This is a genomic window from Nonomuraea maritima, from assembly GCF_900100395.1.
Lineage (GTDB): Bacteria > Actinomycetota > Actinomycetes > Streptosporangiales > Streptosporangiaceae > Nonomuraea > Nonomuraea maritima.
Genome location: NZ_FNFB01000010.1, coordinates 59,780 through 115,912, shown reverse-complemented (window position 1 = coordinate 115,912; position 56,133 = coordinate 59,780). Strand labels below are relative to the sequence as shown.

The 56,133-nt window shown below is 72.0% G+C and carries 50 protein-coding genes and 1 pseudogene (1 of these 51 running past the window's edge); 27 read left to right on the top strand and 24 right to left on the bottom strand.

The features are described from left to right. The 3 genes in view from BLR04_RS18455 to BLR04_RS18445 are tightly spaced (at most 49 nt apart) and all read right to left on the bottom strand, a layout consistent with a single transcriptional unit that may run on beyond the window. Positions 1-315, bottom strand: partial view of a family 2B encapsulin nanocompartment shell protein gene (locus tag BLR04_RS18455; protein ID WP_090766415.1) — the start only. The gene continues 1,074 nt to the left of window position 1, outside the view; only the first 315 of its 1,389 coding nucleotides appear in the window; its start codon is at positions 313-315; its stop codon lies beyond the left edge, outside the window. Between the two features lie 28 nt (positions 316-343). After that, entirely contained in the window at positions 344-1,753 is a 1,410-nt protein-coding gene (locus tag BLR04_RS18450) for a family 2B encapsulin nanocompartment shell protein (RefSeq protein WP_090766412.1), read from the bottom strand. Between the two features lie 49 nt (positions 1,754-1,802). Next, on the bottom strand, positions 1,803-2,852 hold the full coding sequence (locus tag BLR04_RS18445) for a polyprenyl synthetase family protein (RefSeq protein ID WP_090766411.1): 1,050 nt from the start codon (positions 2,850-2,852) through the stop codon (positions 1,803-1,805). A gap of 184 nt (positions 2,853-3,036) precedes the next feature. On the opposite strand from BLR04_RS18445, the gene BLR04_RS18440 reads away from it, so the two are divergent. From BLR04_RS18440 to BLR04_RS18420, 5 genes are all read left to right on the top strand, one after another. Next, a complete protein-coding gene (locus BLR04_RS18440; protein WP_090766410.1) occupies positions 3,037-4,218 on the top strand; it encodes a zinc-dependent alcohol dehydrogenase in 1,182 nt (393 codons plus the stop codon). A gap of 52 nt (positions 4,219-4,270) precedes the next feature. Further along, positions 4,271-5,320, top strand: coding sequence for an NAD-dependent epimerase/dehydratase family protein (locus tag BLR04_RS18435; protein WP_090766409.1), 1,050 nt, complete (start codon positions 4,271-4,273; stop codon positions 5,318-5,320). A 61-nt stretch (positions 5,321-5,381) separates the two neighbouring features. After that, positions 5,382-5,834: an ATP-binding protein gene (locus BLR04_RS18430; protein WP_176903155.1), complete on the top strand. Its 453-nt coding sequence runs from the start codon at positions 5,382-5,384 to the stop codon at positions 5,832-5,834. Between the two features lie 76 nt (positions 5,835-5,910). Continuing rightward, entirely contained in the window at positions 5,911-6,810 is a 900-nt protein-coding gene (gene folP, locus BLR04_RS18425; RefSeq protein WP_245740323.1) for a dihydropteroate synthase, read from the top strand. Between the two features lie 11 nt (positions 6,811-6,821). Then, complete coding sequence (locus BLR04_RS18420; RefSeq protein WP_090766405.1) at positions 6,822-7,223, top strand: DnaJ family domain-containing protein; 402 nt, start codon at positions 6,822-6,824, stop codon at positions 7,221-7,223. A 45-nt stretch (positions 7,224-7,268) separates the two neighbouring features. Here BLR04_RS18420 and BLR04_RS18415 read toward each other — a convergent pair whose 3' ends face one another. After that, positions 7,269-9,404, bottom strand: coding sequence for a transglycosylase domain-containing protein (locus tag BLR04_RS18415; protein WP_090766402.1), 2,136 nt, complete (start codon positions 9,402-9,404; stop codon positions 7,269-7,271). Between the two features lie 310 nt (positions 9,405-9,714). Between BLR04_RS18415 and BLR04_RS18410 the strand changes: the two genes are divergently transcribed. The 3 genes from BLR04_RS18410 to BLR04_RS18400 all read left to right on the top strand — a co-directional run bounded on the left by BLR04_RS18410 (position 9,715) and on the right by BLR04_RS18400 (position 12,420). Next, positions 9,715-10,926 (top strand): hypothetical protein, encoded by a 1,212-nt coding sequence (locus BLR04_RS18410; RefSeq protein ID WP_090766399.1) that lies wholly within the window; start codon positions 9,715-9,717, stop codon positions 10,924-10,926. Continuing rightward, positions 10,923-11,924 (top strand): hypothetical protein, encoded by a 1,002-nt coding sequence (locus BLR04_RS18405; RefSeq protein WP_090766396.1) that lies wholly within the window; start codon positions 10,923-10,925, stop codon positions 11,922-11,924. Before BLR04_RS18410 ends, BLR04_RS18405 begins: the two co-directional genes overlap by 4 nt. A gap of 88 nt (positions 11,925-12,012) precedes the next feature. After that, positions 12,013-12,420, top strand: a complete 408-nt coding sequence (locus BLR04_RS18400) for an STAS domain-containing protein (protein WP_176903154.1) — start codon at positions 12,013-12,015, stop codon at positions 12,418-12,420. Positions 12,421-12,426: 6 nt separating this feature from the next. Here BLR04_RS18400 and BLR04_RS18395 read toward each other — a convergent pair whose 3' ends face one another. Together BLR04_RS18395 and BLR04_RS18390 are read right to left on the bottom strand one after the other, a co-directional pair. After that, positions 12,427-13,830, bottom strand: coding sequence for a dihydrolipoyl dehydrogenase family protein (locus BLR04_RS18395; RefSeq protein WP_090766389.1), 1,404 nt, complete (start codon positions 13,828-13,830; stop codon positions 12,427-12,429). 84 nt (positions 13,831-13,914) lie between these two features. Further along, positions 13,915-15,399: an IucA/IucC family C-terminal-domain containing protein gene (locus tag BLR04_RS18390; RefSeq protein WP_245740322.1), complete on the bottom strand. Its 1,485-nt coding sequence runs from the start codon at positions 15,397-15,399 to the stop codon at positions 13,915-13,917. Positions 15,400-15,496: 97 nt separating this feature from the next. On the opposite strand from BLR04_RS18390, the gene BLR04_RS18385 reads away from it, so the two are divergent. After that, the gene (locus BLR04_RS18385) at positions 15,497-17,017 is read left to right on the top strand and encodes an IucA/IucC family protein (protein WP_176903153.1); all 1,521 of its coding nucleotides are present in this window, start codon (positions 15,497-15,499) and stop codon (positions 17,015-17,017) included. Positions 17,018-17,020: 3 nt separating this feature from the next. Here the strand turns inward: BLR04_RS18385 and rfaE2 are convergent, their stop codons facing one another. Then, the gene (gene rfaE2, locus BLR04_RS18380; RefSeq protein ID WP_090766383.1) at positions 17,021-18,439 is read right to left on the bottom strand and encodes a D-glycero-beta-D-manno-heptose 1-phosphate adenylyltransferase; all 1,419 of its coding nucleotides are present in this window, start codon (positions 18,437-18,439) and stop codon (positions 17,021-17,023) included. Positions 18,440-18,521: 82 nt separating this feature from the next. Here rfaE2 and BLR04_RS18375 point away from each other — a divergent pair, with 82 nt between their 5' ends. From BLR04_RS18375 to BLR04_RS18360, 4 genes are read left to right on the top strand one after another with little or no spacing between them, the layout of a single operon-like run. Beyond that, positions 18,522-19,553: a glycosyltransferase family 9 protein gene (locus tag BLR04_RS18375; protein ID WP_090766380.1), complete on the top strand. Its 1,032-nt coding sequence runs from the start codon at positions 18,522-18,524 to the stop codon at positions 19,551-19,553. A 1-nt stretch (position 19,554) separates the two neighbouring features. Beyond that, positions 19,555-19,878, top strand: coding sequence for a hypothetical protein (locus BLR04_RS18370; RefSeq protein WP_090766377.1), 324 nt, complete (start codon positions 19,555-19,557; stop codon positions 19,876-19,878). Positions 19,879-19,918: 40 nt separating this feature from the next. Then, the gene (locus BLR04_RS18365; RefSeq protein WP_090766374.1) at positions 19,919-20,497 is read left to right on the top strand and encodes a TetR/AcrR family transcriptional regulator; all 579 of its coding nucleotides are present in this window, start codon (positions 19,919-19,921) and stop codon (positions 20,495-20,497) included. 19 nt (positions 20,498-20,516) lie between these two features. Next, a complete protein-coding gene (locus BLR04_RS18360; protein WP_090766699.1) occupies positions 20,517-21,278 on the top strand; it encodes an SDR family NAD(P)-dependent oxidoreductase in 762 nt (253 codons plus the stop codon). On the opposite strand, the gene BLR04_RS18355 is transcribed toward BLR04_RS18360, so the two are convergent. From BLR04_RS18355 to BLR04_RS18340, 5 genes are all read right to left on the bottom strand, one after another. Beyond that, positions 21,253-21,957 (bottom strand): hypothetical protein, encoded by a 705-nt coding sequence (locus tag BLR04_RS18355; RefSeq protein WP_143022093.1) that lies wholly within the window; start codon positions 21,955-21,957, stop codon positions 21,253-21,255. The genes BLR04_RS18360 and BLR04_RS18355 overlap by 26 nt on opposite strands. A gap of 563 nt (positions 21,958-22,520) precedes the next feature. Then, the gene (locus tag BLR04_RS18350) at positions 22,521-23,642 is read right to left on the bottom strand and encodes a methyltransferase domain-containing protein (RefSeq protein ID WP_090766369.1); all 1,122 of its coding nucleotides are present in this window, start codon (positions 23,640-23,642) and stop codon (positions 22,521-22,523) included. Between the two features lie 26 nt (positions 23,643-23,668). Continuing rightward, on the bottom strand, positions 23,669-23,809 hold the full coding sequence (locus BLR04_RS40715) for a hypothetical protein (RefSeq protein ID WP_176903152.1): 141 nt from the start codon (positions 23,807-23,809) through the stop codon (positions 23,669-23,671). 105 nt (positions 23,810-23,914) lie between these two features. Continuing rightward, entirely contained in the window at positions 23,915-25,426 is a 1,512-nt protein-coding gene (locus tag BLR04_RS18345) for a golvesin C-terminal-like domain-containing protein (RefSeq protein WP_090766366.1), read from the bottom strand. 113 nt (positions 25,427-25,539) lie between these two features. Beyond that, positions 25,540-26,973: a pyridoxal phosphate-dependent decarboxylase family protein gene (locus tag BLR04_RS18340; protein ID WP_090766363.1), complete on the bottom strand. Its 1,434-nt coding sequence runs from the start codon at positions 26,971-26,973 to the stop codon at positions 25,540-25,542. Between the two features lie 187 nt (positions 26,974-27,160). Here BLR04_RS18340 and BLR04_RS18335 point away from each other — a divergent pair, with 187 nt between their 5' ends. Beyond that, positions 27,161-28,810 (top strand): carbamoyltransferase C-terminal domain-containing protein, encoded by a 1,650-nt coding sequence (locus BLR04_RS18335; RefSeq protein ID WP_090766360.1) that lies wholly within the window; start codon positions 27,161-27,163, stop codon positions 28,808-28,810. Between the two features lie 30 nt (positions 28,811-28,840). After that, entirely contained in the window at positions 28,841-29,656 is an 816-nt protein-coding gene (locus tag BLR04_RS18330; RefSeq protein ID WP_245740321.1) for an N-acetylmuramoyl-L-alanine amidase, read from the top strand. On the opposite strand, the gene BLR04_RS18325 is transcribed toward BLR04_RS18330, so the two are convergent. Further along, the gene (locus BLR04_RS18325; protein WP_090766357.1) at positions 29,637-30,269 is read right to left on the bottom strand and encodes a TetR/AcrR family transcriptional regulator; all 633 of its coding nucleotides are present in this window, start codon (positions 30,267-30,269) and stop codon (positions 29,637-29,639) included. The two genes, BLR04_RS18330 and BLR04_RS18325, sit on opposite strands and share 20 nt — an antisense overlap. Before the next feature lie 99 nt (positions 30,270-30,368). On the opposite strand from BLR04_RS18325, the gene BLR04_RS18320 reads away from it, so the two are divergent. Continuing rightward, positions 30,369-31,469: a serine hydrolase domain-containing protein gene (locus BLR04_RS18320; protein ID WP_090766353.1), complete on the top strand. Its 1,101-nt coding sequence runs from the start codon at positions 30,369-30,371 to the stop codon at positions 31,467-31,469. Positions 31,470-31,479: 10 nt separating this feature from the next. On the opposite strand, the gene BLR04_RS39765 is transcribed toward BLR04_RS18320, so the two are convergent. From BLR04_RS39765 to BLR04_RS18305, 4 genes are all read right to left on the bottom strand, one after another. Then, complete coding sequence (locus tag BLR04_RS39765; RefSeq protein WP_143022092.1) at positions 31,480-31,665, bottom strand: hypothetical protein; 186 nt, start codon at positions 31,663-31,665, stop codon at positions 31,480-31,482. A 303-nt stretch (positions 31,666-31,968) separates the two neighbouring features. After that, complete coding sequence (locus BLR04_RS18315; RefSeq protein WP_090766350.1) at positions 31,969-33,123, bottom strand: FAD-dependent monooxygenase; 1,155 nt, start codon at positions 33,121-33,123, stop codon at positions 31,969-31,971. 66 nt (positions 33,124-33,189) lie between these two features. Further along, a complete protein-coding gene (locus BLR04_RS18310) occupies positions 33,190-36,492 on the bottom strand; it encodes an AfsR/SARP family transcriptional regulator (protein ID WP_090766347.1) in 3,303 nt (1,100 codons plus the stop codon). A gap of 116 nt (positions 36,493-36,608) precedes the next feature. After that, positions 36,609-38,150, bottom strand: coding sequence for an MDR family MFS transporter (locus BLR04_RS18305; RefSeq protein ID WP_218129050.1), 1,542 nt, complete (start codon positions 38,148-38,150; stop codon positions 36,609-36,611). Between the two features lie 82 nt (positions 38,151-38,232). On the opposite strand from BLR04_RS18305, the gene BLR04_RS18300 reads away from it, so the two are divergent. Further along, a complete protein-coding gene (locus tag BLR04_RS18300; protein ID WP_090766341.1) occupies positions 38,233-38,811 on the top strand; it encodes a TetR/AcrR family transcriptional regulator in 579 nt (192 codons plus the stop codon). Between the two features lie 5 nt (positions 38,812-38,816). Here the strand turns inward: BLR04_RS18300 and BLR04_RS18295 are convergent, their stop codons facing one another. Beyond that, positions 38,817-39,566, bottom strand: coding sequence for a sulfite exporter TauE/SafE family protein (locus tag BLR04_RS18295; protein ID WP_090766338.1), 750 nt, complete (start codon positions 39,564-39,566; stop codon positions 38,817-38,819). A 52-nt stretch (positions 39,567-39,618) separates the two neighbouring features. Between BLR04_RS18295 and BLR04_RS41385 the strand changes: the two genes are divergently transcribed. From BLR04_RS41385 to BLR04_RS18285, 3 genes are all read left to right on the top strand, one after another. Beyond that, positions 39,619-39,897 (top strand): MBL fold metallo-hydrolase, encoded by a 279-nt coding sequence (locus tag BLR04_RS41385; protein ID WP_218129049.1) that lies wholly within the window; start codon positions 39,619-39,621, stop codon positions 39,895-39,897. 50 nt (positions 39,898-39,947) lie between these two features. Then, positions 39,948-40,070, top strand: coding sequence for a hypothetical protein (locus BLR04_RS42375; protein WP_281191511.1), 123 nt, complete (start codon positions 39,948-39,950; stop codon positions 40,068-40,070). Positions 40,071-40,151: 81 nt separating this feature from the next. Then, entirely contained in the window at positions 40,152-42,467 is a 2,316-nt protein-coding gene (locus BLR04_RS18285; RefSeq protein WP_090766335.1) for a M28 family peptidase, read from the top strand. Positions 42,468-42,473: 6 nt separating this feature from the next. Here the strand turns inward: BLR04_RS18285 and BLR04_RS18280 are convergent, their stop codons facing one another. Beyond that, the gene (locus BLR04_RS18280; protein ID WP_090766332.1) at positions 42,474-43,940 is read right to left on the bottom strand and encodes a long-chain-fatty-acid--CoA ligase; all 1,467 of its coding nucleotides are present in this window, start codon (positions 43,938-43,940) and stop codon (positions 42,474-42,476) included. Then, positions 43,927-45,291, bottom strand: coding sequence for a PucR family transcriptional regulator (locus BLR04_RS18275; protein ID WP_090766329.1), 1,365 nt, complete (start codon positions 45,289-45,291; stop codon positions 43,927-43,929). The genes BLR04_RS18280 and BLR04_RS18275 overlap by 14 nt, the downstream gene beginning before the upstream one ends. A 177-nt stretch (positions 45,292-45,468) precedes the next feature. Between BLR04_RS18275 and BLR04_RS18270 the strand changes: the two genes are divergently transcribed. Genes BLR04_RS18270 through BLR04_RS18250 form a run of 5 tightly spaced genes read left to right on the top strand, consistent with a single transcriptional unit; the run spans position 45,469 to position 50,132 of the window. Next, positions 45,469-46,227 (top strand): ABC transporter ATP-binding protein, encoded by a 759-nt coding sequence (locus BLR04_RS18270; protein ID WP_090766326.1) that lies wholly within the window; start codon positions 45,469-45,471, stop codon positions 46,225-46,227. Beyond that, entirely contained in the window at positions 46,224-46,940 is a 717-nt protein-coding gene (locus BLR04_RS18265) for an ABC transporter ATP-binding protein (protein ID WP_090766323.1), read from the top strand. The genes BLR04_RS18270 and BLR04_RS18265 overlap by 4 nt, the downstream gene beginning before the upstream one ends. A 2-nt stretch (positions 46,941-46,942) precedes the next feature. Continuing rightward, entirely contained in the window at positions 46,943-47,824 is an 882-nt protein-coding gene (locus tag BLR04_RS18260; protein ID WP_090766320.1) for a branched-chain amino acid ABC transporter permease, read from the top strand. Further along, a complete protein-coding gene (locus BLR04_RS18255; RefSeq protein ID WP_090766317.1) occupies positions 47,821-48,840 on the top strand; it encodes a branched-chain amino acid ABC transporter permease in 1,020 nt (339 codons plus the stop codon). The genes BLR04_RS18260 and BLR04_RS18255 overlap by 4 nt, the downstream gene beginning before the upstream one ends. Before the next feature lie 5 nt (positions 48,841-48,845). Continuing rightward, positions 48,846-50,132, top strand: a complete 1,287-nt coding sequence (locus BLR04_RS18250) for an ABC transporter substrate-binding protein (RefSeq protein WP_090766314.1) — start codon at positions 48,846-48,848, stop codon at positions 50,130-50,132. 141 nt (positions 50,133-50,273) lie between these two features. Here the strand turns inward: BLR04_RS18250 and BLR04_RS18245 are convergent, their stop codons facing one another. The 4 genes from BLR04_RS18245 to BLR04_RS18230 form a co-directional block, all read right to left on the bottom strand. After that, positions 50,274-51,233, bottom strand: coding sequence for an NAD-dependent epimerase/dehydratase family protein (locus tag BLR04_RS18245; protein WP_090766311.1), 960 nt, complete (start codon positions 51,231-51,233; stop codon positions 50,274-50,276). A gap of 77 nt (positions 51,234-51,310) precedes the next feature. After that, on the bottom strand, positions 51,311-51,625 hold the full coding sequence (locus BLR04_RS18240; RefSeq protein ID WP_090766308.1) for a hypothetical protein: 315 nt from the start codon (positions 51,623-51,625) through the stop codon (positions 51,311-51,313). Next, the gene (locus BLR04_RS18235; RefSeq protein ID WP_090766305.1) at positions 51,622-51,843 is read right to left on the bottom strand and encodes a hypothetical protein; all 222 of its coding nucleotides are present in this window, start codon (positions 51,841-51,843) and stop codon (positions 51,622-51,624) included. The genes BLR04_RS18240 and BLR04_RS18235 overlap by 4 nt, the downstream gene beginning before the upstream one ends. Positions 51,844-52,299: 456 nt before the next feature. Beyond that, on the bottom strand, positions 52,300-53,814 hold the full coding sequence (locus BLR04_RS18230; RefSeq protein WP_245740320.1) for an FAD-dependent monooxygenase: 1,515 nt from the start codon (positions 53,812-53,814) through the stop codon (positions 52,300-52,302). Between the two features lie 127 nt (positions 53,815-53,941). Between BLR04_RS18230 and BLR04_RS18225 the strand changes: the two genes are divergently transcribed. Beyond that, positions 53,942-55,135, top strand: coding sequence for a cytochrome P450 (locus BLR04_RS18225; protein ID WP_090766302.1), 1,194 nt, complete (start codon positions 53,942-53,944; stop codon positions 55,133-55,135). Between the two features lie 165 nt (positions 55,136-55,300). Further along, positions 55,301-56,133, top strand: a pseudogene (locus BLR04_RS40710) (hypothetical protein); the annotation flags it as partial.

The window sequence follows — 56,133 nt, the reverse complement described above, 5'->3', positions numbered from 1 at the left end:
CTCGAAGCGCCCGGCCAGGGTGTCGAGCACGGGGTCGCCGGCCAGGCCGTGCAGCGCGGGCAGCTCGGCCAGGCTCGGCGGGACGACCCGGAAGCGGGCCCCCGTGTTGGAGAAGCTCACCCGGCCTCCGCCGACCGGGTACGTCAGCCGCCGGTTCACCCGGTAGACCCCGGCCGCGACGTCCACCCACGGCAGCATCCGCAGCAGCCAGCGCGGTGAGTCCTCCAGCGTCTGCGGGACCGTCTTGGTCGTGGTGGCGAGCGTGCGCGCCGCCGCCGTGTCGAGGCTCAGCGGCTGCTGATCGGCCTCGGTCATGGATCACCTCCGGGGAACGGGCGGACGGCTAGTCGTTGCGGCCGAGCTCGACGTCCTCGAGGACGCCGAGTGCGTCGGGCACCAGGACGGCGGCCGAGTAGTAGACGCTGACCAGGTAGGAGATGATCGCCTTCTCGTTGATGTTCATGAACCGCACCGACAGGCTCGGCTGGTACTCGTCGGGGATGCCGGTCTGGTGCAGGCCGACCACGCCCTGGTTCTCCTGGCCGGTGCGCATGAGCAGGAACGACGTCGTGCGCGCGCCGGTGACCGGGATCTTGTTGCAGGGGAAGATGGGCACTCCGCGCCAGGCCGGCACGCGGTGGCCGCTGACCTCGCTCGACTGCGGGTAGAGACCGCGCTTGCTGCACTCGCGGCCGAACGCGGCGATGGCCTGCGGGTGGGCCAGGAAGAACGCCGGTTCCTTCCACACCAGCGAGAGCAGGTCGTCGAGGTCGTCGGGGGTGGGAGGGCCGGAGCGGGTGCGGATGCGCTGGCTGAAGTCGGTGTTGTGCAGCAGGCCGAACTCCTTGTTGTTGACGAGCTCGTGCTCCTGCCGCTCGCGCAGCGCCTCGATGGTCAGGCGGAGCTGCTGGTCGAGCTGGTTCATCGGCTGGTTGTACAGGTCGGAGACCCGGCTGTGGACGCGCAGGACGGTCTGGGCCACGCTGAGCTCGTACTCGCGGGGGCTCTGCTCGTAGTCGACGAACGTGCCGGGCAGCACGGCCTCGCCGACGTGGCCGGACGACATGTCGATGGCGGCCTCGCCGTAGTCGTTGGTGGCGTGCGAGCCCTCGGCGCGCCAGGTGTCGATGTGCTCGGTGAGGCCCGGGTGCAGCGCGGCGACCTGCTCGAAGTCGCGGCGGGTGAGCGTGAGGACGGTGGTCGTCGTCTTGGCGCGCGCGGTGAAGGCGTACTCGCCGCCGTCGGTCAGTGACTGCTCGCCGAAGTGGTCGCCGTCGGCCAGCACGCCGATGTCCTGCTCGTCGCCGTACGCGCCGAGCCCCACCTTGCCGACGCGGCCGTGCGCGATCAGCACGAGCTGGTCGGCGGGGGCGCCCTCGGAGACGATCTTCTCACCCGCCTCGACCTCCCGCTGGGTGAAGCGGGAGGCCAGCGCTTCGAGCGCCTCCATGTCGTCGAAGCCGCGCAACATGGGCAGCTCGGTGAGCTCGGCCGGGATGACCCTCACCTCGGAGCCCGTCGTGCTGAAGGTGATCCGGCCGTCGCCGAGCGTGTACGTGAGCCTTCGGTTGACCCGGAACACGCCGCCGGAACACTGCACCCACGGCAGGAGCCGCAGCAGCCACCTGGAGGTGATCTCCTGCATCTGCGGCGGCGTCTTGGTCGTGGTCGAGAGCTGCCTCGCGGCGTCGGTGCTCAGGCTGAGCTGGCCGTTGCCGTTTTCGGGCATGGAGGAATGGGTCGTTTCCGTCATGGTACGTTCCACCAATCTCAGAGGGTGACTCAGCGGTTACCGAGAAAAGTCATTTGGTGCGGTGGGCGAGCTGGTCGGCCATCCGCGCCAGCTCGTCGGCGGCCTCGGGCTCGACGGGCGCGGCCGCGAGGGTGGCCATGGCCTCGGTCACCCGCTCGCCGATCATCGCCTCGACCCGGGCCAGCGCGCCGGTCTCGACGAGGATCTGGCGCAGCTCGGCGGCGCGCTCGTCGGTCAGCTCGGGGTTGCCGTGCCAGGCGCGCAGGTGGGCGAGCTGGGCGGGGGAGGCGTGGTGGGCGGCGTGGGCGAACATCACGGTCCGCTTGCCCTCGCGCAGGTCGTCGATCGCCGACTTGCCGGTCTCGTCGGACGAGCCGAAGGTGCCGAGCACGTCGTCGCGCAGCTGGAACGCCTCGCCGAGCGGCACGCCGAAGCGCGAGTAGGCGTCGAGCAGCTCAAGGGAGGCGCCGGCGAGCGCGCCGCCGATCTGCAGCGGCCGCTCGACGGTGTACTTGGCGCTCTTGTAGCGGATCACCGTCAGCGCCTCGGACTCGGAGGCGTCGGGCCTGCGCTGGGAGAGGACGTCGAGGTACTGGCCGCTGATGACCTCGGTGCGCATGGCGTCGAAGATGTGGTGGGCGGCGCGCAGCCGCAGCGGGTCGACGCCGCACGACGACAGCAGCGTGTCGGACCAGGCCAGGGCGAGCGTGCCCAGCAGGATGCCGCCTGCCTGGCCGAACGCCTCGGCGCCAGGCCCGTGGTGCAGCCGGGCGAGGCCGCGGTGCACGGTGACCCGGCCGCGGCGCAGCTCGCTGCCGTCCATGATGTCGTCGTGGATGAGCAGGCCGGCGTGGCACAGCTCCAGGGCCGCGGCGGCGCTGATGATCTCGTCGCGGTCGTCGCCGCCCGCGCCGCGCCAACCCCAGTAGCACAGCTGGGGTCGAACGCGTTTGCCGCCGCCGAGGACGAAGTCGGCGAGCAGCGTGTACGCGGCCTCGACGCCAGGATCGGCGACGGGTGCGCTCCAGGACTCGAGGAAGTCGGTCAGGCGTGAGTCGATGCGTTGGCCCAAGGTCTGCTGGGTGAGGCCCACCGGCATGGGTGCGGCTCCTTCGGGGGTGATCCGTCGGTGACTACACCTAGTTATGCATCCAATACGCAAGGTGTAAAGAGTCTTCAGCCCCTTGGGTCTTCCATTGCCACAGCCGTACCAACAGGCCCGCCGTTTGATGTCCTCAGTGGGGGTATTCGGGCTTTATGGCCAAGCCATGAAGGAGACGAGCATGAGAGCGGTCACCTGGCACGGCAAGCGTGACGTACGCGTCGAGGACGTCCCCGACCCCGCGGTCAAGGAGCCCAACGACGCGGTCGTCCGGATCACCAGCAGCGGCATCTGCGGCTCCGACCTGCACCTGTACGAGGTGCTCGGGCCGTTCATGGCGGAGGGCGACATCCTCGGCCACGAGCCCATGGGCATCGTGGAGGAGGTGGGCTCCGGCATCACCAACATCAAGCCGGGCGACCGGGTGGTCATCCCGTTCAACATCGCCTGCGGCCACTGCCACATGTGCGGCATGGAGCTGTACGCGCACTGCGAGACCACGCAGGTGCGCGAGCACGGCATGGGGGCGGCGCTGTTCGGCTACACCAAGCTCTACGGCCACGTGCCCGGCGGGCAGGCCGAGTACCTGCGGGTGCCCGAGGCGCAGTTCGGCCCGATCAAGGTGCCAGAGGGGCCGCCTGACGAGCGCTTCGTGTACCTGTCGGACGTGCTGCCCACCTCGTGGCAGGCCGTCGCGTACGCGGACATCCCCGAGGGCGGCAGCGTCACGGTCTTCGGCCTCGGGCCCATCGGCCAGATGAGCGCCCGCATCGCCCGCCACCTCGGCCACCGCGTCATCGGCGTGGACGGCGTCACCGCGCGTCTCGACATGGCCCGCCGCCACGGCATCGAGGTCATCGACGCGAGCGAGGTCCACGACGTCCCGGCGGAGATCAGGGAACGCACCTCGGGCCGCGGCACCGACTCCGTCATCGACGCGGTCGGCATGGAGGCGCACGGCTCACCCGCCGCCAAGCTCGCCCAGACGCTCACCGGGCTGCTGCCCGGCGCGGTCGCCGCGCCCATCATGGCGAACGCGGGCGTCGACCGGCTCGCGGCCCTCATGCAGTCCATCGACTCGGTACGCCGCGGCGGCGTCATCTCGATCACCGGTGTCTACGGCGGCATGACCGACCCGATGCCGATGCTGCGCATGTTCGACAAGGGCGTGACGCTGCGCATGGGGCAGGCGCACGTCCGGCGGTGGATCAGCGCGCTGATGCCGCTGCTGACCGACGACAGCGACCCGCTCGGCGTGATGGACCTCACCACGCACCGGATGCCGCTGGAGCAGGCGCCCGAGGCGTACGCGATGTTCCAGAAGAAGGCCGACGGCGCGGTGAAGATCCTGTTGCGGCCATGACAGGCCAGGTCAGGCGGGTTTCACCGACGACGGCGCGGGCAGCGGAGCACGCATGAGAGTCGTCGTGGTCGGAGCCACAGGCAACGTGGGCACCAGTGTCGTACGCGCGCTCGCCGCGGACGACACGGTGACGTCGATCGTGGGCGTCGCCCGCCGCCTGCCTGGCTGGCAGGTCGAACGCACCGAATGGCGTCAGGCGGACGTCGCCGCCGCGGACCTGACGAAGATCTTCGAAGGCGCCGACGCCGTGGTGCATCTCGCCTGGCTGTTCCAGCCGACCAGGACACCGGCGATCACCTGGCGCGCCAACGTGCTGGGCAGCATGCGGGTCTTCCGCGCCGTCGCAGAGGCCGGGGTGCCGGTGCTGGTGCACGCCTCGTCCGTGGGGGCGTACTCGCCGGCGCCCAAGGACCGTCCGGTGGACGAGTCGTGGCCCACGCACGGGTGGCCGGGCGCCTCGTACGGGATGGAGAAGGCGTACGTCGAGCGGGTGCTCGACCTGTTCGAGCACGACCACCCGGCCATCCGCGTGGTGCGGATGCGTCCCGGGTTCATCTTCCAGCGGGCGGCGGCCACCGAGCAGCGCCGGCTGTTCGGCGGCCCGTTCGTGCCGCGGCGGCTCGTCAGGACGGGCCGCATCCCGGTCATCCCCGACATCCCGGGGCTGCGTCTGCAGGTGCTGCACGCCGAGGACGCCGCGCAGGCGTACCGGCTGGCGGTCACGCGGGAGGTGCGGGGGGCGTTCAACCTGGCCGCCGAGCCGGTGATCGGCACGAACGAGCTGGCCGGGCTGCTCGGCGCGCGCACCGTACGGGTGCCGGAGCGGATGGCGACGGCGGCCATGGCCGCGTTCTGGCACCTGCGGCTGCTGCCCGCCGAGCCGGGGCTGCTGGAACTCGTCCTGCGGATGCCGATCATGAAGACCGACCGGGCGAGGGAGGTGCTCGGGTGGCGGCCGCGGCACTCGGCCCTCGAGGCCATGCGCGAGATGTTCGAGGGGTTGCACGACGGTGCGGGCATGGACACGGCTCCGCTGGCGCCGGACCGGGGGCCGGTGGAGCGCATCCGCGAGCTGGCGACCGGAATCGGCCGGCGGCCGTGAGGCCATGATCGCGGGCGGCCGCCTCCTGAGACGGTGGCGCGGCGCGGACACGAGGAGGGACATGCGGACCTTGCTGGCCGAGTCCTTCACCGAGCGCGACGTGACGCGGCTGCGCCGGATGGTCGCGGAGAAGGCCGCGCAGGCGGGGCTGCGGGGCTCACGCCGGGACGACTTCGTGCTGGCGGTCCACGAGAGCGTGGTCAACGTCGTCGAGCACGCGGGCGGCCGCGGCTACCTGCGGCTGTGGACGGTCGACGGCGTCGTCTGCTCGGAGACGATCGACCACGGCTCGGGCATCCCCGACGCCTACATCAGCCCAGACCACCGCCCGTCCGAGCGGGCCGACTTCGGCCGCGGCATCTTCCTGATCCGCCACCTGGCCGACGAGGCCGACTTCGACACCGGACCCCACGGCACGACGGTGCGGCTCACGATGCGCTTACCGCGCCGGTCCGCCCGACGGGACATGCGGACGATCAAGGGTTCGGCGCCCGGCCTCGGCCGCTTCGCGTGACCCGTCCAGCCGAGCCCGGCCCGGCCGGCCTGAACGGCCGCCGGGTAGGCTCGGGGGGACGGAAAGGGATCACCACGTGAGCGGCGAGAAGCTTCCCCTCGGGACCATCTCTCCCGTGCGGCGCATCGGGCAGCGGGAGTTCGACTTCGAACGCCAGGTGGCGATCATGGCCATCGTCAACCGCACCCCCAACTCCTTCCACGACCAGGGCAGCACCTTCGCGCTCGACAACGCGGTCGCGGCCGCGAAGAAGGCCGTCGACGACGGCGCCGACTGGGTCGACATCGGCGGGTTCGCCTTCAGCGCCGCGCAGGCGCCGATCGACGCGGCCGAGGAGATCGACCGCGTCGCCCCGGTGATCGCCCGGGTGCGGGCCGCCACCGACGCCGTGATCTCCGTCGACACCCATCGGCCCGAGGTGGCCAGGGCGGCGATCGAGGCAGGGGCCGACGTCATCAACGACACCAACGGCCTGCGCGAGCCGGGCATGGCGGAGGCCGCGGCCGAGCTGGGCGCCACCGTGGTGGTCACGCACAGCCTCGGCGGTCCTGGCCGCCGCGTGTTCCGGCCGAGCTACTCCGACGTCGTGACCGAGGTGGCCGCGTTCCTGCGCGAGCGGGTCGCCTACGCGCTCGACGCCGGCATCGCGCCCGACAGGATCATCATCGATCCGGGCCACGACCTGAACAAGAACACCTTCCACTCGCTGGAGCTGACGCGCCGGCTGGAGGAGATCACCGCGATCGGCTACCCGACGCTGGTGGCCCTGTCGAACAAGGACTTCATCGGCGAGACCCTCGACCGCCCGCAGACCGAGCGCAAGGAGGGCACGATCGCCGTCAACGTCGTCTCCATCCTCAAGGGCGCCCGCATCCTGCGCGTGCACGACGTGGCCGCGACGGTCGCGTCCGTCCGCATGACCGAGGCCGTGCTCGGGTGGCGCGGTCCGCTGGCGCCCAGTCACAACCTCGCCTGAGGAGGCCGTACGTGACCGACCGCAAGCCGCTCGGGGTTCCGTTCGAGTCCTGGATCGACCGGCAGATCCGTGAGGCCGAGGAGCGGGGGGAGTTCGACGACCTGCCCGGCCAGGGCAAGCCCCTGCCGGGGGTCGGTGAGCAGCTCGGCGAGATGTGGTGGATCAAGCAGAAGATCGCGAGCGAGGGGCTGTCGATGCCCCTGCCGCCGACACTCGCGCTGCGTAAGGACGCCGAGGAGGCGCTGGTCCAGGCGCGGGGCGCGCGTACCGAGGCCGAGGCGCGGCGGATCGTCGAGGAGATCAACCACCGGATCCGCGAGGCGATCAGGACCGGTTTGTCGGGCCCGCCGCTCAACCTGATGCCGTACGACGTCGACCAGGTCGTCTCGGAGTGGCGCAAGGCCAGGCGCTGACGCGTTCGCCGGACCCGGGTGCTCCGGGTCCGGCGATCGGCCGTGTTACTCGTCCAGCTGGGTCAGGATCTCCCCGTCGTCGAACGGGTCGCCGCCGCGGTCGTCGTCCTGGTTGTGCTGCACCGGACGGCAGCTGGCGCCGCAGCCGCCGAAGCGCTCGGGGTTGACCGGGGTGAACTCGGTCGGCGGGACGCCCTTGAGGGCGGAGATCATGGTGTCCTTCCAGATCGGGCCCGGGATGGACGCGCCGAACACCGACCCGTAGTAGGTGCCGCCGATGGTGATGTTGTTCAGCTTGTGCACCTGCGAGCCGCGCGGGTCGCCGATGCTGACCGCGCCGGCGAGGTCGGGGGTGAACCCGGCGAACCACGCCGTGGCCTGGTCGTCGGTGGTGCCCGTCTTGCCGCCCGCCGGGCGGCCGATGCCGCCCACGCCCTTCATGGTGCCCTTGGTGAACACGCCCGACAGGATGTCGGCCGCCGCGTCGGCGACCTCGGGGTCGAGCGCCTGCCGGCACTTGGGCCGGTAGTTGGTCACCTTGCCGTTCCGGTCGGTGATCTTGGTGATCACCATCGGCTCGCAGTACTTGCCGCGCGCCCCGATCGCGGCGTACGCGGTGGCCACGGTCACCGGGTCCATCTCGTTGATGCCGAGCGTGAACGTCTCGTACTCCTGCAACGGCCGGCCGTCGGAGCGCTTGATGCCGAGGGACTTGGCGGTCTTGACCGTGTCACACAGCCCGACCTTCTGCTCCAGCGCCACGAAGAAGGTGTTGACCGACTCCCAGGTGCCGGTCTGCAGCGTCTTGAAGCCGCCGCCGCCCTCGTCGTTGGTGACGGTGTGGGTCGGGTCGCCGATGTTCTCGCCCTTGCAGTTCTTGAACGAGGAGTAGTAGGGCGCACGGTAGCCGCTGCCGGCCTGGAGCCCGTCGTTGAGCTTGTAGCCCTTCTTGAGGGCCGTGAGCAGCGTGAACGTCTTGAACGTCGAGCCCGCCTGGAAGCCGATGCCGCCGCCGTGCACCGCGTCGGCCACGACGTTGATCGACATTTCCTTCTTGCGCTTGTTGGTGCCGTACTTGCGGCTGGCGGCCATCGCCTTGATCGCGCCCGTGCCGGGCTGGACCAGGGCCTCGGCGGCCACCGGGTTGTCGCCGGCGAACACGTGCTTCCTGATGGCCTGCTCGGCGGCCCGCTGCATCTTCGGGTCGAGCGTGGTCTGGATCGTCAGACCGCCCCGGTTGAGGAACTGCTCGCGCGCCACCTGCGTCTTGCCGAACGCCGGGTTGCTGAGCACCTCGGCCCTGACGTACATGCAGTAGTAGGGGTACGGGCTGGTCGAGCAGCCGCCCGGGATGTCCGTGCCCTCGTAGTCGAGCTTCTGCTTCTTGGCCTCGGCGGCCTGCTCAGGAGTGATCTTCTTGAGCTCGGCCATCCGGTCGAGCACCACGTTGCGCCGCTTCAGCAGCCGGTCTTTCTGTGCCTTGCCGAGGTTGGGGTCGGTGGAGTTCGGGTCCTGGACGGCGCCGGCCAGCGTCGCCGCCTGCGCGAGCGTCAGGTCGGACGCGTTCACCCCGAAGAACCGCTTGGCCGCCGCCTCGACGCCGTAGGCGCCCGCGCCGAAGTAGGCGATGTTGAGGTATTTCTCCAGGATCTGGTCCTTGGTGTACTTCTCCTCGACGGCCAGCGCGTAGCGCAGCTCCCGCAGCTTGCGGGCGTAGCTGGGGGCGAGGGCGGCGTTCTTCTCCTTCTCGGTGGTCGCCGAGTTGAGCAGCACCTGCTTGACGTACTGCTGGGTGATGGACGAGCCGCCCTGGGCGATGCCGCCGGAGGTGAGGTTCTTGGCCAGGGCGCGGACGGTGCCCTCGATGTCGATCGCGCCGTGCTCGTAGAAGCGGTAGTCCTCGATCGAGATGATGGCCTTCTTCATGATGTCGGCCACGTCGGCGAGCTTGACGTTCTCGCGGTACTCCTCGTAGAACCAGGCGATGGGGTTGCCCTGGGCGTCGAGCACCGTCGTACGTTCGGCCAGCGGGGGTTCCTTGAGTGCCTCGGGCTTGATGCCGAGTTCCTCCGACGCCGAGACGAACGCCGCGCCTGTTCCACCGACAGCGGGCAACGCGATCGCGGCCGCTACCACTCCGGCCGCCGTCGCGGCCGCCGCCAGCCGCGCGAGACTCGACATACGGGTACCCATGGTGGTTAAACCCTCCCCTTCGTGGCAATACGGTGCATCTTAAACCCGGGCATGACGTGCTCCCTGTAAAAAGTTGGATGTCCCAAACGGCGCGAATGTTCTGATCTTTTTTCACGGATCGACGGTGAATCAGGGCTTTCGGGCGTTCTGTGGCTCGTGGGGTCCGCGGGACCAAGGGCGCCTTCTTCGACGGCTGAGTTTCTCCCACGCGGCAGCAAAGAACCGTGGTGCCCGCGTGGCGCGCAACCACCTGTCTGGCAACGTCTGACAGGGCGTTTTCTGACCGTGGGGGGCTGCTATGCGTGGAGTCGGAGGCGGCGAGCACGCCGATCGTCTGCTCGCCGCCGCCAGGTCGTACTGGGGGGAGAGCCCGAGCGGTGACCGGTGCGTCGTCGCCGAGGCGTACGACGACGACCTGCGGGTCGTGGTCCGCACGCTGCTGATCGCCAAGGCGATCTGCGGGATGGTCTCCGCGCGGCTCGTGGTGCTCGCGTCCCCCGAATGGCTGCCGCTGGCCGAGGCGTTCGGCGCCGCGCCGGACGGCCGGCCCGAGGTGCCGCCCGCCGCCCTCGTCACCAGCCGGGCCGACCGCGCAGTGCACCGCGAGGTCCCCGTCGTGCTGGTGCACGGAACAGGCACGCTGAAGGCGTACGCGCTCTTCCCCGACCAGGGACCCTGTTCCCTGCAGGAGGAGCTGCCCGCCAGGATCGGCGCGTTCTTCGAACGGCACGTGTGGCCGCAGCGGCACGCGATCAGGCCGAGCGCGGAACGCGTCGCCTGGCGTGCCAAGAGCGGCTACCAGATCCGTACGGAGACCGAACGCCGCCAGCTGCGCCACTACGGCTGCAACCGCCTCGGCATCGACGCCGACCGGCCCACGATCGCGGTGTTCGGCCACACGCCCGCCCGTGACGAGGAACTGTTCGGGACGGCCGCCGAGTTCGCCGCCGCCGACGACAGCGCGAACTGGCTGTTCCTCGACCCCGTCCCCGTGGGACGGAACCCGTGGATCAGGCACGTCACGGGCGCGCTGTCACCGAACGTGCTGTGGAGCGTGGCCGACGTCGCCGTCACCTTCGGCGACAGCGACCTGCCCGCGTTCGGTATCCCGGTGATCCAGGCGGGCTGGTCGGAAGGCGGCGCCTGCGGCGCCACGCACGTGCCGCGCGCGCCCGCCGATCTGCGGTCGCTGCTGCGGGAGGCGATCGCGCGGCACGCCAAGGGCGAGAGCATCCTCGGTCCGGAACAGCGCGAACGCGCCCGGCTGTGGCTCTGGCTGCGTGCCTGCGGCGCCGACGTGCCGAGCCAGCTCCTGCCCCACTGGGAGCACGGCGACGACTACGCCCGCACGTTCACCGTCAATCTGCGGCACGCCGAACGCGACGGCGATCCGCTCTACGCCGCGGTCGCCCGCATGTGGGAGCGGCGCGAACCGTTGCTGACCAGGTTCGACTTCCATGACCCGGCCGGACTGGCCACCACTTTGACCCCCTCGAGGAGCATGAGATGACCAGCACCACGGGATCCGCGACCGACCTCGACCAGGTGATCGTGCCCGCCGTTCCGCCCGTTCACCTGCTCACCGGCGACGTCCCGGCGTTGCAGGTCGCCGACCAGCTGCACCTCGGCAGCCAGATCGTCGGCCGGTTCGAGACATCCGGCATGGTCGGGTTCAAGGTGGCGTCCGAGGGACGTCCGCTGCGGGTGACGCTGTCGCTGTCCACGGACGACCGTTCGGTGAGCGGCTGGCACACCGGACGCACCGAGCCCGCCGGGCCCGGCCCCCGCTTCCTGCAGATCCGCTCCCAGGGACGGTTGCGCCAGTGCGTGCTGCTGCGCGGCAGGAAGTCGCACGCCAGGGTGACCTTCGACCTGGCCCCTGAGGAGATCCCCGACGACGGCCTGGTCTGCATCGAGGCGCTGGACATCACCGAGGGCGACGGCATCAGCGACGCCGTGCGCGACGCCGTCAAGGGCCGTGTCACCCCCGACGGCGTGGCCGGGGTGCGGCTCAACAAGGTGGCGTTCGAGGAGCCGCCCGCCGTCGACTACGACCCCGACACGCTCGACGGCATCCGCTGCGAGTTCTACACCCTGATCAGCGCGGGCGGCCTGGCCAACCTCAACCGGCAGGGCACCCGCCAGATCCGCGCCGGCATGTTCCTCGTCAACCCCGCACTGAAGGACCGGTTCGGGTCGAGCGGGCGCATCACGTTCCGGCTGGGCACGAAGGCGGAGGCGCCGAGCCTCATCCCCGCCACGTGGAAGCGGGTCAACAGCGAGCTGCGCTGGCTGCGCCACGCCACCAAGAAGATGCTGCACGCGGCCGCGCCGACGGTCGTCTCCGTCCACCACCTGCGTGACGGCGACATGGGCACGCCCGAGGTGGCCGTGCGCGGCAACGTCACCGAGCTGACGGTGCCGAGCCCCAGCAGCGCGCCGCTGCTGGTGATGCTGGCGCCCGTCGCGGGCGCGGTGCCGACTTTGGAGTGCGGAATCCAGGGCTGACCTCGTAAAGCCCGGTCGATGATCTGCAAGGGTCGGGGAAATGTCGTCATCCCCTGTGAAATCGCCGTCAACGGGGCAGTGGCACAGGGTGGACGGAAAGCCTCTGCGGATCGAGACGACCCGGCATCTCGCGTGCACGGTCGTGCGCGCCGGCGGTGAACTCGACCACGCGGGCCGCGTCAGGTTCAGCGCCTGTGTCAACGCCGTGTGGAACTGGTCGGTTGGGCCCGTCCTCCTGTTCGACCTCGCCGACCTCGAGTTCTTCGACTCCTCGGCCATCGGCGTGATCGCGATGGCGCTGCAGCGCATGGAGGAGGAGGGCGGCGGTGGCCGGATCATCCTGATCCGGCCCTCCGCCCACCTGCTGACCGTGCTGCGGCTCACCGACCTGCTGTCGCGCGTGGAGCTGCGCGACAGCGTCGAGGAAACGATCGCGGAGCTCATGACGGACGCCGACCGGTCCGTCGCCATGAGCTGCCCCGACCGACGTGCCTGAGCCTGCTCAGAGCCCGTACGTCTCCAGCAGGCGCAGCCAGATCTCGCTCACGGTCGGGAACGACGGCACCGCGTGCCAGAGCCGGTCGAGCGGCACCTCGGCGGTCACCGCGATCGTGGCGGCGTGCAGCAGCTCCGCCGCCCCAGGCCCGGCGAACGTGACGCCCAGCAGCACCTTCCTGTCCTCGTCGACGACGGCCCGCGCCTTGCCGCGGTAGCCGTCGCCCAGCAGGTAGGCGCCGGTCACCGCGCCCATGTCGTAGTCGACCACGCGGTAGCGGAAGCCGTCCTCGCGGGCCATCCGCTCGGTGCGGCCGACCGCGCAGATCTGCGGATCGGTGAACACCACCTGCGGCGAGCCGTACGCGTCCGCCAGGTCACGCATGGCGGGCAGCTCGTCGCCGCGGGCGCGGGCCGCGATCACGTCACCGCACACCCGGGCCTGGTACTTGCCCATGTGGGTGAGCAGCACGCGGCCGTTGACGTCGCCCACCGCGTACAGCCAGCCGTCGCCCACCGCCGTGGCGCGCATGCTGTCGTCCACCTCGACCGGCTCGCCGGCGGGCAGGCCGACGGTGTCGAGCCCGATGTCCCGCGTCGCCGCCCGGCGGCCCGTCGCGACCAGCAGCTCGTCGGCCTCCAGCAGCGTGCCGTCGGACAGGTGCACGGTCACCTTGCCGCCCGGTTCGGGGCGCTCGACCCGTTCGATGCCCGTCCGCAGGCGCACGTCGATGCCCGCCTCGGCGAACGCCTCGGCGAGCAGCTCGCCGGCGAACGGCTCCATCCGGCTGAGCAGGCCGCCGCCGCGCACGAGGAGCGTGGTCTCCCGCGCGCCCAGCCCGTGCATGGCCTGCGCCATCTCGCAGGCGACCACGCCGCCGCCGAGCACCGCCAGCCGTTCGGGGATCTCTTTCGCGGCGGTCACCTCGTGGCTGGTCCACGGGGCAGCCTCCTTAAGGCCCGGCACGCCGGGCACCTGCGGGACGCTGCCGGTCGCCAGCACGACGGCGTGCCGGGCGGTCAGCACGCGCTCACCGTCGTCCGTCGTGACGCGGACCCGCTTCTGGCCGTCGAGACGGCCGTGGCCGCGTACCAGCTCGGCCGGGACGCTCTCGATCCAGCGCACCTGGCCCGCGTCGTCGTAGTTCGACACGGCCTCGTCGCGCCTGGCCAGCACCGCGGCCACGTCGATCGGGCCGAGCGACATGCCGGGCACCCGGCTCACCTCGGCCGCCAGGTCGATCGGGCGCAGCAGCGCCTTGCTCGGCACGCACGCCCAGTACGAGCATTCGCCCCCGGCCAGCCGCTCCTCGACGAGCGCCGCGGTCAGGCCGCCCCGTACGGCCCGGTCCACGACGTTCTCACCGGCGGGCCCCCCACCGATCACGATGACGTCGAACTCGTCAGCCACCCCTGCCTCCAACAGCGCTCGGCTACCCCTCGATGCTTTCACGCCGGGGGTGTGCCACTGGTGAGCCGGGTCCCGATCGGCGGCTCACCAGGTGCGGAGGGGGTTCGGGAGCGTGGTCCAGCTGTCGCCCGGCGGGGAGCCGTCCAGGCGGGCCAGCAGATGGGCCTTGGCAGGGAGGGCCGGTGCGAACAGCGCGTCGCGGTCGGCCCGCGCGTCGGGCCCGGCGGGCAGGGCGTCGGACGCCTCGTGCGCGGCGGTGGCGACGACCCGCCACAGGCGTGCCTCCGCGGCCCGGTCGCCCTGGCCGAACAGCGCGACCAGGCTGCCGAACGTGGTGCCCACGAGAGAGCCGTACAGCTTGGCGTGCAGCACGCCCGGGTCGTCGGAGAGCAGGCGGGGGCTGACCGGGGGCGTCTCGACGCCGTGGCGGGCCAGCCGCGCCGGGCTGAGCCGGACGTCGGCCAGGTCGCGGTAGAACAGCCGGCCCGGCAGGCCGCCGGCGTCCGGCTCGACGAGCAGGTTCTGCCCGTGTGCCTCCAGGGCCGCGCCAAGTGACAGCAGCCGCAGCAGGCTGGTCAGGGCCGTACGGGCGAACGCGCGCAGCCACGCCTCCGGGTCGGGCGGCCGGGTGACGGCCGCCACGGGCAGCACGTTGCCCGTCACGGGTTCCCGCAGCAGCACGGCCAGGTCCGCGCTCGGCGCGCCGTCCGCCGCCGGGCCGGCCGCGCCCGCCAGGTAGCGGGTCACCCGCAGCCCGCCGCCGGCCCGCGCCGCCAGATCGCCCAGCAGGCCGGAGAGCGGGACGCAGTCGCGTACCGAACCGGGGGAGATGTCCCGGACGCCGGAGGTCAGCCGCGTGCTGAGCGCCGTCTTGAGGTGCGGGCCGCCGCCGGTCGGGGCGAGGGTCCGTACGGACATCAAAGGGCGGGCAGGGACGGCGGCGAGGGCGTGGGGACGCAGGCCGAGCCCGGGGAGCACGTGGCGCGACTGCCAGGGATGGACGGGGAGCAGCAGCAGGTCGCCGTCGCGCAGCGCGGCCGGCCAAGGGCCCGCGACCAGACAGGCGCGGCCGGGCAGCGCCACCAGGTCGAGGGCGACCACCGGCCGGTGCTCCGGCATGTAGGCGAGCTGTTCCGCCACCGAGATCCCGGGCCGGTTGCGGCACCCCGGATGGTACGGGTGCCCGTCCACCACGCTCTGCTCGTGCTCCTCCGGCGTCTTCGGCTCGAACGGCGAAGCGCCCGCCCGGGAGAGCGCGAGCGAGGCGACGCAGTTGCCGAGGTCCTCGACCAGCCGGTCGGCGCCGGGCACGCCGAGAGCGGCGAGCAGCTCGGCCGGGTGCGTCCACGGCTGCCCGCCGAGGTGGAGCTCCGGCACGTCCCCGAGGTCGTACGGCCGCCGCGCAGGTCCCTTGAGCAGGAGCCCCGCGGCCGTCGTCACCGTGCCGGGGCCGGTCCTGGTCAGGCCGGGGAGCGGCTCGTGCAGCAGGCCGCGCCACAGGCGGCCGAGGACGGCGGCGCGGGCGCCGGGAAGCGCGCCGGCGTAGCGGGCCGACAGGCCGGGACGCACGCGGGACAGTTCGTCCAGGAATGCGGCCTCTGTTCCAATTCTTTCCGGCACCATGGCAGACAGCTACCCACCGGCGGCCCAGGGTAGAGGCGTGGTCATGTCACCCATCCGCACCGGGGGGCAGGCGGACGCGCTCGCCGTGACGGCGCTGCTCAACTGCCTGATCCGCGAGGTGGCGCGGCCTGCCGGGTCCGGCGGTCTCCTGCTGCCCGCGACCGGTGCGGTGGTGGACGCGGCGGCCCCAGGCGGCCCCGCGCTGCGCACCCCCGAAGGCCCGCTCCCGCTCACGCTGGACGCGCTCGTCGCGCTCGCGGCCGGCGAACTGCACGCCGCCACCGGGGTCGCCAACGACGCGCTGGCCGCCGAGATCAGGCACAGCCGCGACGTCACCGCCGCCCTGCTGGCCGCCCGCCGGGCCGCTGTCCCGCCCGCTGACCCGTACGTGCGGTCCGAGCAGGCGCTGCTCGCCGGGCACCGCTACCATCCCGCGCCCAAGGCCCGCGGGGGAGGCGCCGCCCGGGAATGGCTGCCGTACTCGCCGGAGGCGCACGCGAGCTTCCCGCTGCGGCTGCTCGGCATACCGGCGGAAGACCTGGTCGAGGTGGGGGACGCCGCAGCGCTCGACCGGCTCGGCGGCCCGGCGGGCGACGGCCTGGCCCTGCTGCCCGCCCACCCCTGGCAGGTGAAGCTGCTCGGCGGCCTGCGCGACGGCAGGCTGCGCGACCTCGGCGTCACGACCGACCCGGCGGTGCCGACGGCGTCCGTAAGGACCGTGTACCTGCCGGAGGCCGACCTGTTCTGCAAGTTCAGCCTGGACGTGCGGATCACGAACGACGTGCGCCGCCTCTGGCTGCACGACCTGCGGCGGCTGCCGGTGGTCGCCGACCTGGTCGACCGGGCCTTCGACGGCCTGCCGGAGCACACGCCGGTCCCCGCCGTGCTGCGCGACCGCGGCTACCGCAGCGCGCTCAGGGACGGCGACGGCGGCGAGGCGCTCGCGGTGATCGTCCGCGACGGGTTCGGGCAGCGTCTCCTGCCCGGCCTGACCGCGCTCGCGGCCGCCGGGATCGCCGAGGGCTTCCCCGGCGACCCGCTCGACAACCTCGACGAGGACCTCTCGCTGCTGTGGTGGGACCGCTACCTCGCCCACGTGGTGCCGCCGGTGCTGCACGCGTACCTGCGCCACGGCGTCGTGCTCGAATGCCACCTGCAGAACGTGCTCGTCGGCGTGGACGCGGCCGGGCTGCCCGCGCAGGCCCTGTTCCGCGACCACGAGGGCGTCAAACTGGTCGCCGAGCGGCACCCCGCGCTGGACGCCCCGGTGCTGGGCGGCGCGCGTGCGTGGGAGCGCCTGGTCTACTGCCTGGTCACCAACAACCTGCGCGAGATCGCGGGCGCGGTCGCCGAACGCCACCCCCGGCTGGACGGCGAGCTGTGGGCGCGGGCGCGGGCCGTGTTCGCCGCCGCCGCCAAGGACCACGGCGACCCGCCAGAACTGCGCGACCTGCTGGCGGCCACGCATGTCCCTGCCAAGGCCAACCTGCTGCTGCGCTGGCTCGACGCCGACGGGGCCGCCATGCGCTGGGTGCCCGTCCCCAACCCGTTGCGGCCGGTGTGAGCGTCAGGGCAGCAGGCGCATGCGGCCGATGATGGCCGTCGTCGAGCGGTCGGGGACGTAGCTCAGCACCCGCACCTCGCCGCCCAGCGCCCGCACCAGGGGCGTCTCCGCCAGCATCTCCGGCGCGTAGTCGCCGCCCTTCACGTACAGCTCAGGACGGATCATCCTGAGCAGCCGCTCGGGGGTGTCCTCGTCGAACTCGGTCACGTAGTCGACGTAGTTCAGGGCGGCGAGGACGGACATCCGGTCCTCGCACGGGATCACCGGGCGGCCAGGACCCTTCAGCCTGGCCACCCCGGCGTCGCTGTTGACCGCGACCACCAGCACGTCGCCGAGCCGTCCCGCCTCCTCCAGGTACGTCACATGGCCCCGGTGCAGCACGTCGAAGCAGCCGTTCGTGAACACCACCCGCTCGCCCCTGCGCCGGTGCTCGTCCAGCAGCTGGGCCAGGCGCTCCGGGGTCTGCACGGTGCCCTGGTGGCGGCGCAGGGCGCGCAGCAGCTCGTACCTCGTGCAGACCGCCGTGCCGGGCCTACGCACCACGACCGAGGCCGCCGCCTGGCCCGCCTCCGCGGCCTCCTCCGGCGTCGCGCCGCCCGCCAGCCACAGCGCGAACGCCGCGGCGAACGTGTCGCCCGCGCCCGTCGCCATGTGCTGCGGCGCGGGCTGCGCGTATGTCCGGTACGGCGGACGCCCGTGGCGGTGCAGCACCGTGCCGTCGCCGTCGAGGGTGGTCACCACGATCCCGGCCCCGGTCAGCTCCAGCAGCCGGGACGAGCGGGCGGCCACGTACGTGAGCCGGTCCCCGACGTCGCCGTCGTCGTCGCCGAGGAGCCGTACGACCTCGGTGTAGTTCGGCAGGACGGCGGCCGGCGCGCACTCGCGCCACGGCGCAGGCCCGTGCGCGTCCACCACCAGGAGCGGCGTTCCCGCGAGCGCCCGGCGGACGGCGGGCGTGCACACGCCGCCGCCGTAGTCGCAGGCGATCACCACGTCGGCGCCCGGCAGGGCGTCGGCCAGCCGGTCCAGCAGCTGCCGCTCGGCCGTCCCTGGCAGCGCGGCCAGGTCCTCCTCGTCGTAGCGGGCGGTCAGCTGGCCGCTGGTGACCAGGCGCCTCTTGTGCGCGGTACGCCGTCCCGGCACGGTCACCAGGTCGCCGTCCACGCCGAGCAGGCGCAGCGCCGCGACCAGCTTGTCGCCGCACTCGTCGTCACCCACGGCGGCGACCAGCCGGACGCGCGCCCCGAGCGCGACCAGGTTCGCCGCCGCGTTCGCGGCTCCGCCAGGAGCGTCCTCGGTCGCCTCCAGGCTCATCACGGGCACCGGCGCCTCCTGGGCGAGACGCTTGGCGGAGCCGTGCAGCCACGAGTCGAGCATCACGTCGCCGACGACCACGGCGCTGATCGTTCCGTCTGTGCGCATGGGAAGCGAGTACCTGAGAAAGGCCTGCTCAAACGCCATCCGGGACGTTATGGATGGGACAGCCGGGGTAGCGGTGGCCGCTATGTCAGGTCTCGACGTGCCCGTGACGGGGAAGCCGGTCGACGGGGTGCGCAGGATCGCGGTGCTGCGGGCCAACGCGGTCGGCGACTACCTCGTCGCCGTGCCCGCGCTGGACGCGCTCAAGCGGGCCTACCCGGGCGCGCGCCTGACGCTGCTCGGCGCGGCCTGGCACGCCGCCTTCCTGGCCGGACGCCCCGGCCCGGTGGACGACGTGGTGGCGCTGCCGCCGATCACCGGCGACCCGGCGCCCGCGCGGGCGCTTCGGGCGTCCCGGTTCGACCTGGCGGTGCAGCTCCACGGCGGCGGACGGCACTCCAACCCGCTGGTCCGCGGCCTGGGCGCACGCGTGACCGCCGGGTCGCGCGCGCCGGGCGCGGCGGAGCTGGACCGCTGGGTGCGGTACGCCGAGCACCAGCACGAGACGCTGCGCTGCCTGGAGGTCGTCGCGCTGGTCGGCGCGGTCGCGGGCGGGCTGGAGGCCCGCGTCGCGGTCACCGACGCCGACCGCGACGAGCTGGCCCGCGTCCTCGGCGACCTGCCCGACGGGCTCGTCGCCGTGCACCCGGGCGCGAAGGACCCCCGGCGGCGCTGGCCGGTGGAGCGCTTCGCCGAGGTGGCCGACCTGACCGGCCGTCCTGTGGTCGTGACCGGCATGCACGAGGAGAAGGACCTGGTGATGGGCGTGGTCGGCGCGATGCGCCGGCCCGCGGCGCCCGTCGTGGGCGCGCTCGGCCTCGGCGGGCTGGCCGCCCTGTACGAGCGGTGCGACCTGTTGATCGCCAACGACACCGGGCCGCGGCACCTCGCCGCCGCCGTCGGCACGCCCACGGTGGCGGTGTTCTGGTGCCGGAACCTCGTCGGCTACGGGCCGCTCAGCAGGACGTCGCACCGGCCGCTGACGTCGTGGACCACGGCCTGCCCGCGCTGCGGCGCCGTCCGGTGCGCTCACGAGGAGTCGTGGGTGTGCGACGTGCCGGTGGACATGGTGGCCGAGCAGGCGCAGGACCTGCTCGCCGGACCTACTGGGAGATGACATGACCGACCGAGCCGTGATCGACGAACTGCAACAGGCCATCGACGAAGCCTTCGCGGGACGCGACCGGGTCGCTGTCCGGGAGGTGTACTCGCACGTGTCCGAGCACGTACGCCTGCCCGCCGACCTGCTCGGGCACCTGAACGAGCTGCCCGAGGGCGCGTACAGCAGGCCGGAGCTTACCGAGGCGATCAACGACGTGATCAGGCGGCGCGGCGAGCAGGACACCCTCGGCCTGCTCCAGGTCCCCCGCCAGGCCGAGTCACCCTTCGAACAGCGCAACCCGGCGTCCATGCCTCCGGAGGACGACAACCCCATGCGGTGAATTTTTGACCGATCGTTCTGGATAGTGCTAGCGTCCGGGCGTGGCAAGGAGCAAGGAGTTCGATCCGGACGTCGCGCTGCAGAAGGCGTTGGAGCTGTTCTGGGAGCGCGGGTACGAGGCGACCTCGATGGCCGACCTCGTGGAGCGGCTTGGGGTCGCGCGGGCGAGCATCTACGCGACCTTCGGCGGCAAACGCGAGCTCTACCTGAAGGCGCTGGAGCGGTACGTCGAGCAGACCAGCGTCGTCGAGCCGCTGTCGCAGCCGGGGCCCGCGCTGCCCGCCGTCCGCGCCTTCCTCGACGCGTACGTCGCCGAATGCCTGGCCGACGAGCTGCGCCGGGGCTGCATGGTGGTGAACACGGCGGTCGAGTTCGGCTCGCGCGACCCGATCGTGTCGCAGAAGGTCGTGGCGTCATGGGCCGGCATGGAGGCCATGCTGGCAGGCGCCCTCGTCAGGGCGCGCGCCCAGGGCGAGCTCCCGGCGGGCAAGGACCCGTACGCGCTGGCCAGGTTCCTGCTCGTGCTGGTGCAGGGCGTCCGGGTGCTCGGCAGGGCCGACCCCGACCCCAGGCGGCTGCGTGACGCCGTCGACCAGGCCATGAACGCCCTACAAATATGAGAACGATTGGTATGGAATGATGACGGGTCGTTTTGTCGGCAAGGTCGCACTGGTCACCGGTGGCAGCGGGGTCGTGGGGCGAGCGGCGGCGCTCGCGTACGCACGGGAGGGGGCCGCGGTGCTCGTCGCCGGACGCGACGCCGACCGGCTGGCCGAGGTCGTGAAGCTGATCGAGCAGGGCGGCGGACGGGCGAGCGCGTACCCGGTCGACGTCACTCGCTCGTCCGACGTCGCGGCCATGGTCGCGGCCGCCGTCTCCCGGTACGGCACGCTCGACGTCGCGCTCAACGCGGCGGGGGTGTTCGGCACGGTCGCGCCGCTCGCCGACTACCCGGAGGACGTCTGGGACGACGTGCTCGCCGTCAACCTCAAGGGCGTCTACCTGTCGATGAAGCACGAGATCGCCCACATGCGGGCGCACGGCGGCGGCACGATCGTCAACGTGTCCTCCAACCTGGGCGCGCACTACCGGCGGGCCGGGGCGAGCGCGTACGTCGCCGCCAAGGCCGCCGTCAGCCACCTGACACGTACGGCGGCGCGCGACCACATCGCCGACGGCGTCCGCATCAACGCCATCAGCCCCGGCCCCATCGACTCGCCCATGTCGCTGCGACCCGGCGAGACCCGCGCCGACCGCGACGCCCGCATGCGGGAGAGCCTCCCGATCGGCCGCGTCGCGACCCCGGAGGAGATCGCGGCCGCGGCTCTGTGGCTCTCCTCGGACGACTCCAGCTTCACCGTCGGCACCGACCACGTCATAGACGGCGCGGCCACCGCCTGACCCCCATGCGCCACGACAGGACGCAAGCGACCGCGGGCACCGCGGCCAACAGCGGGAAGTGCTCGAAAGAGCTGAGCAGGCCGGGCGCGACGGCCAGTCCACCCTGCGTCAGCCCGATGACGACGGTGACCGACACGGTGACCGCCCAGTAGCCGACGAGCGCCCCGAGTGCTGTCAGCTCCACAGGGCGGGGTGGTGTGCGTACCTCCGGCTGCGAGCCCTGGGTCGCGAGCAGCACCAGTACGGCGGCCGACAACAGGGCAAGAGTGGTCGGACCATCCAGACGATCGGCCACCACCGCGAACCACTGCGCGTCCAGTGGCGAGTCGAAGCTCGGCAGGGCGACGAGCGCGAGCACGGCGACCAGTGTGAGCGCCGCCGCCGCGCGCCGCCCCGCCACCGCCGACCGCCGCCGGGACACGAGCACCAGGACGACCAGCGCGGGTATCGCCCAATCGAGCGCGATTTCCGCGAGGGTCCTGGCGTCGGCGACGAACGACCGCAGCAGCGACATCTCGTAGACGTCCTCCCACGTGAACTCGCTGTCCGAGTAGAACCGAACGACCCCGTAGATCACCGGGCTCGGCTCGTGGTCCGGGGGTAAGAGGTACTGGCACCATCGCTCCCACGACGGGTAGGCAGCAGCGAGGAACGCGACCCCGAGCAGCAATCGAAACAAGATCGGCTCCTTGGGCTTCGTGGAGAGCCGGTGAGGACGTCGCGCGACCCCTCGCGACGCAGGCCGGTCAGCCAGACTCCCAGCGTCCGCCGCGACCCGATGCAGTGGATCACCAGCGCGACAAGATCAACTCTGTTTCCCCGTCACCCTACAGGCCCCGCCCACCCGGCAACCGCTGCGCGTCACCTGCGAAGTCGAGCAGCTGCCCACGAGAGCTGACGCTGTGCGCAGTGTCCCGTCGAGCGTTGTGGAGACTGTCTGGCCAGGTGCTGGGTATTCTCTTCGGTACACGGGAGGAAGTCGCTTCGGCCGCTTCCTCCTTTTTCATGCGCGGCGAGCGGTGGCACGCGCGCTGTTGCCAGCCGGACCCCCGATGAGCACTTCCCGCAAGCGTGAAAAGCCCCGCCGGGCCGCCGGGGGCGGGGGCGGGGTGTGTCGGGGGGCGATGCGTCCGGTGGGGGGCCAGGAACAACGCGGGTCAGTCGGGGGAGGGTTTCCGCGCGCTTTCGGGTGGGGGGTCAGGTCGGGGTCGGGTGGGGGGTCAGGTCGGGGTCGGGTGGGGGTCAGGGGAGGGGGTGGTCGGGGGAGTCGAGCCAGATGTGTTGGTGGTGGGGGGTGAGGGTCATGCCGAATCTGTCGCGTCCCGGCTGGCCCCAGCCGACCCACCGGGAGTACGCGTCGAGCACCTCGTCCCAGACGGGACGGTCGCCCACCTGGTACACCTCGTAGTCCTTCCGGTTCGGCCGCCACAGCACCCCGGCCCACGAGTAGGAGTCGGTCGGATCGGAGATCCAGAGCCGGAAGCAGTCGCCGTCCTCGTCGGTCTCGGCGCTGAAGTTGGACACCAGGCCGGTCAGGGCCGAGATCGCCAGGTCGGCGCCCGGTGGCGCGTAGGCGATCGTGCGCGGGTCGACGCGGGTCGTCGCGCTGCGCTGCTCGTGAGGCCCGCGCGCTTCGAGGGTCGGGCGGGGACGTTGCGGGCGCGACATCATGTAGGAGGCGTTGCCGGGGAAGCGGCCGATCGCCACGCCGTCGGGGCGTACCACGAGTTTGAGTGAATGGCCGCCGCCGAAGTCGGGGCAGTACGGCAGCGCGATCACCGCACCCGGCCGGCACTGCTCGACCCAGGCGTACGGCACCGTCCGGACGCCGCAGGTGACGTGCACCCGATCGTACGGCTCGCCCGGCGGCCACCCGAGCGCGCCGTCGCCGACGACCAGGGTCACCGGCGCGCCCGCGCCGGCGAGGTTCTTGGCGGCCTGTTCGGCGACCGTCTGGTCGATCTCGATCGAGGTGACCTGACCGCGTCCGCCGACCAGGTGGCACAGCAGGGCGCTGGTCCAGCCGGTGCCGGTGCCGATCTCCAGGACGCGGTGGCCGGGAGCCGGGCGGAGCAGGGTAAGCATGTCGGCGACCGTGCTCGGGGCGGAGGCGGAGGAGGTGTAGCGGCCGATCAGGTCGCGCACCGGGGTGGCGCCGTCGTTCAGCTGGGTGATGACAGGCGTGTTCGAGTAGACGGCGTCCCACCACGCGCGTGGGTCGGCGTCCCTGTCGATCAGACGGGGCGCGGTGCCGGGCGGCGTGACCAGCGCGACCACCGGGATGAACTGGTGGCGGGGTACGGCGCGGATCGCGCTCCTGATCTCGTCCGGGGTGTTCTCCGGGAGATCGCTCAGGGAGAGCATGTGGTCTATCCGGGCGGCGAGGTCGTTCACTTCTTGCCGCCCTTGCCGTGGTCGCTGTGCTTGCCGGACGGGGTCTCGTTGTGGTCGGCGCTGTCGGTGTCCTGGCGCTTCTTGGGGTCGAAGGGAACCACTTTCTGGCTCTCCGGGTCTTCTGCGTGACGTCCCATGGGATCCTCCTGTGTGACTTGCGGTCTGCACGTCACTATACGTCTAATCACACGTATCTTCAGGAGAAACGGCGAGGAGGCCGCAGGTGCCTGCTCAGGTGCGGGTCAGCGGGTGATGCGGACGGCGTCGGCGATCACGTGGCCGGTGCCGGAGGTCCAGCGGCTCACCCCGACCACCTTGTACGTGCCGGCGCGGAGCTGGAACGTGCCGATCGTGCGCCAGGCGCCGCCGCCCGACCGCTGGTCGACGTACACCGTCCGGTTGCCGCTGGGCGTCGCCACCATGTACGGCGCCGCGCTGTTGTAGCCGGGGTCGGCCGGGTACCAGACCTCGACCCGGTACGTGCCCGCGCTGGGAATGGTCGCCGTGTACCAGGCCGGGTCGCTGGCGGCGACGGGTGCGGCGAAGCGGTAGTCGGCGCCGTGCCGCCGGCTGGAGAACGTGGAGGTGCCCCAGTTGGCGCTCGCGGTGAACCGGCCCGACGTGGCGTTGTCGATCGTGGTGCTGAACGCGGGCGCGGGCGTGCTGCTGCCGGTCACGTACTTCATGAACGTCGTCCAGTTCCAGTTGCGGCCCGGGTCGGTGTGCGTCGCTCCCGGCACCTCGTTGTGGCCCACGATGCCGGTGCGGTTCTTCGGGATGCCGTACTTGTCGCAGAGGTGGCGCGTCAGGGCGGCGGAGGCGCGGTACATCGCGTCGGTGAACCACGAGGCATCGTTCACGAAGCCCTCGTGCTCGATCCCGATCGAGCGGTTGTTGTACGACGAGTTGCCGGCGTGCCAGGCGATGTCCTTGTCGCGGACCATCTGGGTGACGGCGCCGTTCGACGACTTGACCACGTAGTGCGCCGACACCCGGGCGCTGGGGTTCTGGAACCAGGAGATGGTCCCCGCGTACGAGCCCTGGGTGACGTGGATGACCACCCGGTCGATGTTGTGGCTGCTCTCGCGGCCGGCGGCGCGGTAGTTGCCGGAGTTCGCGGGCGTCCAGGCGGCGCCCGGGTAGTCGGCGCCGGCCGCGTCGGCGGCGGTGAGGTCGCGGGCCTTGGCGTACTCGCCGCGGTCGGCGGTGACCTCCTGCGGCTCGACCCGCACGCCGCGGGCGTCGATGCCGAGGCCGAGTCCCTCGTAGACCGCGTCGGCGTACAGGCGGCCCAGCGCGGCGGAGGAGGCGTTGCCGTACGCGGCGACGGCGCCGTACCAGCGGCCCGGGTCCTTCCTGGCGGTGGCGTCCAGGCCGAGCCGGTCGGCGTGGGAGCGCAGGACGGCCGCGCCGCCGAGGACGTTGGCCTCGTCGTCGGACTTCAGCCTGCCCTCGGCAAGCTCGGTCAGCTCGGCGGCCTTCTCCAGCGAGCGGTTGGCCGGGTTGCTGACCAGGTGCATGACGCCGTAGCCGTTGCTGGCGCTGGGCTCGCCGCCGTGGCCGTCCAGGTGGGTCTCGGCGTACGCGAGGGCGACGAGCAGGTCGCGGGGCACGTCGTACGCGGCGGCGGCCTTGGCGAAGGCGGCGGGTAACGGCGCGTCCCTGGCCTCCGACCACGCGGGCCGGGCGGCCACGAGCAGGACGGCCAGGAGGCAGCCGGCGAGGGCTGCTGATCGCGTGCGGACGAGAGTCATGGGTGCTCCTCGTTCACGGGCAGGACGGGGAGCACGCTACGACAGGCCTCTGACCCGATTCCGACAATTGGAATTACTCGTGAATCAGGTGAACTTGTGTGAAATGTGGGGCTTCACCGGCTGTAGATGACGGACAGGAAGCGAACGAGGACCGACTCCCGTGAGGCGGCGGGGAGGGCGTCCAGGATGGTGTTGACGGCCGCCATCTCCGGCTGGCCCTGACCCGGCCGCAGGTCCACACCCACCGCGGCGGCGAGCTCGGCGAAGCTCGGGTCGTCCAGCGCGTCGAGGTCGAGGCCCGCCACGAGGTCGACCAGCCCGTCCGGCAGCTGGACGGGCCCGCGCTCGCGGGCGGCGGCGGCCGACTCGGCGATGACCTTGAGCATGGCCTCGACGCCGGTCAGGGTGACCCCCGTGACCGTGATGTGCAGGTTGGCGGGGATGCCGGCGTACGAGAGCTGCGGCTGCAGGAACCAGCCCCTGGCCCGCGCCTCGTCCGCGAGCACGAACACGTCGATGTCGTCCCCGGTGAACGCCACCAGCGACGACTCGGGCTCCCCGAGCACGCGCAGGCCAGGGACCGCGGCGATGCCCTCGCGCAGCCGCTTCGTGGCGGCCAGCGTGGCGCGGCCGAGCTCGACGTACCCCTCGCGGCCGAGCGCGCGCAACGTCGCCCAGGCGCCGCCGAGCGGGCCCGCCGACCTGGAGCTCTGCACGGTGGCGTTGATGATCGTGTAGCCGGGCCAGGCCGCCGAGGCGAAGTACGCCGCCCGCCGCATCGCAGGATCGGCGAACAGCACGACGGAGGCGCCCTTCGGCGCGTAGCCGAACTTGTGCAGGTCGCAGGAGATCGAGGTGACGCCGGGCACCGACAGGTCGAACGGCGGGATCGCCGCGCCCGCCTCGCGCAGCCACGGCAGCAGCCATCCGCCGACGCACGCGTCCACGTGGCAGGGAACGCCCGCCGCCGCGGCCACCGCCGCGACCTCCGCGACCGGGTCGACCACCCCTTGTGGATAGGACGGCGCCGAGACGGCGACCAGGATCGTGTCCGCGTCGACGGCCGCCTCGACGTCGCCGGGCCGTACCTTGTACGTCTCCAGGTCGACCGGCACCGCCACGACCTCCACCCCGAGGTAGTGGGCGGCCTTGTGGAAGGCGGGATGCGCGGTGACCGGCAGCACCAGCTTGGGCGTGCCGGATCTCCGCGCCGCCGAGGCGGTGTCGCGGGCGGCCTTGACGGCCAGCATGATCGACTCGGTGCCGCCGCTGGTGAAGATGCCGTGGCCGCCGCCGAGCACGTCGGCGACCGCGCCGACGACCTGCCGTTCCATCTCCACCACGCTGGGGAAGGCGGTGGGGTCGAGGCAGTTGACCTCCAGCATCTCCAGGTACGCCCGCGTCGCGGCGTCGTTGACCTCGGCCCGGCCGGTGTCGTAGACGTACGCGGTCACCTGGCCGCCGCGTACGGGCAGGTCGTGCTGCTTGAGGCGGACCAGTTCGGCCAGCAGGTCGCCGGTGGGCACTCCGGTGGGGGGAAGGTTCACGCGGGGCTCCTCGAGGGTGGTCGCCGCGTCAAGATCCTGTCGGCGGGGTCACTGGAACCGAAGATAATTCGGTCGGCTGCGGCCGGTCAATCGGGAAAGTACTGACGGGTCCCTTACGCGGTTGGGAGATCGTCTTGCGCATGCCTGGGGTAATGGTGCCCTTGATCAGCACCAGGAGGCACCGAAGATGGCGGACGTTCCCATCGTTGTCGGTATCAATCGCACGCAGGACGGCTCGCTCGCCGTCGCGGTGGGCGAATCAGGCATGTACAGCCTGCAGAAGGACCGCATCACCCGCCGCAGGGGTCACTGGGGGCGTCTCGGCGACCTGCCCGACACCTACCTGCCCGCGTTGCCGCAGCTCAAGGAGCCTGTCTCCCTGATCGTGGAGAGCTACTCCTGCGACACCGAGATGGAACACGCGAGCGCCTACCACGGGGAGCTGCGCGAGACGCTCAGCCTGCGGCACGGCGCCCCGATCGCGCTGCTCTCGCACCACCTCGCCCACCTCTACGGCGCCTTCTACCCCTCGCCGTACGAGCAGGCGGCGGGCCTGGTGATCGACGCGCGCGGCAGCCGGGTCAGGGACTTCACCGAGCAGCTCGACCTGCCGCCAGGCACCGACTCCGAACTGCTGGAGGTCGCGTCGTTCTACCGCTGCGCGCGCGGCAGGATCGAGTGCGTGGCCAAGCAGCTCTGGGACGGCGACTGGGCGCGTCCGGCGGGGCTCGGGTGTTTTTCCGCGCTGCTGTCGGCAGCCCTGTGGCCAGGGGAGAGCGACGAGGAGAGGGTCATGGGCCTCGCCCCGCACGGCGACCCGGACGCGCTCGGCCTGCCCGACCTCGACGTACGCGGCCACGAGGTGCACATCCCTGCCGCCTGGATGGAGGCGTTCGGCGCGGCAGGCGCCTACGAGCCTGGCGGGGAGGAGTTCCGGCGGGCCGCCGACCTGGCCGCCGCGGGCCAGCGCGCCTTCGAGCGGGCCCTCGGCCGCCTCGCCGAATGGCTGCACGACCGTACGGGGCTGGACGCGCTCGTGTTCGCGGGCGGCGCGGCGCTGAACGTCACGGCCAACGGCCGGTTGCTGCGCGAGTCGCCGTTCCGCGAGCTGTTCGTCCCGCCGAGCCCGCACGCGGGCGGCACCGCCCTCGGCTCCGCGCTGTACGGCATGATCACCTGCCTGGGCGTGGGCAGCCGGTTCCGGTGGACCGACGACTTCCTCGGCCCCGACCCCGACCCCGCCGCCGTCGAGGCCGCCGTGCGGGGACTGCCCGACGGGCTGCACGCCGAGCGGCCTGGCGCCCTCGTGGAGGCGATGGCGGCGCTGCTCGCGAACGGGCAGACGGTGGGGCTGCACCAGGGGCGGGGCGAGTCGGGGCCGCGCGGGCTGGGCAACCGCAGCATCCTCGCCGACCCGCGCAGGCCCGGCATGCGCGACTACCTGAACCGGGAGGTCAAGGGCCGCGAGTGGTTCCGTCCGCTCGACCCTGTGGTGCCGGCCGACCAGGCCGGACGCTACTTCGAGCTCGACCGGCCCACCCCGTTCCGCCAGTACGCCGTCCCCGTCCGGCCCGCGTGCCGCGACCTGCTGCCCGCGGTCACGCGCGTGGACGGCAGGGCCGCGCCGCAGACGGTCGAGCGGGAGGCCGCGCCGTTCCTGTACGACCTGCTGGGCGCCTGGCAGCGGCGGACCGGAGTGCCGGTGCTGGTGAACACCTCGCTGAGCGGGCCGGGCGAGCCGCCGGCCGAGACGCCCGAGCACGCGATCGAGACCCTGCGCAAGACCGGTCTGCACGCGCTGGCGCTGCCGCCGTATTTGATCACCAAGCGAGCGTAGCCGCAGGTCAGGAAGGGTACGGTCAGTTTCGTGTCTGCCTATCGGGCCGCGGTGCTGGCCCTCGTGACGCTCGCGGCGGGGTGCGGGAACATCGCGCCGCCGCCGCTGGAGCGCGCGGCGGTGGACCTTCCGCGCCCGCTGGACTCTCCGCCCGCCGAACGTCCGCTGGACTCTCCGCCCGCCGCGCGCCCGCTGGACGGGAAGGTCGTGGTGATCGACCCCGGTCACAACGGCGGCAACGCCGCGCACCCACGGGAGATCAACCGCCAGGTCGACATCATCACCGGGCGCAAGGCGTGCAACACCGTCGGCACCGCCACTGACGCCGGATACCCCGAACACGCCTTCACCTGGGACGTCGCCTCCAGGCTCAAGCCGATCCTGGAGGGCATGGGCGCCACGGTGGTGCTCACCCGCCCGAACGACAAGGGGGTCGGCCCGTGCGTCGACGTGCGGGCCGCCATCGGCAACAAGGCCAAGGCCGACGCGGTGCTGTCGATCCACGGCGACGGCGCGCGGCCGAGCGGGCACGGGTTCCACGTGATCATTCCCGGGCTGCTGCCGGGGCACAACGACGACGTGGTGGGTCCGTCGCGCCGGTTGGGGCGCGCCGTCCGCGACGCCTACCGCGCCGGCACCGGCATCCCGTACGCGAACTACACCGGGACGAACGGCCTGAACCGGCGTACGGACCTGGGCGGGCTCAACCTGTCGAAGCGGCCGGCGGTGTTCATCGAGGCCGGCAACATGCGCAACCGCGGCGACGCGGCCAAGATGTCGAGGCCGGCGTTCCGCGAACGCATGGCCAGGGCCCTGGCCGACGGGCTCAGGCGGTTTCTCGACTAGCGTACGCGCGCAGGAACGCCGCGGCCGCGGCCTCGGCCAGGCGGTCGAGGTCGGTTTCGGTGTAGAGGTCGTTGCCGCCGCGGAACATGGCCTTGTTCACCGGGATCCACAGCAGCAGGCCGACGAAGTGCTCGGCGGCGAGCTCGGGGTCGTCGAGGCGGAGCGCGCCGCGCTCGGCCAGCCGGCAGAAGGCTGCCGCGAGGGTCTTGAGTGAGCGTTCGAAGCCCTGCTCGTACCAGGTGCGGCCGAGATCGGGGAAGCGTTCTGCCTCGGCCATGACGAGGCGGCGCAGGCGCAGCAGGTCGGGCTCCAGGATCGCGCCGAGGAAGCCGCGGGCCAGCGTGCGCAGGTCGCCCGCCAGGTCGCCGTCGCCGTCGAGAGTCGCCGTGATCATCTTGGTCAGGCCCTCCACCTGGGCGGTGGTGTCCATGATGATGCTGGTGAAGAGCTGTTCCTTGTCGGTGAAGTGCTTGTAGACGGTCTGTTTCGACACCGAGGCCAGCGCGGCCACCTCGTCCATGCTCGCGCCGACGTAGCCGTTGCGCAGGAACACCGGCCGCGCCGCCTCCACGATCTGCGCCCGCTTGCGTGCCGTTCGGCTGTTGTCTTCCATGAACCGCCCTCTCGTCGTCCCTGCGGAGAAGAGTACTAGACAGTTCCGTACTGAGTCAGTACTGTACCGTCTAGTTCCCCCCGAGGAGAGGAAAAGGTCATGAGCGACCTCCAGCAGCAGGTGCAGGCAGCCGCAGACAAGCTGGTCGAGTCAGGCGAGGAGCGTGGGCTCCAGGTGGCCGTCTACCGCGACGGCGTGCAGATCGTGGACGTGGTCGCCGGGGTCGCCGACCCGGAGACCGGGCGGCCCGTCACGCATGACACGCCCTTCTACAACTTCTCCATCGGCAAGGGCGCCACCGCGACGGTCGCGCACGTGCTGGCCGAGCGTGGCCTGTTCGGCTACGACACGCCGGTGGCCGAGCTGTGGCCGGAGTTCGCCCGGCACGGCAAGCAGGGCATCACCGTGCGCCACGTCCTCTCCCACACGGCGGGCGTGCCCGGCGTCCCCCTCGACACCACGCCCGAGGACGTCTGCACCTGGGAGAAGATGACCGCCGCGCTGGAGGACGCCGAGTTGTGGTGGGAGCCGGGCACGAAGATGGGCTACCACGCCCTCACGTTCGGGTTCCTGGTCGGCGAGATCGTCCGGCGGGTCACCGGCAAGCCGATCTCGCAGGTGCTGCGTGAGGACGTCACGGGGCCGCTGGGCGTGGCCGACGAGCTCTACTTCGGGATGCCGGACAAGGAGCACCACCGGCTGGCCCGGCTGGAGGACGCGCCGATGGACATGTCGGCGTTCGGCGAGATGCCGGCCGACCTGCCGATGTTCAAGGCGGCCCCGATGACGCTGATGCCGAACGCCGACCTCGGCAACCGCCCCGACTACCTGGCCGCCGACATCCCGGCCGGCGGCAAGACCTCGGCGCGCGCCATCGCCCGGATGTACGCCGCGCTGCTCGGCGAGGTCGACGGCGTGCGGCTGGTCTCGCCCGAGCGGCTGCGCGAGGCGACGGCGGTGGCGTCGGACGGGATCGACGAGGTCTTCGGCATGCCGACGACCTGGGGCCTCGGTTACGGCATCGGCGGACCGGCCTCGACGGCGGAGCAGAGCCCGACCGTCTTCGGGATGTCGGGCGCCGGCGGCAGCGCCGCCTGGGCCGACACCGCCACGGGTACCGCCTTCGCGCTCACCAAGAACCGGCTGACCAACGACTTCGCCGCGGCCGGGCTGTTCGCCGGCATCGTCTCGCGGGGGTGACCCCGGGGCGTCAGCCGTCGCGGCAGAGCGGGTCGCCGCCGACCACGCAGGCGATGTCCTCGAGCGCACAGCTGAGCAGGGTGCCGTCCATGCCCAGCACGAGCACGAGGTCGCGCCTGGACGGGTGGGCCAGCATGATCTGGCCCACGACGCCGTTGTCCAAGATCACAGTCGGTCGGCCTTCCATGTGATCCATGCCCCCGTGCTCCTCTCAGGTCCGGTACGAGTCCCGCACCGGACCCGTCCTCACCAGGATGCACAGGCTCCCACCATGAGCGCATCGGTCGTGAGGTGGTATTTCCGGTCCCTCCGGAGGAGGGTGCAACTCTTGGTCCCCATACTTTCTGAAAGCGTGGGCCGAGCGCCAGTGCCACCCTGAGAGAGAACGCGTTCCAGCCTGCCGATCGGCCGCTGTTCGGCGCGGTGGCGGCGATCCCGACACAGTAAGATCTTCGGTCAAGAGACAGTCACGGACGATCGAGATGAAACGTGTTTCATTTCACTTGGTGAGAGCGGGGTAGTCCTTCAGGTCGATGTCGGTGGCGAAGCTGTCACCCATCTTGATCATCATGCGGAGCAGGAAGGAACTCCGGAACACCAGGTTCCGCGCCCACATCCTCGCCTTCGTGGGAGGGGCCATGAAAGGTCCCGCGTTCCCGTTCTCCGCGATCTTGGCGTACGGGCGCATGTGCCGCTCGTAGGCGGCGAAGGCCGCGCGGTGGTCGCCGGCCGCCTCGGCCAGCTCACCCGCCAGCACGTACGCGCCCACCATCGCCAGCCCGGTGCCGAAACCGCCCAGCGTGTTGCCGTACGCGGCGTCGCCGAGCAGCACCACCCGGCCCGCGCTGTAGCGGTCGATCCTGACCTGGCTGAGCGAGTCGAGGTAGACGTCGCCGGAGCGGCGCACCGCGTTGATGATCTCCGGAGTCCGCCAGCCCATGCCCGCGTACGCGCGCGCCAGGATGTCCTTCTGCTGTCCGGCGTCGTACCGGTCGTAGTCGAGCGGCTCGGAGGCGAAGACGAAGAACGCCGGCGACTTCGGCCCGCCCACCGCCACCATCCGGCCAGGCTCGTTGTACATGCTCGGCGGGCCGAAGTCCTCGTCCACCTCGGCCAGGGCGTAGTGGTAGCCGAGGTGGCGGACGAAGTCCGCCTCCGGGCCGAACGCGAGGCGGCGCACCGACGAGTGGATGCCGTCCGCCCCCACGACCAGGTCGAACGTCCGGGGTGCCGAGCGCTCGAAGGTGACGTGGACGCCGTTGCGGGTGTCGGTGAGCGAGGTGATCGAGTCGCCGAAGAGGTACTCGCAGTGCGGGGCCGTGCGCTCGTACAGGACGCGGGACAGGTCGCCGCGCCGGATCTCCAGGTCGCCGCCGGTGAACTCGCCCGACATGACCGCGAGCCTGCGGCCCGCCGCGTCCACGATCTCCTGGTCGACGCCGCCGGTCCGCAGGCGGCGTACGTCGTCGAGGACGCCCATGCGGGTCAGGACGGTGAAGTGGGTCTCGCCCTTGAAGTCGACGGCCTGGCCGCCCGGGCGCGGGGCGGGGGCCTTCTCGACGACCGTGACGGTGAATCCGGCCCGGACGAGCCAGTGAGCGAGTGCGGGGCCGCCGATGCCGCCGCCCGAGATGAGAACATTTCCGTTTCGCATGCCCCGAGGCTCGTAGCGCCCGCTGACAACCCGACGACCACGTGCTGACAACCACCTCGCGGACCGTCAGCGGTCGTGCCTCGCGGTCAGGTGGGTGGCCGCCTCCTGGAGAGTCGTCCTCGCCTGGTCGTGACTCATCGTCGCGCCTCTGGCGTACGCGGACGCGAAGCGTTCCCTGCCCAAGAGCCGGGTGGCCTCGGTGGCGGTCGCGGCGACGTCGCGGTCGCCGGCCACGGCGAGGCCCCGCAGCGCCACCGCGAGGCCGAGCAACTCCGCCGCCTGTTCGGCCGCCTGGCCTGTCGAGGGGTCGAGCGGTGCTGTTGCCGTCGCGGTGAGGAGGTGCCCGGCGAGCCCCTCGGCCACCTGAGCGAGGTCGGCGGCCACGGGGGAGCCGAGGGCCGCTCGGAGAGCCATGCCATGCAGCCGGGCCGCCTCCTCCACGAGCCGTGCGGCGTCCCGTGCCTTCGTCATGGTGGCGGCTCGTGCTTCCGCGAGGCGGCCGAGGGCGGTGTGGACGCGGGATCTGGTGCCGTCGGCGGTGAACGCGCCGGTCGCCGAACCGGCCTGCGCCGCTTCGAGCCGGCGCGCCGCCTCGGGGAGGTCGCCGGCGTGGCGGGCCAGCTCGCCGAGCCCGAGCTGTACCCAGGCCATCAGCTCGGGCCTGCCCAGCCGCCGTTCGAGCTCGCCCGCGCGTTCGTGGTCGGCGCGGGCCGCCCGGACGTCGCCCGCCCGTACGTACGCGTCGGCCCGCTGGCACAGCGTGTCGGCCAGTTCGTCGAGCGCGCCGAGCTCCTCCAGCAGGACGAGTGCCTCGTCCCACAGCCGGAAGGCGCGCGTCCAGTTGCCACGCCAGCTCGCCAGCAGGGCGAGCCAGCCGAGCGCCTGCGCCTTTCCCCAGCGCTCACCCACCGAGCCGAAGTCGGCGAGCACCTGCTCCAGCTCTCGTTCCGCGTCGGCGGGGGAGCCGCCGATCAGCAGCATCAGGCCGATGCTGAGCCTTCCGAGCGCCCGGCTCCACGGGTCGGAGCCGAGGATGACCCGCCCGGGAGCGTCCTGCGGCCCGCTCCTGGGCGGTCCGGCGATCATGCCCCAGAGGGCGGCGCCGAAGCGGTACCGCATCGGCCGGTCGAGCGACTCGACGATCTCCCAGGCCCGCTCCCAGTGCGGCGACCCGGTCTCGGGTACGGCGTGCAGCACGGCCAGCACGTACTCCTCGTCCAGCCCGACGGGCGGCTCGACGCCGGCCGGGTGCTCGGTGGAGGTGAGGAGGTGTACGGCGTGACGGGTGGCCTGGCCGCGTCGGCCGCTCAGCCACCAGTACATCGCCAGCGCCGCCACCGTCCGCCACGCCGTCGGACGGTCGTGCTCGGTGCTCCAGCGCAGCGCCGCCTGCAGATTGGCGTTGTCGGCCGACAGCCTGGCCAGCCACTCGAGCTGCTCGTGGCGGTAGAGATGCTCGTCGGCACGCCGCGCGAACTCCAGGAACCAGGCGGCGTGCGCCTGCCGGAGCGCGTGCTCCTCGCCCGAATCGGTCAGCCGCGCCAGGCAGAACAGCCGGATCGTGTCGAGCATCCGGTAGCGTTCGCCGTCGGTCTCGACCAGCGACTTGTCGACGAGGCCGGCGAGCGTCTCCGCGCTGCCGGGGCCGCAGACCCGTTCGACCGCCTCCAGGGTCGCGCCCCCGGAGAACACCGCGAACCTCCTGGCCAGCGCCTGCTCCTCGGCGTCGAGCAGGTCCCAGCTCCACTCCACGACGGCGTGCAGCGTCCGGTGCCGGGCGGCGGCCGTACGGTCGCCGCGCGAGAGCAGCCTGAAGCGGCCGTGCTCGGCCAGCCGGTCGGCGATCTCCGCCACCCCGAACGTCCGCACCCGGGCCGCGGCCAGTTCGAGGGCCAGCGGCAGCCCGTCGAGCGCCGCGCAGATGCGCAGCACCGCGTCGAGGTTGTGCGGGCCGAGCGCGAACCCCGGCCGTACGGCCGCCGCCCGGTCGGCGAACAGCCTTACCGCCGGGTACGCGAGCGGGTCGGCGACGGGCTCGTCGGGGGACGGAGTGGGCAGCGGAGCCAGCTGGACCAGCCGTTCACCGGTGATCCCCAACGGCTCACGGCTGGTGGCCAGGACGGTCAGCCCGGGGGAGCCGGCCAGCAGGCGGTGGGCCAGCGCGGCGGCCTCGTCGACGACGTGTTCGCAGTTGTCCAGGACGAGCAGGACGTGCTTCTCTGCGAGCGCCGTGAGCAGCCGTTCGACGGAATCGCGATCTCCGCTCGCGGCGAGCGGCCGCACCGCGGGCTCCCGTACCCCTAAGGCCCCGAGCACCGCCTCAGCCACCCGTCCGGCTCCGTCGACCACCCCGAGATCAACAAAACACACCCCGTCGTACGCACCGGCGTCAGTAGCGGGGGTGTCGTGCCCACCTCCATGGGGGCTTGCCTCGCTGCGAGGGGCGGTGGTGGGGGTGTGGGCACTCCTGCGGGTGGTGAAGTGGAGGGCCAGGCGGGTCTTGCCGGTGCCGCCTGGGCCGATGACGGTGATCAGGCGAGCGTCCCGCAGGGTGGCGAGGTGGGCGAGTTCGGGTTCGCGGCCGACGAAGCTGGTCAGCTGGGCGGGCGGCGCGGTCCAGCCCACGGGCTCCTGAGGGCGTTCGCCGCGGAGGAGTTCCAGGTGGAGGGCGGACAGCTCGGGTGAGGGGTCGGTGCCCAGTTCGCCGGCCAGCACCCGCCGGCCCTCCTCGTAGACGGCGAGGGCCTCCGCCGGGCGTCCGGCCGCGTGGAGGGCCCGCATCAGCAGGCCGCGCGCGCGTTCGCGCAGGGGATGGGCGTCGACCAGCCCACGCAGCCTGGCCACCGGCCGTACCCCGGGAAGGGACAGTTCGGCCTCGGACAGGTCCTCTGTCGCCGCCAGCCGCAACTCCTCCAGTCGCGCCGCGTGCGGCCCGGTGAACGGCGCGTCGGCCACGTCCGCGAAGGCCGGGCCGCGCCACAGCTCCAGCGCTTCGCGCAGGACGGCGGCGGCCGTGGCGGGCGGGCCGGCGGTCAACAGCCTGCGCCCCTCTCTGGCCAGCCGCTCGAAACGGTGGGCGTCGACGTCGCCGGGGTCGACGGCCAGGCGATAGCCGGTGCCGTGCGACTCGATCAGGCCGGCCGGCAGGGCTCGCCGCAGCCGGGAGATCTGTGCCTGCACGGCGTTGGCCGCGCCGGCGGGTGGGTGGTCGCCGTACTGGCCGTCGAGGAGGCGTTCCGTGCTCACCAGCCGGCCGGCGTCGAGGAGCAGCATCGCGAGCAGCGCGCGCTGCCGCGGCCCGCCGACGGCGACGGGCTCGCCGCCGTCGCCCGGCCGCGCCACCAGCGGCCCCAGGATGCCGAACTCCACGTCGTCAATTCTCCTGCACCTGGTCGCGGTACGGGGCCCGTGCGTCGGCGGATCGGCCGGGCGGGAGAATGATCTTGTGCGAGCCCTGTCCGCAGCCGGGGCTCGCACACCCCCGTTCAGGACACCGTCGACTTCTCCTCGGGGGTCGTGGACGGCAGGTCGAGGGTGTCGCGGAGTTTGACCGGCTGCAGGAACAGGGCCGCGACCAGCCCCGCCGCGGCGATGGCGGCCGAGATGAGAAAGATGTGCCCGGTGGCGTCGCCGTACGCGGCCCGTACGACGAGCCTGACCGGTTCGGGCAGCGCCGCGAGGTTCAGCGTGCTGCCCCCGCCCGTGCGGGAGGCGTCGATGCCGAGCCGCGCCAGCCCGGCCGCGATGCTCGCCGCCACCTGGTTGGCAAGCACCGCGCCGAGCACCGACACGCCGACGGTGCCGCCGAGCGACCGGAAGAACGTGATCGCGCCGCTCGCCGCGCCCAGCTCGCGCAGCGGGACGGTGTTCTGGACGGCGAGCACGAGGTTCTGCATCGACATGCCGACCCCCGCCCCGACCAGCACCATGGCGGCGCAGACGAGTACGAGCGAGGTCTGGTGGTCGGCCGTCGAGAGCAGCAGGAAGCCGGCCGTCAGCACGGCGGAGCCGGCCACGATGTACGGCTTGACGTTGCCGCTCTTCGACACCATGCGTCCGCTCACCGTGGACGAGACCAGCACGCCGAACATCATCGGGATCGTGAGCAGGCCCGCCTCGGTGGGGCTGTAACCGCGGCCGATCTGGAAGTACTGGCCGAGGAAGACCACCCCGCCGAACATCGCCATGCCGACCGCGAGGCTCGCCAGGATGGCGAGCGCGGGCGTACGGCGGCGGATGACGTGCAGCGGCACCACGGGTTCGGCCACCTTCGTCTCGACCCAGGTCGCGACGCCGAGCAGGGCGAGCCCGCCGAGCGCCATCGCGGCCGTCTGCCACGACAGCCAGGCGAAGGTGTCGCCGACGAAGGTCACCCAGATGAGCAGCACGCTGACGCCCGCGGCGATGAGCGTGGCGCCCACGTAGTCGACCTTGACGTCGTCGCGCCGTACGGTGGCCATGCGCAGCGTCGCCTGCAGCAGTCCGAACGCGGCCACGGTGAACGGCACCGCGATGAAGAAGCACCACCGCCATCCCAGCTCGTCGGCGATGAGCCCGCCGAGCAGCGGCCCGGCCACGGTGGCCACGGCCATGACGCCGCCGAGGTAGCCGTTGTAGCGTCCACGTTCCTTCGGCGGGATCATCGCCGCCATGATCACCTGGACCAGCACCTGGAGCGCGCCCATGCCGAGCCCCTGCACCGCGCGGAACGCGATGAGCTGCGCGGTGTCCTGAGCGAAGCCGCACGCCAGCGAGCTGACCATGAAGATCACGATGGAGAGCTGGAGCAGCAGTTTCTTGCTGAACAGGTCGGCCAGCTTGCCCCAGACCGGCGTCGAGGCGGTGGAGGCCAGCAGCGTCGCGGTGACGACCCACGTGTACTGCGACTGGGTGCCGTTCAGCGCGCCGATGATCTGGGGCAGGGCGACGGACACGATCGTGCCGCTCAGCATCGCGACGAAGAGCGCCAGCAGCAGGCCGCTGAGCGCTTCGAGCGTCTGCCGGTGGCTCATTTGAGGTGCGTTCATGGAACCTCCCCGGCAAATATATGCGCAGTGGGAAAGTTTGCCTATTGTGCATAAATTCCCACTCGGTAGGATAAGCCGCATCATGGACACGACCGTGGGGCTGCGCGAACGCAAGAAGGCCGAGACACGTCAGGCCGTGCACGAGGCCGCCCTGCGGCTCGCCGTGGAGCACGGCCTCGACGCCGTCACGGTCGAGATGATCGTGGACGCGGCCAACATCTCCCGCCGGACGTTCTCCAACTACTTCGCCGGCAAGGAGGACGCGGTCCTCTACGGCGAGGAGCAGCGCATCCGCCGCCTGCTGGAGCTGGTCCGCGCCCAGCCGCCCGGCATGACGGCCTGGCAGGCGCTGCGCCGGTCCGTCGAGGAGATGTACCACCTGGAAGGCGAGCCGGTGCGCGAGTGGGCCGTGCGCACCCGCCTGGCCAGGCGGCATCCCGCGCTCCTCGACCGCCAGCTCGGCAACCTCGCCGGCCTCGAACGCGACCTGGCCGACGCCATCGCCGACCGCGAGAGCACGGTGCCGCCCGCCGTCACCGCCGCCGCGTTCCTGGTCGCGCTGCGCCTGGCCACCCACACCTGGACCGAGGAGGACGAGGCCCGTACCCTGCTGGACGTCGTCGACGAGACCCTCGCCCTCATGGCCAGGCCCTTCACCTGAACAAGTCAGCTCGTGAGCAGCTTGGCGATGGCCACGACGCCGATGCAGACGACCACGCCGCGCAGGACCGGGGCGGGCAGCCGGCGGCCGACGCGGGCGCCCGCGAAGCCGCCCGCCATCGAACCCGCCGCCACCAGCAGCACGGCGACCCAGTCGACGTGGGCGACGATTGCGTACAGGACGGCGGCCGCGCCGTTGACCAGCACGATTAGGACGTTCTTGGCGGCGTTGATCCGTTGCAGGCCGTCGGCGAGCAGGATGCTCAGCAGGCCGATGAGCAGGATGCCCTGCCCGGCACCGAAGTAGCCGCCGTAGACGCCGGCCGCGAAGGCACCCAGCCACAGCCAGGGGCCGCCGTTGCCCTGTCCGCGCCGGGCCGCGAACAGCGCGCCCAGCTTGGGCTGGAACAGCACCATCGCGCAGGAGACGGCGACGAGGACGGTGACGATCGCGGTGAACGTCCGCTCAGGAAGGGTGAGCAGCGCCACCGCGCCGGCCAGCGAGCCGACCACGGAGGCGGGCGCGAGCCGCAGCAGGCGCGCCCGCTGGCCGGTCAGCTCGGCGCGGTAGCCCATGACGCCGGCCAGCCCGCCAGGGACCAGGCCGATGTTGTTGGAGACGTTCGCGGTGATCGGCGGCAGCCCCACGGCGAGCAGCGTGGGGAAGGTGATCAGCGAGCCGGAGCCGACCACCGAGTTGATCGCGCCGCCGGCGACCCCGGCCGCCACCACCGCGGCCATCTCCCAGGGTGTCATCACCTCGAACTCTAGGTCACGTCTCGCTCTCCGAGATGATCCGTACCGCGAAATGAGACATTACCCACAGGGCCGCGTGCTGCGGCTGCTCGCGCACTGGCCGGACGGCGCGGTGGACGCCGTCGTCATCACCCACGAGCACCCCGACCACTGCGTCGACCTGCACGGGCTGTTCCGGATGCGGTTCTACGGCGACCCCGGTGGGCCGGCCTGCACCGGTGACACCGGCCCGACCCCCGCGCTCGCGACCTCGGCCGCGACGCCGATCTGTACATCGTCGAGGCCACCGATCGCGACGGCGAGACCGCCCGCCCGTCCCGCAATCTGCTGACCTCGGCGGAGGCCGGTGGGTGGGCGGGCCGCGCGGGCGCCCGACGGCTGATGCTCACCCACTTCTGGCCGGGCAACGACCGGGCCGCCGCCGTGGCGGCCGCGCGGCAGGAGTTCGGCGGTGAGGTGCTCGCGGCGGAGGTAGGACTCACCGTCCCGCTCGGCACGAGCTAGCCGTACTGCGGAGAACCACAGGTCGAAACGGGTACGGGCATCATTACGGGCGATGACCGGTGAAACCTAACGTTCTCCGCCATGACGGAGATGTTGTTCCCCCGCCGTGTCCTGGCGGGTGGCGTGGCCCTGTTCACGCTGGCCGTGGTGATCGCGCTGACCGCGCTGACGGACGGCGCGATGCGGCCGCTGCCCGCCTCGGCGCCGGCGGCCGAATTCAGTGCCGAACGGGCGCTACGCCACCTGGAGCGGTTCGCCGACCGGCCGCGCCCCATCGGCAGCCCGGCGTCCACGCGGGCCCGCGCCTACCTGATCGGACAGCTGCGCGCGGCGGGCCTCGACGTACGGGTCCAGCGGGCGGTGGGCGCGAACTCCTCGACGGGGCTGGCGTCGTTCGGGCTGACGCACGACATCGTGGCCACCAAGCACGGCACCGACTCCAGCGGCACCGTTCTGATCGCGGCCCACTATGACTCGGCCGCGATGGGCCCCGGCGCCGCCGACGACGGCGCCGCCGTGGCCGCCGTGCTGGAGACCGTACGGGCACTCGGCGGCGAACGGCTCCGCAACGACCTCGTGTTCCTGCTGACGGACGGCGAGGAGGACGGCGTGCTCGGCGCGCGGGCGTTCGTCCGGGAGCACCGGCTCGGGCGGGCAGGCGGTGTGCTGCTGAACTGGGAGGCCAGAGGGGTCGGCGGGCCGTCGCTGCTGTTCGAGAGCACGCGGGGCAACGCGGGGCTGGTGGAGACGTTCGCGCGGGCCGTGCCGGAGCCGCGGGGCGACTCCATGATGGTCGAGCTCTACCGGATGCTGCCGAACAACACCGACTTCACCCCGCTGACCGAGGCCGGGTTCACCGGCATGAACTTCGCCTTCATCGAGGGCTCGTCGAGGTACCACACGGCCGACGACTCGCTCGCGTACCTCGACCCGGGGAGCCTGCAGCACCACGGGGCGAACATGCTCGCGCTCGCCCGAGCACTCGGGGCGGCCGAGCTGACCTCGCTCGCCTCCGACGACGATGTCACTTATTTCCGGATTTTCGGGGTCATGGTGACGTACCCGAACGCACTGGTGTGGCCGCTGGCCCTGCTCGGGTTGGCGGCTGTGGCCGGGCTGGCGGCGATCGTCCGGCGGAGGCGGCTGGCGAGTGTGCCGCGGATCCTCGCCGGTGTGGTGTGGGGAGCGGTCCCGCTCGTGCTCGCGGTCGTGCTGGCGCAGGCGTTGTGGGAAGTGCTGGTCGCGGTGCGGCCCGCCTACGACGGGATGGGCGGGCTGCCGCACCGGCCGGAGGCGTTCCGCGCGGCCGTCGCCGTGCTGGCGTGGCTGGCCGTGCTCGGGGCGTACCTGCCGTTGCGACGACGGATCGGTCCCGCCGCGCCCGCCGTCGGAGGGTTGGCCTGGCCGGCGCTGCTGGGCGTGGTGTGCGCGCAGGTCGCGCCGGGGGCGTCGTTCATGTTCACGCTGCCCGCGCTGGCGTGCGCGCTCGGGACCCTGGTGGCGCTCCTGCTGCCGGCCGGTCCGCGGGTGGCGGCGGTGACGGCGGGCGCGAGCGTCGCGGCGGCGCTGCTGCCCGCGCTGGCCGGGGTGGCGTTCGACGGGATGGGGCTCGCGCTCGGCGGCGTGAGTGCGCTGGCTCTGGCCCTGTTCGGCCTGACGCTGCTGCCGCTCGTGGAGCTCTGCCTCTGGCTGGAGCGCCCCGGTCAGGTCCGCTTCGCGCGCGTTCTCCGGTCCGGACGGCTCGGGCTGCTCGTGGCAGCCGGTCTCGCGGTGGCGCTGGTGGCGGGCGGGTTGGCGTTCGACCGGTTCGACGCGTCACACCCGGGGCGCACCCATCTGGCGTACGTGATGGACGCCGACACCCGAACCGCGGCGTGGGTCAGCGCCGACCTCGACCCGCCCGCCTGGACCCGTACGTACGTCTCCGCCCGCGACACCGGCCACCTCCCGCCCGGCTACGCCCGCGGCGCCCTGTGGACGGGCCCCGCCTCGGCGATCGACGCCGACGGCCCGCGCGTCGAGCTGCTGTCCCGTGGCGACGGCGGCTACCGGCTGCGGGTCACCCCCGGCCGGGGCGCGCGCTCGGTCACGCTCCGGGTCGAACGCCCGATCACCGGAGCCACCGCCCAGGTCAGGGGGACGCGTCCGGTTGCCGTCGAGGTGACCGGCGTCCGGGCGAACACCTGGCCGGGCGAGGTCCGCTTCCGCGGGCTGCCCGCGAGCGGCGCCGTGATCACCCTGCGGGCGACGGGGACGGGCCCCCTCCGGGTGACGGCGATCTCAGAGACCGACGGGCTGACGTCGGCGCCCGGGTACGTGCCAAGGCCGCCCGGCCTCGTCGCGGCGACCCGCGAGGACGGCGACCTCGTCGCGGTCACTCGTACGTACCGGTTCTGATGCCGTCTAGCGGGTGAGGGCCCGTTTGAGGATCTTGCCGGTGGGGCTCATCGGGAGCTCCTCCACGAACGACACCCGCCGCGGGTACTTGTACGCCGCCACCCGCTCGCGGACGAAGTCGCGCAGCTCGTCGCCGCTCACCGGCGTCCGCACCGCCACCACCGCCGCGATCTCCTCGCCCAGCTCCGCGTGCGGCACGCCGATGACGGCCGCCTGCCGCACCGCCGGATGCTCGTACAGGACCTCCTCGACCTCGCGCGGGTAGACCGTGTAGCCGCCGCGGATGATCACGTCGCGGCGGCGGTCGACCAGGAAGAAGTAGCCGTCCTCGTCGACCCGGCCGAGGTCGCCGGTGTGGAACCAGCCGTCGCGGACGGCCTCGGCGGTGGCCGCGGGGTCGTTCCAGTAGCCCTTCATGACGTTGGGGCCGCGGACCACGATCTCGCCGATCTCGCCGGTGGGCGTCTCGCGGCCGTCCTCGTCGACGACCTTCATCTCGACGTCCCTGATGGGCCAGCCGATCGAGCCGGGCCTGCGGTGGTGGCCCCCGCGGTTGGTTGCGCTCACAGGGGAGGTCTCGCTGAGCCCGTACCCCTCGATGATCGAGCAGCCGAACCGGTCCTCGTACGCGCGCAGCACGTCGAGCGGCAGCGCCGCCCCGCCCGAGGCGCAGACCCGCAGCATCGACATGTCGGAGGCGCCCGGATGGTCGAGCAGCGCGATGAACATGGTCGGCACGCCCTGGAAGACCGTCACCCCGTCGCGCCGGATGACCTCCAGCGCCCGGCCCGGCTCGAAGCGCCGCAGCAGCGTCAGCCGCGCGCCCGCGTGCACGGTCGCGTTGAGCGAGCAGGTCTGCCCGAACGTGTGGTAGAGCGGCAGCGCCCCGAGCACCACGTCGTCGACGCCCAGCGCGTGCATGCGCGCCACGGTCGAGGCGTTGCCGCCGAGGTTGGCGTGGGTCAGCTCGATGCCCTTCGGCCGGCCGGTCGTGCCGGAGGTGTAGTGGATGACCGCGGTGTCGCCGGGCTCCATGGACACGACCTCCCGCTCGGCCGGCACGCCGCGCAGCAGCCGCCGGAACTCCTCCGGCACCACGAAGAAGCAGTCGGTCCTCGTGCCCGCCGAGCCCGCCTCGGCCGTCTCGGCGCACGCGTGCCAGGCGATCAGCAGCCGCGCCCCGCAGTCGCCGAGGTACGCGGCGATCTCGCGGCGTTTCAGCAGCGGATCGAGCGGCACCACCACGGCCCCGATGCGCAGCACCCCGTAGTAGACGACGCCGAACTCGGGCACGTTCGGCAACATGATCGCGACCCGGTCGCCCGCCCCGATCCCGCGGCAGCGCAGCAGCCCCGCGACGCGGGCGCTCAGCTCCTCCAGCGTCCCGTAGGTGAGCTCCGCCGCGTCAAGCGTGAGAACCGCCCTGCCGCCGAGCCGTTCGGCAGCCCCCTGAAGCCGGTCAGCGAGGTTCATGGCATGACCGTACGTCCGCTCTCCCACGCCCCTCATTGGTCGCGGTGGCCAGTCTTTCCCGGCCGGTATTGGTGGGGAGCGAGTCCTGCAGCGCGATCGCGACGAGCAGCTCGACGAGATCGTTGATCGAGCGCAGGCTCCGCCCGGTGCGTTCCTGGATCCGGCGCAGGCGGTACTGCGCGGTGTTGGGATGGATCTGCAGCTGCTCGGCCGCCGCCCGCAGGTTGAGGTCGGCGGCGGCGAACGCCCTGATCGTGGCCGTCAGCACGCCGCCGCGCGCGCGGTCCTCGGCCAGCAGCGCCGTGATGCGCGGGTCGACCAGGTGGCGGGCGGTGTCGTCGGCCTTCATCGCCAGGTACTGGAACGGCGTGATCCGCGGCAGCGCCGCCACCCCGCCCTCCTCGGGCACGAAGTCGAGCACGGCCCGCGCCTCCTGGTAGGCCTGCGGGATCTGCGCCGCGCCGAACGACACCGTGCTGATGCCCATGGCCAGCCGGATGCCCTCGGTCGCCAGGCTCTCCAGCACCCCCTGCAGCCGGTCGCACAGCTCCTCCGCCCCCGCGCCGGGGCCGAGCACGGGGATGGCGATGATCTCCGACTGGCGCACGACCGACAGGGTGCGGGTGCCGTTCCCGCCGGTCCGCGCGATGGCGGCGCAGGCCGCGTGCCGGGCGTCAGCGCCGCGGTCGGGTCCTGTCGTCACCTCGCTGGACGGCCCCGCGAGCACCGCGGTCACCACCAGCAGCGGCGTGCGCCCGTCGGGGGCCAGGCCGTGCGCCTGCGCCGCGGCCAGCTCCCGGCCCCGGGTCGGCGCGGCCCCGGCCAGCAGTGTCTCCAGCAGGTCGCGGCTCTCGCGGACGGCCTCGGCGGCCGCGTACTGCTGGAACTCCATGTACGCGTTGGCGGCGTGCGTGCTGGCGAAGTCGCAGTAGCGCATCAGCGGCGTCGCGAGGGCGAGCGCCGCCTCCCGGCCGGCGTACGTGTGCCCGGCCCGTTCGACCACCGCCTCCCAGAACACCTGCTGCCCGACCCGGAAGGCGTTGATGTAGTCGGCCAGCGCCACCCCGGCCCTGGCCCGGCGCATGGCGGCCCGCCGGGTGAACGAGATGTCCTCGAACGTCACCGTACGGTCCTCCAGCAGCACGCCGAGCTTGGACCGGTAGTGCCGGACCACCTGGTCGCGCACGTCGGAGTGGAAGGCCGGGCCCTGCGCGTCGTAGGCGGGGATCTCCTCGCGCATGGTCGCGACCGCGGTGTCGGCCAGGTTCGGCAGGTCGTCGAGCAGTTCGGAGAGAATGCGGGTGCGTGCCGCGCGTACGGCGGTTTCCACGGTGCGTGAACCGGTGGACATGCCGGGATGATCCATGCCCGTTGCCGGGCGGTCAACGGGTCGTAACCGGTCCGAGACACACGCTGTGCTCAGAGGACAACTCGCCTGAAACATCTTGGGTGACCGTGCCCAATGCGGCGCCTGACCGGCCGCTCCTACGCTGAGCGCAATTCAGAACATTGTTCTCCAGGAGGCCGGATGCTGGAGGTGCATGATCTTACCGTCCGCTTCGGCGGCATCACCGCGCTGGACGGCGTCAGCTTCGAGGTGGCACGCGGCGAGATGGTGGGGCTCATCGGGCCGAACGGCGCCGGCAAGACCACCCTGTTCAACTGCCTGACCAGGCGCTACGACGCCGACTCAGGGACGGTCACCTACGAGGGCAAGGACCTGACCACCCTCGCCCCGCACGCCATCGCCGGTCTCGGCATCGCGCGGACGTTCCAGAACCTCGGCCTGTTCCCCCACCTGTCCGTGCGCGACAACGTGCTCGTCGGCGCGCATCACCGGGGCCGCGCCGGCTTCCTGTCCGCCGGGCTGCGGCTGCCCGCGGTGTCGCGCGAGGAGCGCGCGCTGCGTGCCGACGCCGACGCCGTGCTCGAACGGCTGAGCCTGACGGCGGTGGCCGACCATCCCGCGACCGGGCTGCCGTTCGGCACGCTCAAGCGCGTCGAGCTGGCCCGCGCGCTCATGGGCCGCCCCCGGCTGCTGCTCCTCGACGAGCCGGTGAACGGACTCAACGCGGCCGAGGTCGAGGAGTTCGCCGGCACGCTCGGCGCCATCCGCACCGAGTACGACCTGACGGTGGTCGTGGTGGAGCACCACATGGGGTTCGTCATGGGGATCTGCGAGCGGATCGTCTGCCTGGACTTCGGCCGCAAGATCGCCGAAGGTCCGCCCGCCGAGGTGCAGCGCGACCCCGCCGTCATCGAGGCCTACCTGGGGACGGCGGCATGAGCGAGCTCGTGGTGGACGACCTCGTCGCCGGCTACGGCGACGCCCGCGTGCTGCACGGTGTGCGCTTCACCGTCAAGCAGGGCGAGGTGTGCGCGATCCTCGGCCCGAACGGCGCCGGCAAGACGACGCTCCTGCGCGCCCTGTCCGGCATGGTCAGGACGCGCGGCACCGTCACGCTCGGCGGTACCGAGCTGTCCGGGCGCTCGCCCGACACCATCGCCCGGCTCGGCGTCGCCCACGTCCCCGAGGGGCGCGGCACGTTCATGCCGCTCACCGTCGAGGACAACCTGCGGCTCGGCGCGTTCGTCCGGCGCGGACGGGCCGAGGTGGACTCCGACCTCGACCGCATCTACACGTACTTCCCGGTACTGAAGACCCGGCTCAAGCAGGCGGCCGGCAGCCTCAGCGGCGGCGAGCAGCAGATGCTGGCCATCGGCCGGGCCCTCATGCTGCGGCCCCGGCTGCTGCTGCTCGACGAGCCGTCGCTCGGCCTGGCCCCGCTGGTCACCCGGGAGCTGTTCCGCATCGTCCAGGCCATCAACGCAGAGGAGCAGACCACCGTGGTCGTCGTCGAGCAGAACGCCCATCTCGCTCTCGGCATCGCCCAGCAGGCGCACGTCCTGGAGACCGGGCGGATCGTCCTGTCGGGGACGGCCGAGGAGATCAGGGCCGACGAGCAGGTCGCGCAGTCCTACCTCGGGTACCGGGTGTAGCGATGGCCGGATTCCTGCAGCAGGTCGTCCAGGGGCTCGGCGCGGGCGCGATCTACGCCAGCCTCGCGCTGGCCCTGGTGCTGATCTACCAGTTCACCGGGATCGTGAACTTCGCCCAGGGCGAGCTGGCCATGTTCTCCACGTACGTCGCCTGGCAGTGCATGGCCGCCGGGCTGCCGTTCTGGGTGGCGCTGCCGCTCACGCTGGTCGTGTCGTTCGCGGGCGGCATGCTCATCGAACGGGTGATCATCCGGCCGGTCGAGGGCGCGCCCGAGCTGACCATCGTGATCGTCACCGTCGGCCTGTTCATCTTCGTCAACGCCGCCGCCGGGTGGATCTGGACGTTCCTCATCAAGGACTTCCCCAACCCGTTCCCCGGAGGCGCGCTGGAGCTCGGCGGGGTCAGCCTCAGCTTCTCCACGCTCGGCGTCCTCGGTGTCGTGGCGCTCGTCATGGGACTGCTCTACCTGCTCTTCCAGCACACCAAGATCGGGCTCGGCATGCGGGCCGTGGCGGCCAACCCGGCCTCGGCGCGGCTGGTCGGCATCCGCGTCGGCTGGACGCTCGCGCTCGGCTGGGGGCTCGCCGCCACCGTCGGCGCCGTCTCGGGCGTGCTCGTCGCGCCGCTGCTGTTCCTCGAGCCCAACATGATGGCCGGCGTCCTCATCTACGCGTTCGCCGCCGCCACGCTCGGCGGGTTCGACAGCCCGCTCGGGGCGGTCGTCGGCGGCCTCGTCGTGGGCGTCGCCGAGACGCTCGCCGGCGCGTACGTCGGGTTCATCGGGTCCGACCTCAAGGTGGGGGTGCCTCTGGTGATCATCCTCGGCGTCCTGCTGCTGCGGCCGCAGGGGCTGTTCGGGCGAGCGGCGGTGGAGCGGGCATGAGCGGACCCACGAAAGTCGACGACACTACGGCCGCCCCCGCACCCGCGCGGAAGCGGCGGTCCGGGACGATCCCGGCCCGATGGCGGTGGATCGCGCTGGCGCTGCTCCTCGCCGCCGCCGTCTACGCGCCGTTCCAGCTCGTCCCCTTCCACGTCTTCCAGCTCACGATGGTGCTGGTGTACGCGGTCGCGCTGCTCGGGCTGAACCTGCTCGTCGGCCACGCCGGGCAGATCTCCCTCGGTCACGGCGCCTTCTTCGCCATCGGCGCCTACACCTCGGCTGTCCTCGTCGACCGGCTCGACGTCCCGTACCTGCTGACGCTGCCCCTCGCGGCCGCGGTGGCGTTCCTCGTCGGGTTCGGGCTCGGCGTGCCCGCGATGCGCTTGCGCGGGCTGTACCTGGCGCTGGTCACGCTGGCCATCGCGATCTTCCTGGTGCCGCTGCTCAAGCGGTTCGAGGAGCTCACCGGTGGCTCCATGGGGCTCACGCTGCCCAAGCCGGTGCCGCCCGCCTGGAGCGGCCTGGCCGAGGACCAGTGGCTGTACTTCCTCGCCCTCGGCGTCGCCGTGCTCGCGTTCCTCGTAGCCGCCAGCTTGCTGCGCTCGCGCGTGGGACGGGCGCTGCACGCCGTCCGGGACAACGAGATCGCCGCCGAGGTCATGGGTGTGCGGCTGTCGTCCTACAAGACGCTGGCGTTCGCCTGGAGCGCGATGTTCGCCGGGGTCGCCGGTTGTGTCTACACGTGGGTGATCGGGTTCGTCTCGCCGGACTCGTTCACGGTGAACCTGTCGATCACCCTGCTCGCCGGCCTGGTCGTCGGCGGGCTCGGCTCGCTGTCGGGGCCGGTCCTCGGGGGCCTGTTCGTGATGTTCGTGCCCAGCATCTCGCAGGACATCAACGACGCCGCGCCCGGCGTCATCTTCGGCCTGCTGATCATCCTGGTGATGTACGTGGCCCCGCAGGGGCTGGCCGGGCTGGCCGGGCGTCTGATCAAGAAGATTCCCCGGAAGGAGTAAGAGGGATGCGAGTATCTGCGATCGGCTGCACGGCGCTGCTCCTGCTTGCCGTCGCCGCCTGCGGCGGGAGGGACACCGGAGAGGCCGCGGGTGGCGGTACCGGTGGCGGCACGGCGGCGTCCGGCCAGTGCGCGGGGCAGCAGACGACCGGGATCACCGACACCAGCATCAAGCTGGGCGGCATCTACCCGCTGTCGGGCCCCGCCTCCGCGTACGGAGACATCCCGAAGGGGATCAAGGCGTACTTCGACTACGTCAACGCCGAGCAGAACGGCATCGGCGGGCGCAAGGTCGAGTTCGTCGTGCGCGACGACGGCTACCAGCCGCCGAAGGCCGTCGAGGAGGCCAGGCGACTGGTCGAGCAGGAGGAGGTGTTCGCCCTGTTCCAGACGCTCGGCACGCCGTCCACCACCGCCGTCTGGGACTACACCAACCAGCGCAAGGTGCCGCAGATCTTCGTCGCCACCGGCGCCTCCCAGTGGGGCACCGACACCAGCCACCCGTGGACCATCGGCTGGCAGCCCAACTACGTCTCCGAGTCCCGCGTCTACGCCCAGTACCTGAAGAAGGAGAAGCCCGACGCCAAGGTCGCCGTCCTCTACCAGAACGACGACTTCGGCAAGGACCTGCTCAACGGGTTCAAGCGGGCCACCGATGGCTCGCAGGTGCAGGTCGTCGCCGAGCAGAGCTACGAGGTGTCCGACCCGAGCGTCGACCCGCAGATGCGCAACCTCGCCGAGTCGAAGGCGGACGTCTTCCTCAACGTGACCACGCCGAAGTTCGGCTCGCAGGCGCTCGCCGCCGACGCCAAGAACACCAGCTGGAACCCGCTGCACATCGTCAACAACGTCGCCGCCTCCGTCACCGTCCTGCAGCCGGTCGGGTTCGAGAACGTCCAGGGTGTCGTGTCCTCGACGTACTACAAGGACCCGAACGACCCCATCTGGGCGGACGACGCCGAGATGAAGCTCTACAGGCAGAAGATGGAGCAGTACGCGCCGGGCGCCGACCCGAACGTCCCGTACCACGCCTTCGGGTGGGCGGTGGCGAGCAGCTTCCACAAGGCGATGGACGCGGCCGCGTGCCCGACCCGCGAGGGGCTGCGCGACTCGGTGCGCAACCTGCAGAACGTCCAGGTGGACATGCTGCTGCCCGGCGTCACGATGCAGACCGGCCAGGACGACGGGTTCCCGATCGAGTCGATGCAGCTCATGCAGTTCAAGGGCGAGCGCTGGGAGCTGTTCGGCGACGTCATCGACACCCGCAAGGAATTCGGCCCCCTCACCAACTAACGGCACCCTCCCCACCCAGCTCTGCCCTCTGAAAGGGACGGGCGCGTTCACCGACGGCCGTGATCGCGCCCGCTCAGGGAAGCAAAGCCGGACGCGATCACCGACGGACGGTGATCGTGCCCGGCTTTCGCGCCGGCTCGTTCAGCGGCTGACGGTGATGGTGCCCGCGCTCACCAGTGCCTCGACCGCCTCGTGGATCGCCTCCAGCGCGGTGTACCGGGGCCGGTGCCCGAGCAGCCGCTCCGCCTTGTCCATGCTGCAGTGCGGGCTGTGGGCGATGTGGTCGTAGGTGATCTTCGCGTCCTGCTCGGACACCGTGCCCTGCCACTGCTCCCAGGGCAGGAACGTCAGCCTGGCGTCCCTGCCGAACCACCCCGCCGCCGCCTCGGCGTACCCGCGCAGCGTCAGGGCGGTGGTGGCGACGGAGTGGAAGCTCTCACCGAGCGCGGCCGAGCGGCTCGCCATGGCGTCCATGAACAGCCGCGCCACGTCGTCCGCGTGCACGTGCTGGACGGTCTCCATGCCGAGGTTCGGCAGCGCCAGCTCCTCGCCGTCGGCCAGCGCCTGGTAGACGGCGGGGTTGACGTTGCCGGCCGGGTTGACCGGCACCCAGCCGGGCCCGGTGATGTGCCCCGGGTGGATGATCGTGACCGGGAAGCCGTCGCGGTGGGCGCGGTCGAGCAGGTACGCCTCGATCGCGGCCTTCTGGATGCCGTACTCGCCGAAGGGACGCTTCTGGGCGTCCTCCGGGGTGGGGACCTGCGCACTGGGGCCGTGCGTCCAGATCGTGCCGCAGTGCAGGAAGTGCCGGACCCGTCCGGCGAGCGCGTCGGCGAGCGCGCGGGCGCTCGCCTCCGTGAAGCAGATGAGGTCGATGACGACGTCGCCCTCCAGCTCGGCGATCCGCCGTCCGAACGTCCCGTCGGCCTCCTCGGCGTCGCGGTCGGCCGTGACCGTCGTGACGTGCCGCCAGGCGCCGTGCGGACTGTACGGCTCCCGCTTGCCCCGGCTCACGTTGACGACCTCGTGCCCCGCCTCGACCAGCCGAGGAACAAGGTACGTACCGATGTGCCCGCTACCGCCAATCACCACAACACGCATGCGGCCACCCTAAACCTCCCCCCGAACCCTCGCCCACATCGACCACCCGGTCCGGTACTGGCCTGCCGGCGCCGAGGTCAGAGATCTTCGGCGAGGCGGCGGTAGGCGCGTACGGCTTCGAGTTCTCTGGGGGAGAGGCTGCCGTGGTGGTCGAGGAACCAGTCGCGGATCAGGCGTTGCGGTTGCGTCGTGTTGACGTAGCGGCGGGCGCCGTCGACGGTGATGGGCACGGTGAGGGTGTCGCCGTCGGAGGCGGACAGGACGGACAGGCCGGTGACGAACCGGCGGCGGGAGTCGACCACGCCGGGCGCCGAGATGACGAGCATCAGGCGTTCCCGGTCGATGCCCTTGGGGGAGTAGAGGTAGACGCCGCCGGTCCGGAGCTGGATCACGCCGCGTCCCGCCCGTCGGCGGCGGCTTCCTGCTCGTCGGCGAGCGCCTCGGCGAGGGCTTCCTCGGAGCTCTGCTCGGCAGGCGCGCCGGTCACCAGCGCGTAGTAGATGACCGCCTTCTCCACCCAGGCGCTCCGGCTCAGCCCGGCCTTCTCAGAACAGGCGTCGATCAGATCCTGGGCCGTGCCGCTGAGGCTGTACGACGGATTTCTCGGCATGACTTTCATGCTAGCTGGTGTAGCACAAGCCGTCCCTTTACGTGTCGTACTTTCTGTCGTACATGCAAGCGGTGTAACGACCTTCCCCCTCGGGTGAACGTTCCTTCACCCGCCACTGGAGGACCCGTTACCGAGAGTGCCGGTCCGATGACAATGAGCGCCATGCGAACTCCCTATCACGACGACATCGTCCGGCTGCTGGCCGAGCATCCGCGGCTGGTGGTCGAGATCCTGCGTGACGGCTTGGGAACGGAGCTGCCCGACGGGCCGGTGACCCGGCTGGAGGACCTGGGCATCCGTGTCCCCGACGACGTCGAGGCGGTCCTGGTCCTCGTCATCGGACCGCCGGAGAAACCCGGTCGAGGGCTGGATCGCCCGCGCCGCGACGGCCGAGACCGTCCAGGACGTGTTCGTGGAAGAGCGACCAGCGTGAGCCGCGCTGGTCGCTCGGGGCGGTCAGTGGGCCAGGGCCAGGTGGAGGGGGTCGGCGGGGAAGGGGGCACGGGCGGCCACGTGTTGGTCGGGGCGGACCAGGGTCAGGGGGTGGTCGGGAAGGTGGGCCACCCGCAGGGGGACGCCCAGCGCGCGGGCCTCGGCCTGTACGGCCACGGCCTCCGGCAGGGTTGAGTCGCCTACCAGGGTGAAGGCCGGGCCGAGGCGGTCGTAGAGGGAGTCTCCCGGGGCCAGCCAGCGGTGGGACAGGCGCTCGCCGGCGTCAGGGGCGACGACGGAGGAGCCCGCGTACGTGTAGCCGAGCACCAGGTCGAGGCTGTGGAACTCGCTGTCCTTCGTGCGCAGCACGGCCTCCGCCACGGCCGGCCGCACCCGCTCGAACTCGGCCGCGTCGCCCATCAGCGCCGGGTCGGCCAGCTCGGGGGCGAGGGTGGCCATGTTCCTGGCGGCGGCCTCGATGGTGTCGGCCGCGATCGGACGGCGTTCGGTCTCGTACGTGGCCAGCAGCCCGGCAGGCGCCCAGCCGTTGAGCACGGCGGCCAGTTTCCAGCCGATGTTCACCGCGTCACCGACGCCGGTGTTGAACCCGTGGCCGCCGTAGGGCGGGTTCTGGTGGGCCGCGTCACCGGCGAGGAACACCCGCTCGCTCGCGTACCGGTCGGCCAGCTGCATCCGAGCGGTCCACGGGTCGGTGGCGAGGATCTCCACCTCGACGTCGTCGCCGGCCAGGTTGCGCACCAGGCGTACGGGGTCGGCGTCCTCGGCCCGGACGCCCTGGGCGATGCACCACCACGTGTCCTTCAGGTCGAGGCGGCCGACCAGCCCTGGCTGGGCCGGGTTGAGCACCCAGTAGTGCACCGCCGGGCCGTGCGGCATGCGCTCGGCCAGCCCGGGGGCGCGGAAGACGATGTTGAAGTTGGGACGTTCGTCCTGGCGGCCCTCGTAGCGGGAGCCGATGGCGGCCCGGGTCACGCTGCGCGGGCCGTCGCAGCCGACGACGTACCGGGCGCGGATCTCGCGTTCCTCTCCGCCGCCCTCGGGGGTGACGCGCACGGTCACGCCGTCGGCGTCCTCGCTGAGCCCCGTCACCCGCCACCCGGTGAGCAGCGCGTCGCCGACGGCCTCGCGCAGCACCTCCTCCACCAGCGGCTGCGGCGCCTGCTGGCCGGGCTCGGCCGCCAAATCGGAGCCGGCCAGGTCGAGGCCGAAGCAGGCGTCGATGCGGGCCACCTCGCGACCGAGCAGGCTCGTGACGAACAGCGCCTCCTGCGACCACGACACCGGGAGCGGCGCGCGCTCGCGTAACGTCTCCGCGAGCCCCCACCTGCGCAGCAGTTCCATCGAACGCGCCGAGGTCGTCTTCGCCCGCGGACGCAGCCACGACACCGACGCGCGCGGCTCGACCACCAGGCACTCCACGCCGTGGTGGCGCAGCTCCACGGCGGTCGCCAGACCGACGGGCCCGCCACCGGCGATCAACACGGGAACGGCGTCGGGAATGGGGGTTACCAGTTTCATGGTGGCTAATGATGGCAGCCGTGATCGCGAGCCGGAATGCCGGAAAAGCGAGCATCGCGAAGTGCTAGTGGATCTTCGCCGGGATCAGTAGCGTTCTCCGAAAAACCCCCGGGATCCAGGTGATTGCATGAGCGAGACCACGATGCCGCTGCACATGCGGAGGGCGGAGTTCGATCCCGCGCCGGAGTTGGCGGCGGCGCGCGACGAGGAACGGGTCAAGCGGATCAAGACGACCTTCGGCGACGACGCCTGGCTGGTGACGCGGCACGCCGACATCCGCCAGGTCCTCGGCGACCACGAACGCTTCAGGGTCAATCCGCAGGGCGTCGCGCGCCTGCCCGGATCGCCCGAGATGACCGAGGAGCAGAAGGCCAAGGTGCGCGCGGGCAACCTGCTGGGCGTCGACCCGCCCGAGCACACCCGCCTGCGCCGGATGCTGACGCCCGAGTTCACCATCCGCCGCATACGCCGGCTGGAGCCGCGGATCGCGGCCATCGTCGACGAGCACCTCGACGCCATGGAGGCCGCGGGCTCGCCCGCCGACCTGGTGCCGGCGTTCGCGCTGCCGATCCCGTCGCTGGTCATCTGCGAGCTGCTCGGCGTCCCGTACGAGGACCGCGACGGGTTCCAGCAGCGTACGACCCGGATGCTGGACATGACGGTGCCCGGCGAGGAACGGCTGCGGCAGCAGTTCGAGCAGCGGATGTACATGGAGGGGCTGGTCGCGCGCATCCAGGCCGACCCGGGCGACGACCTGCTCGGGATGCTGGTCCGCGAGCACGGCGACGACCTGTCCACCGACGAGCTGGTCGGGATCGGCGGCCTGCTGCTGTTCGCCGGGCACGAGACCACCTCGAACATGCTGTCCCTCGGCACGCTCGCCCTGCTGCGCCACCCCGAGCAGCTCGACCTGCTGAGGAAGGAGCCCGAGCGCATCGACGCGACGGTGGAGGAGCTGCTGCGCTGGCTCAGCATCGTGCACAACGGCACCACCAAGGTCGCCACGGCGGAGGTCGAGATCGGCGGGCAGGTCATCCGCCCCGGCGAGCTGGTGATCTGCTCCCTGCCCGCCGCGAACCGCGACCCGGGGTTCCTCGCGGACGCCGACCGCTTCGACCTCACCAGGGGCGCGCCCGGCCACCTGGCCTTCGGCCACGGCGTCCACCACTGCATCGGCGCCCCGCTGGCCCGCATGGAGATGCGGATCGCCTTCCCGGCCCTGTTCCGGCGCTTCCCCGCCCTGCGCGCCGTCGAGGACGGCGCCGACTTCCGCTCCTTCAGCATCGTGTACGGGATGTCGAAGCTGAACGTCGCCTGGTGAACCGGGGCGCCGCCGGCCCGCCCGGCGGCGCCCCGCAGAAGTGCAAATACGACGGGCGACTACGCCTGGGCTTTACCTGTCACAATCCAGCCTTAGAGTAATCGAATCACTACTGAAAGTTACGATGACGTAAGTTCGCTCATCTATCGCTCCAGGGGGGCTGGAATGACTGACGAGACCCGAGCCGACATCGCAGACGCCGCGCTCGGCGGTGAGTCCGCGCTGCTCAACGCCCAGGACGACTTCGTGGCCGCGGCCGTCGACATGGCGGTCGAGACCGAGCAGCTCGACCTCCCGCCGGCCCGAGGGGGCGCCGAGGCCAGGCGCGAGGGTGAGCGGCGGATCGCCGGGCTCCCCGAGGAGGAGCGGATCCGCATCCAGCGGCTGCAGCAGGAGCTGCGCATGATGGGCGCCGAGGTGTGGCCGGTCTCCCGCTGGTGGGGCTACGAGATCCACCTCAACGAGTCGGCCGCGCTGCTGTCGGCCGAGATCCCGCAGCTGGTCGGTGAGATGGCGGGCGTCGTGCTGGGCGCGGGGGTGGCTCCCGCGGTCGAGCGCCGCGTCCGCGACAGGGCCGAGTGGATCGCCTCCGTCGCCCGTCCGTACGGCGTCAAGCTGGTCTCCCCCTGGACCGCTCCCGGCATGCTCGTCCCCGCCCGTCAGGACGGCAGGACGGCGGGCGGCGCGCGGCTGTACTGGGCGGTCCACGAGCCGGAGGAGGGTTGGAGCCCCGGCCAGCGGTTCGTCGAGCACTTCAGCGTGTCGGGCCCGGCGCTCGCGGTGTGCCGCGACCGGCTCCACCTCGTCCACCGAGGCGACGACTCCACGCTGCGCTGGACGGTCTACGACGCCGAGCAGGGCTGGAGCGAGGACGAGACGTTCCCGTCGCACCTCACCGACGCCGATCCGGCGCTGGCGGCGTACGACGGGCAGCTGTTCTGCGTGCACCGGGGCGCGGGCGACGACACGTCGCTGTGGTGGACGCGCTGGGACGGCTC

What these genes read in the sequence shown, in the direction of transcription:
- BLR04_RS18450 (WP_090766412.1), bottom strand. Translation starts at nt 1,753, where the DNA reads ATGACGGAAACGACCCATTCCTCCATGCCCGAAAACGGCAACGGCCAG.
- BLR04_RS18445 (WP_090766411.1), bottom strand. Translation starts at nt 2,852, where the DNA reads ATGCCGGTGGGCCTCACCCAGCAGACCTTGGGCCAACGCATCGACTCA.
- BLR04_RS18440 (WP_090766410.1), top strand. Translation starts at nt 3,037, where the DNA reads ATGAGAGCGGTCACCTGGCACGGCAAGCGTGACGTACGCGTCGAGGAC.
- BLR04_RS18435 (WP_090766409.1), top strand. Translation starts at nt 4,271, where the DNA reads ATGAGAGTCGTCGTGGTCGGAGCCACAGGCAACGTGGGCACCAGTGTC.
- BLR04_RS18430 (WP_176903155.1), top strand. Translation starts at nt 5,382, where the DNA reads ATGCGGACCTTGCTGGCCGAGTCCTTCACCGAGCGCGACGTGACGCGG.
- BLR04_RS18415 (WP_090766402.1), bottom strand. Translation starts at nt 9,404, where the DNA reads ATGTCGAGTCTCGCGCGGCTGGCGGCGGCCGCGACGGCGGCCGGAGTG.
- BLR04_RS18410 (WP_090766399.1), top strand. Translation starts at nt 9,715, where the DNA reads ATGCGTGGAGTCGGAGGCGGCGAGCACGCCGATCGTCTGCTCGCCGCC.
- BLR04_RS18405 (WP_090766396.1), top strand. Translation starts at nt 10,923, where the DNA reads ATGACCAGCACCACGGGATCCGCGACCGACCTCGACCAGGTGATCGTG.
- BLR04_RS18385 (WP_176903153.1), top strand. Translation starts at nt 15,497, where the DNA reads ATGTCACCCATCCGCACCGGGGGGCAGGCGGACGCGCTCGCCGTGACG.
- rfaE2 (WP_090766383.1), bottom strand. Translation starts at nt 18,439, where the DNA reads ATGCGCACAGACGGAACGATCAGCGCCGTGGTCGTCGGCGACGTGATG.
- BLR04_RS18375 (WP_090766380.1), top strand. Translation starts at nt 18,522, where the DNA reads ATGTCAGGTCTCGACGTGCCCGTGACGGGGAAGCCGGTCGACGGGGTG.
- BLR04_RS18370 (WP_090766377.1), top strand. Translation starts at nt 19,555, where the DNA reads ATGACCGACCGAGCCGTGATCGACGAACTGCAACAGGCCATCGACGAA.
- BLR04_RS18360 (WP_090766699.1), top strand. Translation starts at nt 20,517, where the DNA reads ATGACGGGTCGTTTTGTCGGCAAGGTCGCACTGGTCACCGGTGGCAGC.
- BLR04_RS18350 (WP_090766369.1), bottom strand. Translation starts at nt 23,642, where the DNA reads ATGCTCTCCCTGAGCGATCTCCCGGAGAACACCCCGGACGAGATCAGG.
- BLR04_RS40715 (WP_176903152.1), bottom strand. Translation starts at nt 23,809, where the DNA reads ATGGGACGTCACGCAGAAGACCCGGAGAGCCAGAAAGTGGTTCCCTTC.
- BLR04_RS18345 (WP_090766366.1), bottom strand. Translation starts at nt 25,426, where the DNA reads ATGACTCTCGTCCGCACGCGATCAGCAGCCCTCGCCGGCTGCCTCCTG.
- BLR04_RS18335 (WP_090766360.1), top strand. Translation starts at nt 27,161, where the DNA reads ATGGCGGACGTTCCCATCGTTGTCGGTATCAATCGCACGCAGGACGGC.
- BLR04_RS18325 (WP_090766357.1), bottom strand. Translation starts at nt 30,269, where the DNA reads ATGGAAGACAACAGCCGAACGGCACGCAAGCGGGCGCAGATCGTGGAG.
- BLR04_RS18320 (WP_090766353.1), top strand. Translation starts at nt 30,369, where the DNA reads ATGAGCGACCTCCAGCAGCAGGTGCAGGCAGCCGCAGACAAGCTGGTC.
- BLR04_RS39765 (WP_143022092.1), bottom strand. Translation starts at nt 31,665, where the DNA reads ATGGATCACATGGAAGGCCGACCGACTGTGATCTTGGACAACGGCGTC.
- BLR04_RS18315 (WP_090766350.1), bottom strand. Translation starts at nt 33,123, where the DNA reads ATGCGAAACGGAAATGTTCTCATCTCGGGCGGCGGCATCGGCGGCCCC.
- BLR04_RS18305 (WP_218129050.1), bottom strand. Translation starts at nt 38,150, where the DNA reads ATGAACGCACCTCAAATGAGCCACCGGCAGACGCTCGAAGCGCTCAGC.
- BLR04_RS18300 (WP_090766341.1), top strand. Translation starts at nt 38,233, where the DNA reads ATGGACACGACCGTGGGGCTGCGCGAACGCAAGAAGGCCGAGACACGT.
- BLR04_RS18295 (WP_090766338.1), bottom strand. Translation starts at nt 39,566, where the DNA reads ATGACACCCTGGGAGATGGCCGCGGTGGTGGCGGCCGGGGTCGCCGGC.
- BLR04_RS41385 (WP_218129049.1), top strand. Translation starts at nt 39,619, where the DNA reads ATGAGACATTACCCACAGGGCCGCGTGCTGCGGCTGCTCGCGCACTGG.
- BLR04_RS42375 (WP_281191511.1), top strand. Translation starts at nt 39,948, where the DNA reads ATGCTCACCCACTTCTGGCCGGGCAACGACCGGGCCGCCGCCGTGGCG.
- BLR04_RS18285 (WP_090766335.1), top strand. Translation starts at nt 40,152, where the DNA reads ATGACGGAGATGTTGTTCCCCCGCCGTGTCCTGGCGGGTGGCGTGGCC.
- BLR04_RS18280 (WP_090766332.1), bottom strand. Translation starts at nt 43,940, where the DNA reads ATGAACCTCGCTGACCGGCTTCAGGGGGCTGCCGAACGGCTCGGCGGC.
- BLR04_RS18275 (WP_090766329.1), bottom strand. Translation starts at nt 45,291, where the DNA reads ATGTCCACCGGTTCACGCACCGTGGAAACCGCCGTACGCGCGGCACGC.
- BLR04_RS18270 (WP_090766326.1), top strand. Translation starts at nt 45,469, where the DNA reads ATGCTGGAGGTGCATGATCTTACCGTCCGCTTCGGCGGCATCACCGCG.
- BLR04_RS18265 (WP_090766323.1), top strand. Translation starts at nt 46,224, where the DNA reads ATGAGCGAGCTCGTGGTGGACGACCTCGTCGCCGGCTACGGCGACGCC.
- BLR04_RS18260 (WP_090766320.1), top strand. Translation starts at nt 46,943, where the DNA reads ATGGCCGGATTCCTGCAGCAGGTCGTCCAGGGGCTCGGCGCGGGCGCG.
- BLR04_RS18255 (WP_090766317.1), top strand. Translation starts at nt 47,821, where the DNA reads ATGAGCGGACCCACGAAAGTCGACGACACTACGGCCGCCCCCGCACCC.
- BLR04_RS18250 (WP_090766314.1), top strand. Translation starts at nt 48,846, where the DNA reads ATGCGAGTATCTGCGATCGGCTGCACGGCGCTGCTCCTGCTTGCCGTC.
- BLR04_RS18245 (WP_090766311.1), bottom strand. Translation starts at nt 51,233, where the DNA reads ATGCGTGTTGTGGTGATTGGCGGTAGCGGGCACATCGGTACGTACCTT.
- BLR04_RS18235 (WP_090766305.1), bottom strand. Translation starts at nt 51,843, where the DNA reads ATGCCGAGAAATCCGTCGTACAGCCTCAGCGGCACGGCCCAGGATCTG.
- BLR04_RS18230 (WP_245740320.1), bottom strand. Translation starts at nt 53,814, where the DNA reads ATGAAACTGGTAACCCCCATTCCCGACGCCGTTCCCGTGTTGATCGCC.
- BLR04_RS18225 (WP_090766302.1), top strand. Translation starts at nt 53,942, where the DNA reads ATGAGCGAGACCACGATGCCGCTGCACATGCGGAGGGCGGAGTTCGAT.